Source organism: Ramlibacter sp. (assembly GCF_035655895.1).
Lineage (GTDB): Bacteria > Pseudomonadota > Gammaproteobacteria > Burkholderiales > Burkholderiaceae_C > Ramlibacter.
In genome coordinates this window covers 335,772-392,436 of the sequence record NZ_DASRTN010000011.1, presented here as the reverse complement: position 1 = coordinate 392,436, position 56,665 = coordinate 335,772, and the positions used below count along the sequence as shown (strand labels likewise).

50 protein-coding genes (2 of these 50 only partly in view) are annotated in these 56,665 nt (G+C 70.1%); 19 read left to right on the top strand and 31 right to left on the bottom strand.

What is annotated here, in order from left to right:
• The 6 genes from VFE82_RS14215 to VFE82_RS14190 form a co-directional block, all read right to left on the bottom strand.
• Positions 1 to 698, bottom strand: the 5' portion of a protein-coding gene (locus tag VFE82_RS14215) for a dienelactone hydrolase (protein ID WP_325000970.1). Its footprint begins 328 nt before the window's first position; 698 of the gene's 1,026 nt are visible here — the first part of the coding sequence; the start codon lies at positions 696 to 698; the stop codon falls past the left edge of the window.
• 14 nt (positions 699 to 712) lie between these two features.
• On the bottom strand, positions 713 to 985 hold the full coding sequence (locus VFE82_RS14210; RefSeq protein ID WP_325000969.1) for a 2TM domain-containing protein: 273 nt from the start codon (positions 983 to 985) through the stop codon (positions 713 to 715).
• Positions 986 to 1,028: 43 nt separating this feature from the next.
• Entirely contained in the window at positions 1,029 to 1,574 is a 546-nt protein-coding gene (locus tag VFE82_RS14205) for a DUF6622 family protein (RefSeq protein ID WP_325000968.1), read from the bottom strand.
• A 25-nt stretch (positions 1,575 to 1,599) separates the two neighbouring features.
• The gene (locus VFE82_RS14200; RefSeq protein WP_325000967.1) at positions 1,600 to 1,998 is read right to left on the bottom strand and encodes a DUF2306 domain-containing protein; all 399 of its coding nucleotides are present in this window, start codon (positions 1,996 to 1,998) and stop codon (positions 1,600 to 1,602) included.
• A 383-nt stretch (positions 1,999 to 2,381) separates the two neighbouring features.
• Complete coding sequence (locus VFE82_RS14195) at positions 2,382 to 3,323, bottom strand: N-carbamoyl-D-amino-acid hydrolase (RefSeq protein WP_325000966.1); 942 nt, start codon at positions 3,321 to 3,323, stop codon at positions 2,382 to 2,384.
• 180 nt (positions 3,324 to 3,503) lie between these two features.
• A complete protein-coding gene (locus VFE82_RS14190; protein WP_325000965.1) occupies positions 3,504 to 4,457 on the bottom strand; it encodes a LysR family transcriptional regulator in 954 nt (317 codons plus the stop codon).
• 119 nt (positions 4,458 to 4,576) lie between these two features.
• On the opposite strand from VFE82_RS14190, the gene VFE82_RS14185 reads away from it, so the two are divergent.
• The 4 genes from VFE82_RS14185 to VFE82_RS14170 all read left to right on the top strand — a co-directional run bounded on the left by VFE82_RS14185 (position 4,577) and on the right by VFE82_RS14170 (position 8,737).
• The gene (locus VFE82_RS14185; protein WP_325000964.1) at positions 4,577 to 5,563 is read left to right on the top strand and encodes a tripartite tricarboxylate transporter substrate binding protein; all 987 of its coding nucleotides are present in this window, start codon (positions 4,577 to 4,579) and stop codon (positions 5,561 to 5,563) included.
• Positions 5,564 to 5,566: 3 nt separating this feature from the next.
• Positions 5,567 to 7,024, top strand: a complete 1,458-nt coding sequence (locus VFE82_RS14180; RefSeq protein WP_325000963.1) for a D-aminoacylase — start codon at positions 5,567 to 5,569, stop codon at positions 7,022 to 7,024.
• Complete coding sequence (locus tag VFE82_RS14175; protein ID WP_325000962.1) at positions 7,017 to 7,766, top strand: aspartate/glutamate racemase family protein; 750 nt, start codon at positions 7,017 to 7,019, stop codon at positions 7,764 to 7,766. The genes VFE82_RS14180 and VFE82_RS14175 overlap by 8 nt, the downstream gene beginning before the upstream one ends.
• 146 nt (positions 7,767 to 7,912) lie before the next feature.
• Positions 7,913 to 8,737: an undecaprenyl-diphosphate phosphatase gene (locus tag VFE82_RS14170; protein WP_325000961.1), complete on the top strand. Its 825-nt coding sequence runs from the start codon at positions 7,913 to 7,915 to the stop codon at positions 8,735 to 8,737.
• A 409-nt stretch (positions 8,738 to 9,146) separates the two neighbouring features.
• Here the strand turns inward: VFE82_RS14170 and VFE82_RS14165 are convergent, their stop codons facing one another.
• The 4 genes from VFE82_RS14165 to mutS form a co-directional block, all read right to left on the bottom strand.
• On the bottom strand, positions 9,147 to 9,908 hold the full coding sequence (locus VFE82_RS14165) for an alpha/beta hydrolase (RefSeq protein ID WP_325000960.1): 762 nt from the start codon (positions 9,906 to 9,908) through the stop codon (positions 9,147 to 9,149).
• A gap of 107 nt (positions 9,909 to 10,015) precedes the next feature.
• A complete protein-coding gene (locus VFE82_RS14160) occupies positions 10,016 to 10,828 on the bottom strand; it encodes an alpha/beta hydrolase (protein WP_325000959.1) in 813 nt (270 codons plus the stop codon).
• A 91-nt stretch (positions 10,829 to 10,919) separates the two neighbouring features.
• The gene (locus VFE82_RS14155; RefSeq protein ID WP_325000958.1) at positions 10,920 to 11,747 is read right to left on the bottom strand and encodes a proteasome-type protease; all 828 of its coding nucleotides are present in this window, start codon (positions 11,745 to 11,747) and stop codon (positions 10,920 to 10,922) included.
• Between the two features lie 40 nt (positions 11,748 to 11,787).
• Positions 11,788 to 14,346, bottom strand: a complete 2,559-nt coding sequence (gene mutS, locus VFE82_RS14150) for a DNA mismatch repair protein MutS (protein ID WP_325000957.1) — start codon at positions 14,344 to 14,346, stop codon at positions 11,788 to 11,790.
• A 227-nt stretch (positions 14,347 to 14,573) separates the two neighbouring features.
• Between mutS and VFE82_RS14145 the strand changes: the two genes are divergently transcribed.
• From VFE82_RS14145 to VFE82_RS14125, 5 genes are all read left to right on the top strand, one after another.
• The gene (locus tag VFE82_RS14145) at positions 14,574 to 15,503 is read left to right on the top strand and encodes an integrase family protein (protein WP_325000956.1); all 930 of its coding nucleotides are present in this window, start codon (positions 14,574 to 14,576) and stop codon (positions 15,501 to 15,503) included.
• 2,117 nt (positions 15,504 to 17,620) lie between these two features.
• A complete protein-coding gene (locus VFE82_RS14140; protein WP_325000955.1) occupies positions 17,621 to 23,020 on the top strand; it encodes an AAA family ATPase in 5,400 nt (1,799 codons plus the stop codon).
• Positions 23,021 to 23,737: 717 nt separating this feature from the next.
• Complete coding sequence (locus tag VFE82_RS14135; RefSeq protein ID WP_325000954.1) at positions 23,738 to 23,935, top strand: hypothetical protein; 198 nt, start codon at positions 23,738 to 23,740, stop codon at positions 23,933 to 23,935.
• Between the two features lie 6 nt (positions 23,936 to 23,941).
• Positions 23,942 to 24,484, top strand: a complete 543-nt coding sequence (locus VFE82_RS14130; protein WP_325000953.1) for a GNAT family N-acetyltransferase — start codon at positions 23,942 to 23,944, stop codon at positions 24,482 to 24,484.
• A gap of 537 nt (positions 24,485 to 25,021) precedes the next feature.
• Positions 25,022 to 25,336: a hypothetical protein gene (locus tag VFE82_RS14125; RefSeq protein ID WP_325000952.1), complete on the top strand. Its 315-nt coding sequence runs from the start codon at positions 25,022 to 25,024 to the stop codon at positions 25,334 to 25,336.
• Positions 25,337 to 25,360: 24 nt separating this feature from the next.
• On the opposite strand, the gene VFE82_RS14120 is transcribed toward VFE82_RS14125, so the two are convergent.
• On the bottom strand, positions 25,361 to 26,551 hold the full coding sequence (locus tag VFE82_RS14120) for a mechanosensitive ion channel family protein (RefSeq protein ID WP_325000951.1): 1,191 nt from the start codon (positions 26,549 to 26,551) through the stop codon (positions 25,361 to 25,363).
• Between the two features lies 1 nt (position 26,552).
• Complete coding sequence (locus tag VFE82_RS14115) at positions 26,553 to 27,482, bottom strand: inositol monophosphatase family protein (RefSeq protein ID WP_325000950.1); 930 nt, start codon at positions 27,480 to 27,482, stop codon at positions 26,553 to 26,555.
• Between the two features lie 90 nt (positions 27,483 to 27,572).
• On the opposite strand from VFE82_RS14115, the gene VFE82_RS14110 reads away from it, so the two are divergent.
• On the top strand, positions 27,573 to 28,298 hold the full coding sequence (locus VFE82_RS14110; protein WP_325000949.1) for an RNA methyltransferase: 726 nt from the start codon (positions 27,573 to 27,575) through the stop codon (positions 28,296 to 28,298).
• A 33-nt stretch (positions 28,299 to 28,331) separates the two neighbouring features.
• A complete protein-coding gene (gene cysE, locus VFE82_RS14105) occupies positions 28,332 to 29,051 on the top strand; it encodes a serine O-acetyltransferase (RefSeq protein ID WP_325000948.1) in 720 nt (239 codons plus the stop codon).
• A gap of 68 nt (positions 29,052 to 29,119) precedes the next feature.
• Here cysE and VFE82_RS14100 read toward each other — a convergent pair whose 3' ends face one another.
• The 3 genes from VFE82_RS14100 to yjgA are packed head-to-tail and all read right to left on the bottom strand — an operon-like array spanning position 29,120 to position 31,555.
• Complete coding sequence (locus VFE82_RS14100; protein WP_325000947.1) at positions 29,120 to 30,343, bottom strand: amidase; 1,224 nt, start codon at positions 30,341 to 30,343, stop codon at positions 29,120 to 29,122.
• Complete coding sequence (gene mog / locus VFE82_RS14095; RefSeq protein ID WP_414708767.1) at positions 30,340 to 30,918, bottom strand: molybdopterin adenylyltransferase; 579 nt, start codon at positions 30,916 to 30,918, stop codon at positions 30,340 to 30,342. The genes VFE82_RS14100 and mog overlap by 4 nt, the downstream gene beginning before the upstream one ends.
• A 16-nt stretch (positions 30,919 to 30,934) precedes the next feature.
• The gene (yjgA, locus tag VFE82_RS14090; RefSeq protein WP_325000945.1) at positions 30,935 to 31,555 is read right to left on the bottom strand and encodes a ribosome biogenesis factor YjgA; all 621 of its coding nucleotides are present in this window, start codon (positions 31,553 to 31,555) and stop codon (positions 30,935 to 30,937) included.
• A 61-nt stretch (positions 31,556 to 31,616) separates the two neighbouring features.
• Between yjgA and pmbA the strand changes: the two genes are divergently transcribed.
• Complete coding sequence (pmbA, locus tag VFE82_RS14085) at positions 31,617 to 33,038, top strand: metalloprotease PmbA (RefSeq protein ID WP_325000944.1); 1,422 nt, start codon at positions 31,617 to 31,619, stop codon at positions 33,036 to 33,038.
• A gap of 33 nt (positions 33,039 to 33,071) precedes the next feature.
• Here pmbA and VFE82_RS14080 read toward each other — a convergent pair whose 3' ends face one another.
• From VFE82_RS14080 to VFE82_RS14010, 15 genes are all read right to left on the bottom strand, one after another.
• Complete coding sequence (locus VFE82_RS14080; RefSeq protein WP_325000943.1) at positions 33,072 to 33,518, bottom strand: GatB/YqeY domain-containing protein; 447 nt, start codon at positions 33,516 to 33,518, stop codon at positions 33,072 to 33,074.
• 88 nt (positions 33,519 to 33,606) lie between these two features.
• A complete protein-coding gene (gene rpsU, locus VFE82_RS14075) occupies positions 33,607 to 33,819 on the bottom strand; it encodes a 30S ribosomal protein S21 (RefSeq protein ID WP_012346814.1) in 213 nt (70 codons plus the stop codon).
• 157 nt (positions 33,820 to 33,976) lie between these two features.
• Positions 33,977 to 35,221 carry an NAD(P)/FAD-dependent oxidoreductase gene (locus tag VFE82_RS14070; RefSeq protein ID WP_325000942.1) on the bottom strand — a complete coding sequence of 415 codons (1,245 nt, stop codon included), beginning with the start codon at positions 35,219 to 35,221 and terminating at the stop codon, positions 33,977 to 33,979.
• An 8-nt stretch (positions 35,222 to 35,229) separates the two neighbouring features.
• Complete coding sequence (locus VFE82_RS14065; protein ID WP_325000941.1) at positions 35,230 to 35,925, bottom strand: aspartate/glutamate racemase family protein; 696 nt, start codon at positions 35,923 to 35,925, stop codon at positions 35,230 to 35,232.
• An 81-nt stretch (positions 35,926 to 36,006) separates the two neighbouring features.
• Positions 36,007 to 36,429: a DUF2784 domain-containing protein gene (locus VFE82_RS14060; RefSeq protein ID WP_325000940.1), complete on the bottom strand. Its 423-nt coding sequence runs from the start codon at positions 36,427 to 36,429 to the stop codon at positions 36,007 to 36,009.
• A 1-nt stretch (position 36,430) separates the two neighbouring features.
• Entirely contained in the window at positions 36,431 to 36,955 is a 525-nt protein-coding gene (locus tag VFE82_RS14055) for a GFA family protein (protein WP_325000939.1), read from the bottom strand.
• Between the two features lie 69 nt (positions 36,956 to 37,024).
• Positions 37,025 to 37,795 carry a uroporphyrinogen-III C-methyltransferase gene (gene cobA, locus VFE82_RS14050; protein ID WP_325000937.1) on the bottom strand — a complete coding sequence of 257 codons (771 nt, stop codon included), beginning with the start codon at positions 37,793 to 37,795 and terminating at the stop codon, positions 37,025 to 37,027.
• Complete coding sequence (gene ybiB, locus VFE82_RS14045; RefSeq protein ID WP_325000936.1) at positions 37,792 to 38,715, bottom strand: DNA-binding protein YbiB; 924 nt, start codon at positions 38,713 to 38,715, stop codon at positions 37,792 to 37,794. Before ybiB ends, cobA begins: the two co-directional genes overlap by 4 nt.
• Positions 38,716 to 38,794: 79 nt before the next feature.
• Positions 38,795 to 41,572 carry a molybdopterin-dependent oxidoreductase gene (locus tag VFE82_RS14040; protein ID WP_325000935.1) on the bottom strand — a complete coding sequence of 926 codons (2,778 nt, stop codon included), beginning with the start codon at positions 41,570 to 41,572 and terminating at the stop codon, positions 38,795 to 38,797.
• 102 nt (positions 41,573 to 41,674) lie between these two features.
• Positions 41,675 to 42,097 carry a nitrite reductase small subunit NirD gene (gene nirD, locus VFE82_RS14035; protein WP_325000934.1) on the bottom strand — a complete coding sequence of 141 codons (423 nt, stop codon included), beginning with the start codon at positions 42,095 to 42,097 and terminating at the stop codon, positions 41,675 to 41,677.
• Positions 42,098 to 42,099: 2 nt separating this feature from the next.
• Positions 42,100 to 44,574 (bottom strand): nitrite reductase large subunit NirB, encoded by a 2,475-nt coding sequence (nirB, locus tag VFE82_RS14030; protein ID WP_325000933.1) that lies wholly within the window; start codon positions 44,572 to 44,574, stop codon positions 42,100 to 42,102.
• A 12-nt stretch (positions 44,575 to 44,586) separates the two neighbouring features.
• Positions 44,587 to 45,402 carry an ABC transporter ATP-binding protein gene (locus tag VFE82_RS14025; protein WP_325000932.1) on the bottom strand — a complete coding sequence of 272 codons (816 nt, stop codon included), beginning with the start codon at positions 45,400 to 45,402 and terminating at the stop codon, positions 44,587 to 44,589.
• A gap of 4 nt (positions 45,403 to 45,406) precedes the next feature.
• Positions 45,407 to 46,348 (bottom strand): nitrate ABC transporter permease, encoded by a 942-nt coding sequence (ntrB, locus tag VFE82_RS14020; protein ID WP_325000931.1) that lies wholly within the window; start codon positions 46,346 to 46,348, stop codon positions 45,407 to 45,409.
• A gap of 16 nt (positions 46,349 to 46,364) precedes the next feature.
• On the bottom strand, positions 46,365 to 47,618 hold the full coding sequence (locus tag VFE82_RS14015) for a CmpA/NrtA family ABC transporter substrate-binding protein (RefSeq protein ID WP_325000930.1): 1,254 nt from the start codon (positions 47,616 to 47,618) through the stop codon (positions 46,365 to 46,367).
• A 309-nt stretch (positions 47,619 to 47,927) separates the two neighbouring features.
• Entirely contained in the window at positions 47,928 to 48,554 is a 627-nt protein-coding gene (locus VFE82_RS14010; protein WP_325000929.1) for an ANTAR domain-containing response regulator, read from the bottom strand.
• A 78-nt stretch (positions 48,555 to 48,632) separates the two neighbouring features.
• Between VFE82_RS14010 and tsaD the strand changes: the two genes are divergently transcribed.
• Entirely contained in the window at positions 48,633 to 49,670 is a 1,038-nt protein-coding gene (tsaD, locus tag VFE82_RS14005; protein WP_325000928.1) for a tRNA (adenosine(37)-N6)-threonylcarbamoyltransferase complex transferase subunit TsaD, read from the top strand.
• A 32-nt stretch (positions 49,671 to 49,702) separates the two neighbouring features.
• On the opposite strand, the gene VFE82_RS14000 is transcribed toward tsaD, so the two are convergent.
• On the bottom strand, positions 49,703 to 50,086 hold the full coding sequence (locus tag VFE82_RS14000) for an Hsp20/alpha crystallin family protein (RefSeq protein WP_325000927.1): 384 nt from the start codon (positions 50,084 to 50,086) through the stop codon (positions 49,703 to 49,705).
• A gap of 94 nt (positions 50,087 to 50,180) precedes the next feature.
• On the opposite strand from VFE82_RS14000, the gene VFE82_RS13995 reads away from it, so the two are divergent.
• The 6 genes from VFE82_RS13995 to tpiA all read left to right on the top strand — a co-directional run.
• Positions 50,181 to 51,458, top strand: coding sequence for a branched-chain amino acid ABC transporter substrate-binding protein (locus VFE82_RS13995; protein WP_325000926.1), 1,278 nt, complete (start codon positions 50,181 to 50,183; stop codon positions 51,456 to 51,458).
• Between the two features lie 11 nt (positions 51,459 to 51,469).
• A complete protein-coding gene (locus VFE82_RS13990) occupies positions 51,470 to 52,630 on the top strand; it encodes a pyridoxal phosphate-dependent aminotransferase (protein WP_325000925.1) in 1,161 nt (386 codons plus the stop codon).
• A gap of 142 nt (positions 52,631 to 52,772) precedes the next feature.
• On the top strand, positions 52,773 to 53,036 hold the full coding sequence (gene rpsO / locus VFE82_RS13985; RefSeq protein WP_325000924.1) for a 30S ribosomal protein S15: 264 nt from the start codon (positions 52,773 to 52,775) through the stop codon (positions 53,034 to 53,036).
• A 182-nt stretch (positions 53,037 to 53,218) separates the two neighbouring features.
• Positions 53,219 to 55,486: a polyribonucleotide nucleotidyltransferase gene (gene pnp, locus VFE82_RS13980; RefSeq protein WP_325000923.1), complete on the top strand. Its 2,268-nt coding sequence runs from the start codon at positions 53,219 to 53,221 to the stop codon at positions 55,484 to 55,486.
• Between the two features lie 160 nt (positions 55,487 to 55,646).
• Complete coding sequence (locus tag VFE82_RS13975) at positions 55,647 to 56,636, top strand: NAD(P)H-quinone oxidoreductase (RefSeq protein ID WP_325000922.1); 990 nt, start codon at positions 55,647 to 55,649, stop codon at positions 56,634 to 56,636.
• A 22-nt stretch (positions 56,637 to 56,658) separates the two neighbouring features.
• Positions 56,659 to 56,665, top strand: the start of a protein-coding gene (gene tpiA, locus VFE82_RS13970; RefSeq protein WP_325000921.1) for a triose-phosphate isomerase. It continues 737 nt past the right edge of the window; 7 of the gene's 744 nt are visible here — the first part of the coding sequence; its start codon is at positions 56,659 to 56,661; its stop codon lies off the right edge, out of view.

Here is a 56,665-nt window from a genome sequence, read left to right as displayed (position 1 = left end):
GCCACCACCACCGCGATCCGCGGGTCGTGGTGCGTGTACCAGCGGCTGTCGTCCAGCCGGTGGGCGATCACCCGGCGGGCGACCGCCTTCTTCACGCCGTCCAGGAGGCTCCCATCGAGCGACGTCGCCAGTCCGACGCAGCCGGGGAAGTCCTCGTCCAGGTGCGCCTCGCAGTGGTCGCGCAGCCGCGCCGGCGACCAGCGCCCGCCCGCCAGCGACAGGGCCGTGTGCCCGCCGGCCGACATGCCGTACATGCCGACCTTGTCGAGCGCCAGCAGCGGCGCGAAGCGCGGGTCCTGCGCCACCGCGTCGATCGCGCGCGACACCTCGGACGGGCGCAGCTTCCAGCTCTCGGGCCCGGGCGTGCCGGGGTCGCGCGCGTTGTCGCCTCGGTGCAGCGGCATGGCGACGACGAAGCCGTCGGCCACCAGCACCCGCGCCAGGTCCGAATGGACCCAGGGCGTGCCGCCCGAGCCATGCGAGATGACGACCAGCCGGCCGTTGCCGCGGTGCGGCGGCGCGTCGGTGGCCAGCCGCAGCCGGTAGGGGCCGCGTTCCACCGGGGCGTCGTCGACCGCCGTGGGATAGAAGACCGTCACGGGGCCGTCGCCGGCCAGCGGGGCGAGCTCGGTGACACCGGTGCCGGCGTGGGCGGCTGCGCAGAGTGCGAGCAGGGCGCAGGCAAGGAGGCGTTGCATGGCGGCAGCCCGGCTCACCACGGATCGCGCTGCAGGCTCAGGCGCTGGCGCTCGTGCGCCACCAGCCGCTCCATCGCGCCGCCGGCGAGCAGGAAGACCACGGCGCCGTGCACCGCCAGGCCGATGCCCCAGCCGAGCGCCGGATAGATCGCCCAGCCGCGGCCGCTCGCCGCCGCCAGCGAGGCCAGCAGCAGGTTGACCAGCAGGTAGACGGCAGCATGGATGAAGAAGCCCAGCTTGGCGCCGGCGCGGCGGCGGGCGAGGCGTTCGATGTGGTCCTGGTTCATGGTGGGGACTCCTTGGGAAGGTGGTGGGAGGAACGGGAAGGACTCAGGCCGCCAGCGGGCCACGCGGGCGCATCGCCAGGCGCCACAGCCGGGCGGCGCGTCCGACGAACAGGCCGGTGAACGCGCCGTACAGCGCGGCCACCGTCAGCGCGAAGGTGCCGTTGGTCATGCGGTGAGGATCCATCGCGAGCTCGACGCCGACGGCGTACTTGACCAGGAACAGCCCCAAGATCAGCAGGAGGGGGACGGCGCTGCCGGGCAGGTCGAAGCTGCGGCTGCCCGGGTGGTAGGTGGCATTGGCACGGCCCGGCGCGATGAGCGCGAACAGCGCCACCGCCAGCCCGATCCAGACGTTCAGGGCCGCGCCGAACAGCGGGGAGCTGGCGAATGCCGAGACCGTTCCCCAGGCCGAGAACGCCGTCATGGCCACCGGCAGCAGCGAGACGCGCAGCAGGCTGGCCGTGCGGTCGCGCAGCTGGGACAGGCCCAGGGCGAGCAGGCCGGCGAACAGGCCCCAGACCCAGGGCGGCGTGTGGCGCAGGATCGGGCCGAGCGCTTCGGGGTGGTGGTAGACGAGCTGGATCAGCATGGTGTGGCTCCTGGTGGGTTGGGGATCAGGCGCCGAAGACGACGCCGTGCAGGTAGCGGCCCGGCATCAGCGTGAAGCCGCCGGCGACCAGGCAGCCGCCGACGTAGAGCGCCTGCATCACGATGCGGTGGCCGCGCACGTTGCCGTGGGCGAGCTTGTAGAACGCGGCGAACAGGCTCAGCAGGGTGACCGGCACCAGCAGGTGGATCGGCGTGTAGCCGCCGATGTTGGGCAGCCGGAAGTCCCGGATGAACACCGCCGAGCCGGCGGCGATGAGCATCAGGGTGACCCAGGCGTAACCGAACGCGCGGTGCAGGCGCGGGTGCTGCTGGCGCGACCGGCCGGCCCAGACGGCCACCGGGCCGATGAGCAGTGCGCCGAGCGCAGCGGTCATGTGGACGGCGATGACGGGGGTGAGTTGCATGGCTTGCTCCTGTGTCGTCGATGGACGCACTGTGCAAGCCGGCGCCGGCCGCGGCCACCGGGATGGGACGAAATGCCGTCCCGGCGGGGCGAAATGCAGGCCGGCGGGAGCGAATGGCGTGTCCGGCGACGGACCGGGCGGCTGCTGGTCGCGCCGGATCCGGCGGGGGAGCGAGGCGGGAGGGCGGCGGGAGAGGCGGCGGGAGAGGCGGCGCGATGGGCCGCGGTTGTGCAGCCGGCTGGAACGCGGCAGCAGGTCGCACCCCGTCAGGCGCGACCGGGTCGACGCGTCAGCCGGTGGAGGAGGGCGCGCGCCCTCGAGACGGTATCGCCGAGCGGCCGTGCCAGCCGCGGCTCAGCGGCGGAAGGCGTCGCCCGGCCGTCTCACTGGTTCTCGGGCAGCGGCTCGCCCGGGCCAACCCGCTCGACGATGAGCGCGTAGTGCTCGGGGCGGCGGTGGCGCGCGAAGTCGAACACGTTCCGGCGGAACGCCTTGCCGAGGTCGAGGTCGGCGTTGACGCAGATCACCTCGTCGTCCTCGGTGCTGGCCTGCGCCGCGATCTCGCCCGTCGGGGCGACGATGACGGAGCCGCCGATCATGTGGAAGCCGTCCTCGCGGCCGCACTTGGCCGCGGCGGCTGCCCACACGCAATTCTGATAGGCGCTGGCCTGCAGGGTGACCAGGTGGTGGAACATGCGCAAGTGCACCGGCTCGTCCCAGTGGATGTTCTGGGACGGCGTGTTGTAGCCCAGCACGACGACCTCGGCGCTCTGCAGCGACATCACGCGCCAGGTCTCGGGCCAGCGGCGGTCGTTGCACAGCGCCATGCCGATGCGCGTGCCCATCGTGTCCCAGACGCCCCACGGCTTGTCGCCCAAGTCGAAGAACTTCTTCTCCAGGTGCTGGAACGGCGCCTCGGGCTTGTGGTCGCTGTGGCCCGGCAGGTGGACCTTGCGGTACCTGCCCACGATGTTGGCGTTCTGGTCGACCAGGATGGCGGTGTTGTAGGGACGGCCCTCGGCGCTGAGCTCGGCATAGCCCAGGTAGAAGCCGATGCCCAGCTTCCTGGCCTCGTCGAACAGGGGCTGCACCTGGGGGTTGGGCATCTGCGCCTCGAAGAACCGGGCCTGCGCCTCCTCCTCGGTCATCCAGTAGCGGGGGAAGAAGGTCGTGAGCGCCAGTTCCGGGAAGACCACCAGCTTCGCGCCGCGCGCGCTGGCCTCGCGCATCATCTCCAGCAGGCGGCCCACCACGCGGGCGCGGCTGTCGGCCAGGTGCACCGGCCCCATCTGCGCCACGGCCAGGCCCAACTTGTTGCTGCTCATACGGTTCTCGGGTTGAAGACAGCGGCCATGATGCCGGCGCCGCGGGCCGGCGGGCCGGTGCGCCGCACGCCTGGCAGCGCTGTCGCTCGCGTGCCCGCGCGGGCTGCCGACCCGCATGGACATTGGCCCGGCGGCCGCCGTGCGGGCCGCAGGCAATAGCCTGCGGTTATGCCCCCCTGCCTAAATTCGATGGGTCGGGGTCCGGCGCAGGACGGTGCCCACCGCGCCGAGGAAGCGCCGGGCCATGACCGACATGGGTTCCAGCCGCGAGGTGACGGCCCAGACGCCGACCGAGGCGGCCGGCTCGAGCGGCCGCAGCACCATGCCCGGGGGCAGCACCGCCGGCAGGCTCCACTGCACGACCAGCGCCGCCCCCAGCGCGTGCTGGGCGAAGGCGATGGCCGTCACCGGCGAGTGCACCTCGATCGCCGCCGATGCCGCCAGCGCCTCGCCCATCCAGTCCACCAGCACCCGGCCCAGCGGCGCGGCGGTCGGGTAGCCGGTCCAGGACACCTCGCGCAGGTCCTGCGGCCGCACCACCGTGCGCAGCGCCAGCGGGTGGGTGGCCGGCAGCAGGCAGACCAACGGGTCGCGACCCAGTTCGGTGGCCTTCAGGTTGGGATGGTCCGGTGCCTGCATGGTGATGGCGACGTCAGCCTCGCCGGTGAGGAACCGCGCCGCCAGTTCGTCGTAGGTGACGTTGCGGCAGGACAGGTGCAGACCCGGGTGGCGCTGTACCAGGCCCTGCAGCGCCATGGGCACCAGGCGCTCGCCGTAGCTGGCGCTGGTGGCGATGCGCAGGCTGCCGGCGCCACTGCGCGCCAGGTTGCGCGCCAGGTCGTTGACGCGCTCCACGCCCCGGTAGAGGCCTTCGACTTCGGCGAACAGGCGGCGCGCCTCGGGCGTGGGCAGCAGGCGGGTGCGCTGCCGCTCGAACAGCTTGAATCCGAGCCGGTCTTCGGTGAGGGCCAGCATCCTGCTGATGGCCGGCTGCGAGACGTGCAGCATCCGGCCCGCACCGCTGACCGAGCCGGCCAGCATGATGGCGCGGAACACCTCGATCTGCCGCAGGTTGAGGCTGCGCCGCGGCTCCACGCCGCCATCGCCGCCGGCGGCCAGCCAGTCTTCTTCCAAGTCGAATCCACCTTCGGCCATAACGGCCGCTTATTGCCAGCGCACATTAATGTATGGGAACGGTCGGGCTTGCATGGCTATTCTGAAAGCCGCTTCCACCATCCCGACCAGGATCCCCCATGCGCTTTCCCCCGACACTCGCTTCGTGGCTCGCCGCCGCGGCGGCAGCTTCCCTTTGCGCTGTCGCTCCGGCGGCCCTGGCCGACTGGCCGGAGCGCCCGATCAACTTCGTCGTGCCGTCGGCCGCCGGCGGTTCGCCCGACGTGCTGTCGCGCGTGATCACCAACGAGCTCGCGAACATCCTCAAGACGCCGGTCGTGGTGGACAACAAGCCCGGCGCGGCGGGCAACATCGGCCTGCTGCAGATCATCAACAAGCCGGCCGACGGCTACACCATCGGCTATGGCAACGTGAACACGCTGGCGGTGAACCGGGCCCTGTTCAAGAAGCTGCCGTACGACGTCGACCGCGACTTGGTGCCCGTGGCGCACGCCTTCGACCTGTACAACGTGCTGATCGTGCGGGCCGAGTCGCCGTACCGGAGCGCCGGCGCGCTGATCGAGGCGGCGCGCAAGAACCCGGGCAAGCTGTCGTTCGGCGCTCCCGGCGTCGGCACGACGGGGCACATGAGCGGCGAGGTGTTCCGCTCGATGGCGAAGATCGACGTGCTGTACGTGCCGTACAACGGCGGCCCCGCCGCGCTGCAGGACCTGCTGGGCGGCCGCACCGACTTCCTGTTCGCCAACAGCTCCGAGGTCGTGCCGCTGGTGACCTCCGGCAAGGTGCGCGCACTCGGCGTCACCAGCCTGCAGCGCCTTGCGCTGCTGCCGAACGTGCCGACACTGGACGAGTCCGGCCTCAAGGGCTACCAGACCGTGGCCTGGGGCGGCATCGTCGCGCCGAAGAACACGCCCAAGGCGGTGGTCGACCAGCTCAATGCCGCCGTGCAGACGGCGCTGAAAGCGCCGGCCGTGCGGGAAGGCCTGGCCCGCCTGGGCGCGGTGCCCGCCGGCGGCACGCCCGAGCAGTTCAAGCAGATGATCGACCGCGAGACCACCCGCTGGGCCGGGATCGTCGAGGCGGCCAGGATCGAGAAGCTCGACTGAACGATGGCCGGCATTGCAAGCACCGGTCGCCTGCTGCTGGCCGGCGGCCTCGTGGTCGACGGCACCGGGGCCGCGCCGCGCCGGGCCGACGTGCTGGTCGAGGACGACCGCATCGCCGCCGTGGGCGCGCCGGGCACGCTGTCGGCCGAGCGGACCATGGACATCGGCGGCCGCGTGGTCGCCCCCGGCTTCATCGACTCGCACACGCACGACGACGGCTACCTGCTGGCGCATCCGGACATGACGCCGAAGGTCTCGCAAGGCATCACCACGGTGGTGACCGGCAACTGCGGCATCAGCCTGGCACCGCTGGTGCGCGAGCAGCTGCCCCAGCCGCTGGACCTGCTGGGGCCGCCCTCGCTGTTCCGCTTCCCGACCTTCGGCGCCTGGATGCAGGCGCTGCGCGCGTCGCCCGCCGCCGTCAACGTGATCCCGCTGGTGGGCCACACCACCCTGCGCGTGGCCGCGATGGCCGACACCCAGCGGGCCGCCTCGCAGGAGGAGATCGAGCGGATGCAGGACCTGCTGGACGAGGCACTGGACGCCGGCGCCTTCGGCATGTCGACCGGCACCTTCTATCCGCCGGCTGCCCATGCGCCCACCGAGGAGATCATCCAGGTCGGCCAGCCGATGCGCGAGCGCGGCGGCCTGTACGCCACCCACCTGCGCGACGAGGCCGACCGGATCGTGCCGGCGATGGAGGAAGCGCTGGAGATCGGCCGGGCCCTCGACTGCCTGGTCGTGTTCTCGCACCACAAGCTGGCCGGCGGCCGCAACCATGGACGCTCGGCCGAGACCCTGGCGCTGCTGGACCGTGCCGCGCGGCTGCAGCCGGTGTGCCTGGATTGCCATCCGTATCCGGCGACCTCGACCATGCTGCGGCTGGACCGCGTGCGCATCGCGAGCCGCACGCTGATCACCTGGTCGAGTGGCGACCCGCAGGCCGAAGGCCGCGACTTCGCCGACATCCAGCGCGAGCTCGGCCTGGACGACGAGCAGACCCTGGCGCGGCTGTCGCCGGCCGGCGCCATCTACTTCCTGATGGACCCGAAGGACGTCGAGCGGATCATCACGCATCCGCTCGGGATGGTCGGCTCGGACGGCCTGCCGTTCGACCGCCATCCGCATCCGCGGCAGTGGGGCACCTTCACCAACGTGCTGCGCACGCTGGTGCGCGAGCGCGGCGTGCTGTCGCTCGAAGCAGCGGTGCACAAGATGACGGGGCTGGCGGCCAGGCACTACGGTGTGGGCGACCGCGGACTGGTCGCGCCCGGCCTGAAGGCCGACCTGGTGGTCTTCGATCCGCAGCACGTGACCGACCGGGCGACGTTCGAGCAGCCGATCCAGGCCAGCCACGGCATGGAGCGGGTGTTCGTCAACGGGCAGTGCGTCTGGGATGGCCTGCGGCCCACTGGCGCCACGCCCGGCGAAGTGCTCCAGCGCGGCGCGCACCATGGCTGACGCGGGCGACGGCCTGCTGGGCGTCCTGGGCGGCATGGGCCCGCTGGCGGGGGCGGTCTTCGCCGCCCGGCTGGTGGCGCTGACCGACGCGCAGCGCGACCAGGACCACGTGCCCACCCTGCTGTGCAACGACCCGCGCGTGCCTGATCGCTCCTCGGCCCGCCTGGGCCAGGGCGACGACCCGCTGGAAGCGATGGTCGCCGGCCTGCAGCTGCTGGAACGCGCGGGCGCGACGCTGATCGCGATCCCCTGCAACACGGCGCATTTCTGGTACGAGCAGATGGCCCTGCGCACCCGGGTGCCGCTGCTGCACATCGTCCAGGCGGTCTGCGACGACCTCCAGGCGCTGGGCGCGCAGGGTCCCATCGGCCTGATGGGCACACCGGCGACGCTCCAGCAGGGCCTCTACCAGGGCCCCCTGGAAGCTTGCGGGTACAGCGTCCTGTGCCCTGACGAGGTCGGGTTGGCGCAATGCGTCCAGGCGATCGCGGCGGTCAAGGGCAACCGGCCGCAGGAGGCCTTCGCGCCGGCCGCCGCCTGCATCCGCAGCCTGCAGGCGCGCGGCGCCAGGGCAGTGGTGCTGGGGTGCACGGAGTTGCCGCTGGCCGTGCCGCACGAGCGGCGCGCGGCGTTCGGCTGCGTGCTGACCGATTCGATCGACGCCCTGGCGCGCGCGGCGCTCGCGCACCGCCGCCGGGCTGAAACGGCCAAGTGGCAGCAGCCGTCGGCGTCGCCGGCCTGACCTGGCGCAGGTGCGCCCAGGCCGGCGGTCGCCGACGCCGGTTCCTGCTGGCGCCTGCCTGACGCGCTGGCCCGGATGGGCCACAGTGGCGGCGGGGCGCACCTTGTGGCACGGATAATCCGCGGTTTTGTCTCGAAGGAGCGCGCGTGGATGTCGTCCTGCTGGTCAAGGCCGCGATCATGGGGGTGGTGGAGGGGCTCACCGAGTTCCTGCCGATCTCCAGCACCGGCCACCTCATCCTGGCCGGCACCCTGCTCGGCATGAACGACGAGAAGGGCAAGGTCTTCGAGATCGCGATCCAGACCGGCGCCATCCTCGCCGTCATCATCGTCTACTGGCAGAAGATCCGCGCCACGGTGGTCGCGCTGCCGACTCAGCGCCAGGCCCAGCGCTTTGCGGTCAACGTGCTGATCGCCTTCCTGCCTGCGGTGGTCCTCGGGCTGCTGCTCGGCAAGGCCATCAAGGCCAACCTGTTCAACGCGGCCGTCGTGGCCACCACCTTCATCGTGGGCGGCGTGGTGATCCTGTGGGCCGAGCGCCGGCAGCAGGTGGCGGTGCGCATCGAGGACGTCGATCAGATGACGCCGTGGGACGCGCTCAAGGTCGGCCTGGTCCAGTGCCTGGCGATGGTGCCGGGCACCAGCCGCAGCGGCGCCACCATCATCGGCGGCATGCTGCTGGGGCTGTCGCGCCGGGCCGCGACCGACTTCTCGTTCTACCTCGCGATCCCCACGCTGATCGGCGCCGGGGCCTACAGCCTCTACAAGGAGCGGGCACTGCTCACGGCCCAGGACCTGCCGCTGTTCGCGGTGGGGCTGCTGTTCTCCTTCCTCAGCGCCTGGGCTTGCGTGCGCTGGCTGCTGCGCTACATCTCCAGCCACAGCTTCGTGCCGTTCGCCTGGTACCGCATCGCCTTCGGCGTGGTGGTGCTCCTGACGTCCTCGATGGGCTGGGTCGACTGGCACGGCTGATCGCGGGCGCCGAGCACGGCGCGCCGTCCTACCCGGGGCGGGTGTTGAAGCCCGACAGTTTGCGCAGGGCGCGGCGGCGATGATCCTTCCAGCACGCAGCCCCAGGCTGCGCAGCGACACGACATGGATCAGCAGCACGAGCAAGGCACGTCCGACAGCAGACCAGCGGCCCCCACCGTGCCGGCGTCGCGCGCCGGCCAGGCACCGGCCGGGGACGCCACCAATTGGGGCGAGGGCGCCGCGACGGCTCTGGACAAGCTGCGCAGCGAGGACTTCCGCGGCCGTCGCAGCCGGCGACCTGCGGGGGACGGCCGGCCGTCGTCGGAGTGAGCGCGGCGCCGCGACCACGCGAACGCGCTGCGTTCCAGCACGGGGCTGCGGCGGCAGCCCTTCCTGTCCTGGCCGCGCTTCAGGCGCCCTGGCGGCTCGCACCAGCGTGCAACGGACGCCAGTCGTCTTCCGGCTGCGCCAGCCGGTCGACCACGATGCGCAGCACGTCGGGGTGGCTGGCCATCCCGAGATGGCTGGCCGTGACTTCGATGCTTTCCGAGCGGGCCGAGCGGCGCTCGAGGCAGCTGCGCCAGCAGACCACGCCGTCGCTCTTGCTGTAGACCGAGGTCGTCGGCACCGGCGGGCAGCGCCGCAGCCGCTCCCGGATCCCGCGGGGCAATTGCGCCACGTCGCCGTTGAGCATGCGGTAGAGCGCCTCGGCGTGCGTCGCACCGGGCAGCGCAGCGAACGGGGTGCCCAGCGTGATCACCTGGCGCACGCAGTCCGGCGACCGCCGGGCGAGCTCGCGCGCATAGATGCCGCCCAGGCTCCAGCCGACCAGGCTGACCTTGCGTCCGCTGTCGGCGTGGCGACGGCGCAGGTCGTAGTCCAGTCCGTCCAGCCAGCGGTCGAACTGCCCGTCCGGACCGGTGTTGATGCCACGCCCCCAGCAATGTGCGCTGAAGCCGGCATCGTCCAGGTACCGCCGCAGGTGCGAGGTGGTGAAAGGCGCGCCGCCGAGCCCGGGGAACACGACCACCGGATGGCCGTCGCCCACCGGCTCGGCGGGCGCCCAGAACCGCCCGGCACAGAGATCGAGCAGCGCCCGCAGCGGCTCCACCGCCAGGAGCCCCAGCGGCGGGGCCTGGTGGGCGGGGCGGAGGGAAGCAGTGGTCGCCATGCCGCCACTGTGCGGTCCGGGCCCATCCGCAACTGTGGGGCACGGGCAGGCGCTGCTGTAGGACGGCGGCAAGCCCGTGGCCGGGCGTGCCTCCTGCGCGCGACTACCTAGGGGGCGTCTTGCGCCATCGACCGCAGCGCCGCCTCGATCGCCGCGGCGGTGGCCACCGGCTTTTCCATCGGGAACAGGTGGCTGCCGTCCAGCATCATGAGCCGGCCCTCGGTGACCTTCTTGGTCATCGCCAGCCCGACCTGCCGCAACTCCTCGGACTGGCAGCCGCCGATGAAGGCCGCCGGACAGAACAGCGGATGCGCCCGCAGCACGCGTTCCATGTTGTGCGGCAGCGTGTTGTAGATGGCCGTCTCGACCTCGCGGTCGAAACCGAGCACCCGCTCCCCATCGGCATCGTCCATGCAGAGGTTCACGTAGTCGTGCAGCACCTGCTCGTCCCAGCGCGCAAAGGCCTTCTTGTGCCGGAAGTGCTCGAAGGCCGCCTCGCGCGAGGGCCAGCGGTTCTTGCGCTGCCGGCTGATGCGGCCCGGGGAGACCGAACCCACCAGCTGGGTCCGCTTGGCTGCGCCCAGCGCGGTGGCCTTCCAGCCGCCCAGCAGCGGCGAGTCCAGCAGCAGCACGCCGCGGGCCACCTCGGGGTGCCGCGCCGCGCACAGGATGCTGAGGAACCCGCCCAGCGAATGGCCGACCAGGAAGGCCGGCTCCCCGGCCTTGTCGACCTCGCGCTGGGCGAACTCGTGCAGCTGCTGGATCAGGTGCGGCCAGTTGTTGGTGACCGGGAAGCGCTCGTCATGGCCGAACTTGTCGACCGCCTTGACGGTGAAGCCGCGCGAACGCAGCTGCCGGAACAGCACGCCGTAGGTGGCGGCTGGAAAGCTGTTGGCGTGGGAAAAGACGATGAGGGACATGGGGGAGGAAGGCCGCTCGGGTTCGGGGCAGGACGGGTGGGCGGCCCGCGCGCCGCGGCCCGGCGGTGTCAGCCAGCGGAGCGCCGCGCGCTCAGATCAGCTTCTCGTCGGGCCGCGTGAGCTTCTTCAGCGGCTTGTGGTGCGCGCCGGCGACCTTCAGCGGCGTGTCGGTGTGGGCGTCGTCCCAGACCGGGTCTTCCAGGCTGTCGAACACCTCGCGCAGCTTTTGGCCCCAGCTGGAGTGCAGCATCCGGTAGTACGGATTGGCCATGTCGATGCAGACCAGCCGGTCGGTCTGGAAGCGGTCGGCCTCGTACACGGCCAGGTCCAGCGGCGGGCCGACCGACAGGTTGGACTTCATGGTCGAGTCCATCGACACCAACGCGCACTTGGCGGCCTCGTCCAGCGGCGTGTCCGGGGTGATGACCCGGTCGAGCACGGGCTTGCCGTACTTGGATTCGCCGATCTGGAAGTAGGGCGTCTCGGGCGTGGCCTCGATGAAGTTGCCGGCCGAGTACACCGAGAACAGCCGCATGCCTTCGCCGCGGATCTGGCCGCCGAAGATCAGCGAGATGTTGAACTCGACGCCGGCGTCCTTGAGCGCGTCGGCGTCGCGGTCGAACACCCGCCGCACCGCCTGGCCCAGCACGCGGGCGGCGTCGAACATGCTGCGGGCGTTCCAGATCGTGATGGGCTCGCCGCCGTCGGGGTCCTTGAGCTGCTCGACCTGCAGGATCTCGCGCACCGACTGCGAGATCGACAGGTTGCCAGCGGTCAGCAGCACCATGAAGCGGTCGTTCGGCCGCTCGTACACGATCATCTTGCGGAAGGTGCTGATGTGGTCGACGCCGGCGTTGGTGCGCGAGTCGGACAGGAACACCAGGCCCGCGTTGAGCTTGATGCCGACGCAGTAGGTCATGGCTGGGCTCCACAAGCGCCGGTGGGGGGGCAGGCTCGGTTCATGGAAGTTTCTTCTTCAGCGCGTACAGCGCGTCGAGCGCCTCGCGGGGACTCATGGTATCCGGGTCGAGGGCGGCCAGTGCGGCTTCGACCGGGCTGGCCACCGGCGCGACGGGCTCGGGCGGCGGCGCGAACAGGTCGACCTGCTCGCGCGCCAGTTCCTGCTGCTGCTCGAGCGCCCCCAGCGCATGCTGGGCATGGCGCACCACGGCCGCCGGCATCCCGGCCAGCCGGGCCACCTGGATGCCGTAGCTGCGGCTGGCCGGCCCCGGCTGGATCTCGTGCAGGAAGACGATGTCGCTGCCCGCCTCGGTGGCGCTCACGTGCACGTTCACCGCGGCGTGGTGCCGGGCCGGGAATTCGGTCAGCTCGAAGTAGTGGGTGGCGAACAGGGTGTAGGCCTGGGTGCGGTCGTGCAGGTGGGCGGCGATGCCGGACGCCAGCGCCAGGCCGTCGAACGTGGAGGTGCCGCGGCCGATCTCGTCCATCAGCACCAGGCTGTGGGCCGTGGCGGCGTGCAGGATCTGGGCCGCCTCGGTCATCTCCAGCATGAAGGTGGACTGGGCGTTCGCCAGGTCGTCGGCTGCGCCGATGCGCGTGTGGATCGCGTCCATCGGTCCCAGCCGGCAGGCGGCCGCCGGCACGTACGAGCCCATGGCGGCCAGCAGGCAGATGAGCGCGACCTGCCGCATGTAGGTGCTCTTGCCGCCCATGTTGGGACCGGTGATCACCTGCATGCGCTGCTTCGGGCCGAGCCGGCAGTCGTTGGCGATGAAGGCGCCGCCCGAGGTCTCGGCCAGCCGGGCCTCGACCACCGGGTGGCGGCCCTGCGCGATGTCGATGCCCGGCTCACGGGTGAACTGGGGCCGGCACCAGCCGAGCGTCAGGGAGCGCTCGGCCAGGGCGCACAGCGCGTCGACCGACGCCAGGGCGCGGGCCAGCCGGGTGAGCGTGGGCACGTGCGGTTGCAGCGTGTCCAGCAGCTGCTCGTACAGCCATTTCTCGCGCGCCAGCGCCCGCTCCTGCGCCGACAGCGCCTTGTCCTCGAACGCCTTGAGTTCGGGCGTGATGAAGCGCTCGGCGTTCTTGAGGGTCTGGCGGCGCCGGTAGTCGTCGGGCACCTTGTCCAGCTGGCCCTGCGTCACCTCGATGTAGAAGCCGTGCACCCGGTTGAACTGCACGCGCAGGTTGGCGATGCCGGTGCGGGCGCGTTCGCGCGCCTCCAGCTCCAGCAGGAAGCCATCGGCGTTGTCCTGGATGGCGCGCAGCTCGTCGAGTTCGGCGTCGTGGCCCGCGGCGATCACGCCGCCGTCGCGCACCAGCGCGGCGGGCTCCTCCATCAGCGCGCGTGCCAGCAGGTCGGCGCAACCGGCCGGCGGCACGAGGTCGTCGCGCAGGCGTGCCAGCAGCTCGGTCGACGCTTCCAGCCCGCCGGCCAGGAGGCGGGCCTTCTCGAGCGACTGGCGCAGCCCCACCAGTTCCCGCGGGCGCACCTGCCGCAGGGCGGTGCGCGCCGTGATGCGCTCCACGTCGCTGGTGCCTTTGAGCTCGGCGCGCAGCCGCTGGAAGGCGCCGCCGCGCAGCGCGTCGATGGCGTCCAGCCGCTGCGTCGCCTGGCTGCGATCGCGGCGCGGCTCCAGCAGCCAGCACTTCAGGAGCCGGCTGCCCATGCCGGTCATGCAGGTGTCCAGCAGCGAGAACAGGGTTGGCGCGTCCTCGCCGCGCAGCGTCTGCACCAGCTCGAGGTTGCGGCGGGTGGTGATGGGCAGGTCGATCAGCTCGTCGTCGCGCTGGACCTGCAGGCTCTGCACGTGCGACAGGGCCCGGCCCTGGGTGTGCTCCGCGTAGCTCAGCAGCGCAGCGGCCGCCGCGTGCGCGTGCACCAGCTCGTCGGCGCCCCAGGCGGTGAGCGTCGCGGCGTTCAGCTGCTCCAGCAGCTTGCGCAGGCCCAGGCCGGCGTCGAACTGGAAGGCCGGGCGCTCGGTGAGCGAGACCCGGGTGGAAAAGCGCAGGGCCTGCAGGCGCTGCGTGAACGCGGCGGTGACGTCGGCGCCGTAGAGCAACTCGCTGGGCGCGATGCGCGCCACCCAGGCCTCGAGTTCGTCGCCGGCACATTCGGCCAGCTGCAGCGCCCCCTGGGTCACGCTCAGCCAGGCCAGGCCGCAGCGGTGGCGCGAGCCCTGGTGCACGGACAGCAGCACCGCCTCGCTCTTGTCGGCCAGCAGCTCGCTGTCGGTCAGGGTGCCGGGCGTGACGACGCGCACCACCTTGCGCTCCACCGGACCCTTGCTGGCGCCGACGTCGCCGACCTGCTCGCAGATGGCGACCGATTCGCCCAGGCGGATCAGGCGGGCGAGGTAGCCCTCGACCGAATGGAACGGCACGCCGGCCATGACCACCGGCTGGCCGGCCGACTGGCCGCGCCGGGTGAGGGTGATGTCCAGCAGCCGCGCGGCCTTCTCGGCGTCCGCGAAGAACAGCTCGTAGAAGTCCCCCATCCGGTAGAACACCAGCGTGTGCGGATGCTGCGACTTGATGGCCAGGTACTGCGCCATCATGGGCGTGTGAGCAGAATCCTTTGTCTTTGTGGGCTCTGGGGTTTCCAAGGGTGACGCTTCTAAGTTGGCGGTCTGAAAAGAGATTTCTCGCCGAGGCGTAGGTTTCGAGCTGTGCAGGAAACTTCATTGCACTGCATTGCACTTGCGGCCGTGGCGTAGGATTCCGGAAGTCCTGCGCGGAAGTTACGCGGCGGGCTCTCAAAAACCTACGCCAGTGAACTAGAAAAATGAACTTTGACGCCCGTGCCGCAAAGCTGCTCCAGGTCGGCGCGCATCTTACCTTTGAGGGTTGTCCGGGGCTTCGCCTTGAAGTGTCCGCCAGTAGGCGGACGTGGATCTACCGATACAAGTCGCCAGTCACAGCCCGCATGAAGCAGGTTCGCATCGGGCACTGGCCCGCCATGTCGCCAGCGAAGGCCGAGGTGGATTGGGCGGACTTGCGTCAGCAACGCGATGCTGGCCGCTGTCCCGCAACGGAACGCCGCCAGCAGCGCACTACTGAGCAGGATACGATTGATGAAGCGGATGCGGTCTACCGCGTGCGCGACCTAGTGCGCGAGTACGTCGATGGGCACCTCCGGCATAACCGCAAACCCAAAGGCGCTGCCGAGATGGAGCGGCTGCTCACTACTCTGCTGGGACCGATCGAGGAGCAGCCCGCTGCCACGGTCACCCGCGCGCAAGCGTTTGACTTACTAGACAGCGTGGCCAAGCGCGCCCCTGTCGTTGCAGGGCAGCTGCGTGGCGAACTAGGTGCAGCGTGGGATCGTGCTCTGGATGCAGGCCGACTTGTTAATGCGACGAACTGGTGGCGAGTCGTCTTGCGAGGCAAGATGAAGAGCCAGGGCAAGAAGATCTCAGGCAAACACGTGGGGGTCGACAAGCGCTTCTTGAACGACTCCGAGGTCGGGAAGCTCATAGCTTGGCTGCCGAATTTCAGCAAGCTTGTTCACGATGTGTTGACCATGTACCTGTGGACGTGCACACGTGGTTCCGAGATCGTCTCGATGGAAAGGCAAGAAGTCTGCGATGAGCAGGGAGAGCTGTGGTGGACTATCCCTAAGCACAAGACGAAGAACTCCCGTCGCCCCCTGGCGACGGACCTGCGAGTGCCGCTGATGGGGAGAGCTGCCGAAGCCAAAGCGTGCGCGGGGTGATCAAGGTCATGATCGCGCGCATCTTGGCCCTGAGCTCCCGGTCGCTTTTCGTGTTGATCTCCACCTCGATGCAAGCAGTGGTTTCGATGCCGTCTTGATCAACTTGGCGCACCAGAAGGTCTGGCCTGGCAAGACTGTTCATGCTCCGCAGCTCGCGGTCAGCTCGAATGCGGCGGAGGCCCGCCAGGTCAGTCGGCAACCGTGCGAGCGCCTCGTGCTGTACTGCGATCTCATGGGTTAGCAGTGAGAGCGTTAGGCGCTCGGGATGGGTGAGGTACTTGACGGGCCTAGCCAGCGCCGTTTCCGCCACTCGCACTCCGAGGGCGGTCAGTGCCCAAACTGCTACGCTTGCAAGGGGAACAGACACTTTGCGGACCAGGCCTGCGCGCTGGAGACGAGCGCAGACCCCCTTGGCTTTGATCGCGAGGAGAGTTCGCAAGATCGGCTCAGTACTGTGGCCCATGATGGCGAGCCACGCGCAAACCAGTCGCGCTTTTTCCTCCGCCCTTTCTCTGGGCGTCTGGTGTTGGAGATAGTCGCGGGGGCACGGTGGTCGCATGGCTACAGATGGCGTTGAGATGCACCGTCTAGCGCCTCGATCAGGTGCGTGAGCACCCTGCTCATCACATGCCCCGCTACGTACCAGCTACATGCCAGGGTGTAGGCCTCCACCTAGTTGGACCGATGACGCCAGGGTACCGACGACTCGCCGCCAAGCGGCGACCCCGCTAGGGCGGGGCGGGGTCGTCTCCGGCCTGGACGGCCGGCCCCTTGCTTGCGCGGCCTGCCGCTTCGCGGCCGGGTCCCCGCCCCGATGTGGCTGTCGCGTCCTGCACGGACGTCGACAGCCACCGCGGCGGGGACCCGGCCGCTGCCGCGGCCGTGGCTCCGCCCCCCCACAGCCGCCCCGCGCTGGGGCGCGGGCCACTCCGACCTTCGGTCTGCGTTGCGTGCAGTGCGGCGCCCCCGCGCCTCGGGACCGTGGGCGGTCCCGAGGTGGGCCGCTGTCGCGACCCACCGCTTCGCGGCTTCACGCCGGCCTGGCGGCCGCCGTTTGAGCCCGGGCTGGGGCCCGGGCGAGTCCTTGCTGAGCGACGTGCCAGCTCCCTCCGAGCGAGCAGCACAGAGCTGGCAAGTCGGTTGTCAAGGCTGGCCGTGTCTGCACTAAACACCTTTGTTCAAGAGACCGACGGCTTCGGCAGGCGGCGCGCGTGCGTAGGGCTAGCCTTACGGACGCAGCGGCGAAGCTACGGCGGACTCAGATCAGACCGCCGCATCGGTCCTACGCCCGCAAGGCTGGGGAGGCGGTGCTTGCGTCGGGCGCGACACTGCTTTCGCTGCGCACCTTCTCCCCCTTCGCGCAGCCCTAGGCCCTCCGGCACCGCCGCGGGGGCCCTTTTTCTTAGGTCAGGCGGCGTCGGCCCGCACGGCGGCCCATGACCAGTGCCTGCTGCGGCCGCGACGGTGCTGCCGCAGTTCGAAGGTGATGCGGACCGCGCCTTGGCCGGGCACGTCAATGACGATAGAACGCCGCGGCTCGCCCGCCTCAGCCAGTCCAGGCGTCGGTAGCTTCATGGCGCCGCGCCCAACTATGGCCCCGCCGATCAAGGCCAGAATGCCATTGTCGACCAGGGGTGGGGATGGTGGAGGATCTATCCCGGGCTGGGCTCGTATCACCGGAGCCGGCCTGCACCTCGCCCCTCAGAGGAACATCGGCCATCAGGTGCATCACCTGCCAAGTGCAGACGTCCACATGCTGCAGGGTATCGCGCTGGCGGACTACGGCCAGTACGTCGCCAGGCTGCAGCCTCTCGTGCGGTCGCCAGCCCTGGGTACTCAGCGCACGAGCGTGGCTAGCCTGATCAGCTGGTATTTTGGTGAACACTGTTCAAGCATACAGCTCAAAGTGCGATCGCGTTTGTGCAACAGCGCCCGACAGGGATTTGGCGAGCGCAGCGGTATGCGACTAGCCCGGTCGTTAAGGGGGCCGCTTCCTGCACAGCTCGGCTCGGAACCCTGATCAGTGCTCGACTGCTGCCGTTCGGGTTGATGGACGCGCTTCGCGGATTTGCCGCCGAGCGCGCCCTATGATGGGTTTGAGCTGACGTTACGTTCACATGCCATCGCCCGAACTCACCGGCGGCGCCGGATTCACCTTCGAAGATGCTGTCGCGGGCTGTTACCTTGCGGCCCTCGTCAGCGGCACGACTGCGCCGGGCCTCGACGCTAGGGTGGTGCAGCGCGTGGCGCAGCAGCAAGGGGACGCCGGTGAGCCGCTGGATGACGTGATCGTCGATGCGGTCGCGTCCGCTGACCAAACGACCATGCGCCTGTCGCTGCAGGTCAAGCGATCGCTGACGGCGTCGGACGCCGCGAGCAACACTGACTTCCGGGAAGTGATCCAGCGGAGTTGGCGGACGCTGCAAAAGCAAGACTTTCGGGAACATCTGGACCGGGTTGGCGCGGCCGTTGGCACGATGTCCGACGATAGCCACCGGCAGTTCACCACGGTGTGCGAATGGGCACGGGCATCCGAGTCGCCAGCATCCTTCTTCCAGCGGTTCAGCAATGGTGGTGGTGCATCGCAGGCGCACCAGGCGATCGTCCACGCAGTTCGCCAGTGCGCGGTGGTAGACACCGGGCCGCTGCAGGATGACGCCCTGCATCGGCTGTTGTCGCATCTGGTCATCATCAAGTTCGACCTGATGCACGAGGGCTCGACTACCGCGGCCTCCGCGCTGGCCTCCCTGCAACGGGCGTTGGCGCCCGGGCAGCACGCGCGCGCGCAGGACCTGTGGGACCACTTGCGGCAGATCTCGCGCGATGGCGCGGGCCGCAGGGAAGAGTTCAGCCGTGCCTCGTTGCTGCGGCGCTTGCCGGCCGGCTACCGCTTCGCTGGCGCGCCCGCGCTCACCGCTGATCTGCAGGTGTTGCGCGAGAGCAGTCGCCATTGGCTGGCGCAGCAGGCCCATGACATCGGCGGCACCCACGTGGATCGGACCGACCTGCGCGCCGCACTTGCGACGCAAATGGAGCGGCACCGGCTGACGCTGATCAAGGGCTTGCCGGGTACCGGCAAGACCGTGCTGCTGCGAGACCTGCTGGAGCGCTGCTCCGCCGACGGCACCACTCTGTTCTTGACGGCGAACCGGCTGTCCGGCCGCAGCTGGGGCGAGAACGCCGTCGCCATGGGTCTCTCGACCGTGGCCATCGAGCCGCTGCTGATCGAGGTCGCGGCCACCGGTCACGCGGTGCTGTTCATCGACGGCTTGGACCGCATTGCCCCTCAACAGCGCGCGGTGGTCACGGACCTTTTGGGCCAAATCCTGGGCAGTCCGGCCTTGGCCTCCTGGCGGATCGTCGCGACCGCACGGGACGCTGGCATTGAACCGCTGCGCAACTGGGTGCCCCCGGCGTTGATCGCGGGCAGCGGCGTCGGTTACGTCGACGTCAAGGACTTGTCTAACGATGAAGCCGCGGGTCTGGTCGCGCGCCTGCCCGCGCTGCGGCCGTTGTTGATCGGCGGCGACGACCGGGTGAGGGCCCTCGCGCGCAGGCCTTTCTTCGCATCCGTCCTGGCCCGCGGCCTCGCCGGCTACCCCGCGGGCTTCGCGCCGCGCTCCGAACTGGACCTGGTACGGGCGTGGTGGGCGCGCGGCGGCTACGACGCGCCGGACACCCAGGTTCTGGCGCGGCAACAGGCCTTGATTGAACTCGCGCAGCGCAGCGTGCGCGAACTTGGCCGCGACGTGCGAATCCGAATGCTGTCTCCCGCGACGCAGGCCGCCCTGCCGGCGCTGCAGCAGGATGGGTTGGTGCACCAGGTCCGAAGCGGTCTGACGGTGCAGTTTGCGCACGACATCTTCTTCGAGTGGTCGCTCCTGCATCTGCTGCTCGACGAACGTGAGCACTGGATCCGCGTCTTGACCGACGCCGGCGAGCCGCCCGCGCTGGGTCGCACCGTGGAACTGCTTTCCCAGGACACCTACGTCGATCCTGAAGAATGGGGACAGCACTTGAAGGCGCTGGAAGCGCCCGCCCTGCGGCCGCAATGGTTGCGGGCCTGGCTCATCGCCCCAGTATTCACGACGGATTTCAGCGGTCATACCGATGCATTGACGGCAACGCTCGCGGCCGACAATCACCGGCTGCTGGGGAAGCTGCTGGTGTGGATGCGTGCCGAGAAGACCACACCCAATCCCCATGTGCTGTCCGGCCAGTTGGGCGGGAACTTGGCACCGGCCGAGCGCATCCGGATCGCCGACCTGCTCGGGTGGCCATCAGACTTCGGCGCCTGGGAGCGCCTGCTCACCTGGGCGCTCGACCACATCGACGACATCCCCGACCCCTGCCTGCGCGAGCTGGTGGCGTTGTTCCAGACCTGGCAGGTCCCGCTGATGGACTTGCCGCACCCGCTCTCACGCCGGATCGTGGAGCAGTGCGCTAGTTGGCTGCACGCGATCGAGGACGCCCACCAGTCCCCCCCGTGGCGGCCCGCGGACGACGCTGAGCCAGCCGAACTTGCGCCCCGGGTGCCGGGCGGCGTCGATTCGGAACTGCGGGCTATAGTGCTGCGCGCCGCACGTGCCTTTCCGGACGTGGTCCGCGCCTACTTGGTCAAGATCGAGACGATCAAACGCCTGCAGGAATCCGCCTTCCGCGAGGTGATGGGCCACGCGGCGCTGCTGTCGCAGACACACCCCGAACTGCTGGCCCAAGTTGCCCGCCGGAGTTTCCTGAACGAGCTGCCGGACGATCAGCAGGCCCGGGAGCGGCGCGAGTCGCGGGAGCTAGCGTCCCGTATCGCCGCCCTCCGGGCCAAGCCGGAGGCGGAGCGCACCCGGCACGAACAACGCGCGCTGGACCACCTTCCGTTCTCGATGAGGTCGTCCAGGTCTTTCTCGGATCACGACTGGGACCGGCTGTCGATAGGCGCCGAATTTCAGGGCTACTTTCCGGCGTCGCCGCTGCGTGAGCCCTTCAATGCGCTTCTGGCGCACGCGCCCGCAGTCGGCCGGACACTTGTGCGCGACCTCGCCAACCACGCGGTGTTGGCCTGGCGCCAGCTGCACCGGCACAGCGGCCGCTACGGCACCCCCCTGCCGCTGGTGTTGGAGTTCCCATGGGGGCGTCAGGAGTTCTGGGGCGCGCCTCAGCACTACGCTTGGTCGCGTGGCCACGGAGGCCCCCAAGTGCTGGAGTGCGCGATGATGGCCCTGGAGCACTCGGCTCTCCAGCAGCTGGCGGCGGGCCGCCCCGCAGGTGAGATCTTGCAAGAGCTGGTGGAAGGCCACACTAGTCTCGCAGTGCTGAACATCGCGGTGCTCATCGCCCTTCGGGCGCGGGAGGTGTCGGCGGTGAGCCTACCGCTGGTGAGCAGTCACCGGCTCTGGCGCCTGGATCTAGACCGCAGCCTGCAGGAGCGGCAGCTGCAGTCGGCCAATCTCATCGGATTCACGAGCGACGATGAGCACCGCAAGGCCGTAGTCGAAGCCAATGGGATTCAGGAGCGGAGCCTGGACATCCGATGGCTGGTGCAACTTTTCGCACTGGCACCAGACAAGGGGCTGCGTTCGGCGTGTCGAGCCGCGCTGGACCGTTTTCCCTTCGAGCTGGAGCTCGAATACGTGGAGTCGGCGCCCAGCGAAGCGCAATTGGCGAGGATGCGCCGCGATGCGGAGTTGTGGGCCGAGTTTGGGCACCAGGAGAACTATGTCAAGGTTCCCGTCCACGGCCGCACGGACGTGGTTGGCATCGAGATGCGCAGCGCGCGGCATGCCGCTCCGGAAATTCTGGCGGCGCGACAGCACTCCGAGGAAATCGCCCGCGAAGCGGAGCTGTGGCTTTGGGTGCAGAAGTGTTTCGAGGCAGGCGCATTGGCACCAGGGTTAGCCGCAGCCGAAGCCGTTGAGCGAGCTAAGGCGATGGCTGCCGCGGTCGCTGCGGGAACAGCTGCTTCGCTGATGCCGGACCATGCTGTGGCCCATGCTTGCATCGCCGGCACCGCTGCGGTCGTGTTGTGCTTCGACGGATCAGCTGGATATGCTGGGTGGGCCCGCAATACCGTCGAGGTCTACCGCGACCAAGTCGACTCCCCCGCGGACGACCTTTCTACCAAGTCGCGCAATCCCTGGCACCCGAAGCTCTTCGTCGCACGAGCGCTGGCGGCCAGCATTCGGAGTGGCCGTGAGCAAGCGGACGATCGGGCGGCGCTGTACCGGTTGGTGGTCCACCCGCAGGAGGCCGTCGCGCTGAAAGCGCTGGAGGGCATCGCAGCCTGCTGGGAGCAGGATGCGCGGTTCGCCTGGTGCGGCTTCAATCTCGGGCTGCGCCTAGCGCAGCACCGGCGAACGACAGCGGACCACCGGCTGAGCGCTTCAGACCGTGCCCGCATGGAAGACGATCGCAGGATGCTCGCCCTGGGCGAGACGATGCGCGAGTTGTCCGCGCCAGAGGAATTTCCCCCTTGGGTGCAGCCCCTGCCGTCCTGGACCCGGGTGGCGACGGAGGCAGACGATGAGCCTAAGCAGCCCGACGAAAGCGGGTGGCGCCGGTCTGAGGACGTCTGGCTCAGTGACTTCGCGGCTTCAGTTCTGCAGCGCGTTCCCGCCACGGCCGTTATGCAAAGCCCAGCGCGGGGCCGGTACCTCGAAGTCCTGGAAGGATTTGTCGCATGGACACTGGACAGCGTCAACCCGGTGTGGCGCGCCGATGGGCGCCACGGCAGGCCGTGGAACGGCGGCGAGCTATTCCATTGGTTGCGCCAATTGGGCCGGTCCCTTGCGCGTGTGGCGGAGCGGCTTCCGGCATCGGAATTCCGCGAGCGGCTGCTTGGCCCCATCCTGGGCCAGCCCGACGAGGTGGCGATGCGGCTGCTCGGTCCACTCACCGGTGATCTCGCGGCCTCGGGCGTGCTGGATGCCCCGTGCCTGGACCCCAATGTGCTGGGCGTGCTGGAGATGGTTCTGGATCGAGTGCTTGACCACCGCGACTTCCGCCGCTCCGCCTACAGCGATGGCAGCATAAGTGGCTACGACATGCCCGAACTGATCAAGGCCTTCCTATGGGTAGCGATCGACGGTGCGAACGCGGCCACTAGGTTCGCGAACGGCCGCTGGGACGACCTGCCGCAAGTGCTGCCGCTTGTGGACAAGCTGGTTCGTCAGGGTGGCTGGATTCCCTTCGTCGCGACCCAGTACGTGACCCTGTGCGAGCGCGCTGGCAGCGCGTACCCCGTGGAGACGTTCGCCGACCAAGTCCTCGCGCAACTGCGGCATGGTCGTCTGCCCGAAGGGTGGCGAGGCACCGCCATACCAGCCGCGCTCGCGGGGCTGGTGCAGGCCCATGCTGCCCGCCACCTTCCGCTGCCGACGGAACTCGCTAGAAAGCTGCTGCATGTCTTGGATGCCCTGGTAGATCTCGGCGACCGTCGCAGCGCAGCGCTACAGCAGATGGAAGCTTTTCGCGGCGTACGACTTCCGCCGCGCGAAGACGGTGTGGGCTCCCATGCGCTGTAAACGTGGCTACTGGGCAAGATCAAGGACGCTTGCAGTGACTTGCGGTCACGAGCCCTCGCCACGTCGCGGCGAGTTACGTGGTGCCAATGTGACTATGGTTCGATCACACCACCTCAGTGGACCGGCAAAGCGCTGCACCGTCCCCAGCAACATCTTCACCGGCTGGACGAACGCGTCGCACGCGTCGAGCAGATGAAGCGCCAGGTTTCGGCGCGCGACGCGAAAGTCGGGGAGCGCGAACCGTTGGTGCCCAGCTTCGACGCGCTTGTCCAGCGCTGGATGGGGGGCGCGTGATGCTCGTGACTCCCGCCACGTCACAGGCCGCCCAGTGGTCTGTGACGATGGACCTGGCGCTGTTCGAGCGCGGAGGGCACGGCGCATCATCGTTCGGCTGGAGAGGTGCTGGAAGAGCGGCCAATGATGCCGGCCCAGGGCCGGGCCGCCTTCGACGAGATCGCCGTGCGGCGCGAGCGGGCTGCCGAGGCGGAGCGGCGCCGAAACATTGCAGCCACACGTCTGAACCAACGTCGGACTGAACTTCCCACCAAAAAACGGAGTCAGAAAACTGGCGCGAAAAGCAGTGCCGTATAACGGCGCAACGAAAAAACCACAAAAAACACGCGAAAAACACACGAAAAAAACGCAAGCGCGCACTTGAATCAGTAAACTCGCCGCACCACGTGTGTATGTGTAGGTACGCACGCAGCATCACTAATCATGGCAGTCAACAGCACATATCTCGGCGCAGCGAAGGTCACTGGGCAGGAAGCAGAAGCTTTTGCCCGGAAGATCACGCACGGTCGGGGTAACAAGGCTGCCTCTGCTGCCGCCAAGAACGGTCGGCATATGACGACGGTCTTCGCCCGCAAGGGCGTGGCGACCTTCACTCTCAAGAAGTCGACGAGCGCTAAGTAACTCGTTGTGGCAACCGCTGCAGCGCCGCGTTACGCCATCCGGCTCATCCACCCTGACGACGGCTGCAACGCGCTGAGGCTGGGCGATGCAGCCTTTGCGCCGCTGAAGGCGTTCCTGAAGGGTCAGGCCAAGCGCTATCACAAGGCAAACCTCGCCAGGACGTTCGTCGTGGTGGAGGAGGGCCAGACGCGCGTGGTGGCGTATGCGACCATCCTCTGTACCCAGGTGAAGGTGACTGACGTCCAAGCGCCTGAGGGGGAGGCGGAATTTCCGTACGGAGATTTCCCCGCCCTTCGCCTTGCACGGCTTGCGGTTGACTCCCGGCTCCAGGGCGGGGGGATGGGCAGCATGCTGGTGGACTTCATCATGTCGATCGCGCGAGACCAGATCATGCCGAACGCCGGGTGCCGCTTCTTGATCCTGGACGCGAAGCCGCAGTCCGTTGCCTTCTACCGAAAGAAGGGCTTCTCGGCCATTGGTCAGGTCCCCGACGGTGAGGGTGCCACGACGCTTATGTTTGTTGACCTGCATCGCCTGACCGACGAGTAGGCACGGTGAGCGAGCCCTGGCTGCCAGCTCAGCGGGGTGTCAGAATCACGAATTGAGCGCGGCACGCGCTGCAGTGGTACCGGCGCGACCAGGGTACGTTCCGCCATGAGGTGGATCGGACTCTGAGCCGGCACAGTCGCTGGCAGGGCCCGGCTCAGCCGTTGCGGCTCAGTCCTACCGCTAGCAGACCTATCCCCCTCTCTCCTCTAGTTACCAGTCCCAACGCGATCCCAGCGCCCTCATGCGTATGCAGCGAGCGGCGTGGGATTTGGCGTAACTTTCGAGGCGGGGCCGACAATGTCCAAGGGGAACACGCCCCGCCATCATCGGCGTGTGGGCGCTGAAGTCGGACGGCTCGGCGGACGCGGGACTGCTCATGAAGGCGCCGATTATCGGGGGTGGCGCCGGTGCCGCCCCCGCGGGTGCCCACCGTCCGCCTGGCGGTCGCCCACACGCCCCGTGGCGGGTGTCCTACAGGTGGGTGGCCCGACCATTGCGACCATGATCCCCACGCACCGAATGCGCAGGGAGAGCAGCATGTCCGGCCAGAACCACAAGGGCGACTTCGTCATGGTGCCTGCGCACCAGATCGGCTACCTGCGGGTGATCTGCGGCGCCGCGAGCCGTGCCGCCGCCCGGGCCCAGGAGTCGGCGGCCGCCGCCCGGCTCGAGATGGTCGACGCCATCGGCACCGGCATCCATCCGTCGCAGCTGCAGCATGCGTGGCGGCTGCAGCGCGAAGCCATCCAGAAGATGAACGTGGTGTTGTTCTTCGGACAGCTCTACGTCTCGACCTTCCGCCGCCATCCCCCGCGCGGGCCCTCGCTGGCCTGGGACGACGGCGCGAGCTGAGCCCGCAGCCGCCGCGGCCGGCGCTCAGCTGCGGACGTCGGCGCGCGGATCGCGTCCCTGCGAGGCACGCGGTCCGTCGCCGCCAGGCCCCTGGGCCAGCTGGGTCGCTGCGCCCGGCGAGCCGTCGCTCCTGGCCGCCGCCCGCTGGTCGGCGCCCCGCGGATCGTCGATGTTGATCTGGCGCAGGTTCGGCAGGCAGTGCGGATGGTCGCGGGCCAGCAGCGTGAACAGCGCCTCGCGCACCTTGCAGCCCAGGTCGAACGCCGGCCCCGCGGCCCGCGCGGACACCAGCACCCGCAGCTTCATCGACTGCTCGGTCGCATCCACGACCACCAGCTGCGCCGTGCGCTTGTCCCATTCCGGCGCGGCTTCCACCACGCGCCGCACCTCGGCCCGCAGCACGTCGAGCGGCGTGGTGAAGTCCACGTACAGGATCACCGACTGGTGGATCTGCGCGCTCGACCGCGTCCAGTTCTGGAACGGGTTCTCGATGAACCACTGCAGCGGCACGATCAGGCGCCGCTCGTCCCACAGGCGCATCACCACGTAGCTGCCGGTGATCTCCTCGACCCGGCCCCATTCGCCGTTGATGATCAGCACGTCGTCCAGCCGCAGCGGCTGCGCCAGCGCGAGCTGGAGGCCGGCGATCAGGTTGCTGAACACCGGCCGCGCGGCCAGGCCGCCCACGATGCCCAGCACCCCCGCCGAGGCCAGCAGGCTGGCGCCCACCTGGCGCGCGCCCGGGAAGGTCATGAGCGCCATCGCCGCGCCGGCGATCAGCACCACGATCATGGCGCTGCGCGCCAGCACGCGGGCCTGGGTCTGGATGCGGCGCGCCTGGATGTTGTCCTCGACGTCCACCGGATGCCGGGCGATCACGCCCATCGCCACGCCACGGATGGCCGACATCGCCAGCCAGGTCATGGCGGCGATCAGCAGCAGGCCGTTGACGTGCCGCACGTTGTCGATCAGGTGGAGCGTGTTGGGCGCCACCTGCCAGACGAGCTGCAGCGCCAGCAGCGGCATCGCGGCGCCGGCCGGACGCTCGATGTTGGCCAGCACGGTGTTCAGGATCGGCGCGCCGCGCGTCGCGCGCCGCAGCAGCGAACCCAGGATGCGGTGCGCCAGCAGCGCTGCGACCACCGCGACCAGGGCCAGCGTGGCCGTGGCCATCCACGGATCCTGCTGCAGCAGGTCGGCCAGCACCGCGGTCATGTCAGCGCGGGCTGCCGTCGGTGGCGTCGTCGGTCGCGTCGCTGTCCTGCGTGTCCGCGCTGGGTGTGGTCTCGGGCGGCACCAGGTCCTGCGCCTGGCGCACCGAGGCCTTCTCGCCGGCGGTCGCGAACTTGCTGTACTTGCCCAGCATGCCGACCAGCTGGCCGTAGACGCGCGGGTTGCCCGCGACGCATTCCTTCTGCTCGAGGAAGTCGGATTCGCCGGTGAAGTTGCCGATCAGGCCGCCCGCTTCGGTGACCAGCAGCGAGCCCGCGGCCACGTCCCAGGGAGACAGGCCGGTCTCGAAGAAGCCGTCGGTGAAGCCGGCCGCGACATAGGCCAGGTCCAGCGCGGCGGCGCCCGGGCGGCGCAGGCCGGCGGTGCGCTGCATCACCTCGGCCATCATGCGCAGGTAGAGGTTGAAGTTGTCGCCTGGGCGGAAGGGAAAGCCGGTGGCCACCAGGCACTGCCGCAGGTCGGTGCGCTTGGACACCCGGATGCGCCGCTCGTTCATGTAGGCGCCACGGCCGCGGGTGGCGGTGAACAGGTCGTTGCGGGTAGGGTCGTAGATCACGGCCTGCTCGATGCGGCCCTTGACCGACAGCGCGATGCTGACGCAATAGACCGGGAAGCCGTGGATGAAGTTGGTGGTGCCGTCCAGGGGATCGATGATCCAGACGAAGTCGGAGCCCTGCTTGCCGTGCTGCTGGCCCGACTCCTCGGCCCAGATGGCATGGTCGGGATAGGCGGTGAGCAGCGTCTCGATGATGGCGGCTTCGCTGGCGTGGTCGATCTCGGTGACGAAGTCGTTGACCTGCTTTTGCGAGATGCGCACCGACTCGACGTCGAGCGCGGCCCGGTTGATGATCGCGCCGGCGGCGCGGGCGGCCTTCACGGCCACGTTGAGCATGGGGTGCAGATTGGACGGCATGGATTGTTCAAGAGCGGGCACCGGCGAGGTGCGGGTGGGGCCGGCCGGCGATGCGGACAGCGACAATAGCCCGATTCTACTTTTCCCGCTGTGAAGACCCGTTTCATCCTGATCGGCACCAGCCATGCCGGCAACGTGGGCGCCACCGCCCGAGCCATGAAGGTGATGGGCTTCGACGACCTCGTGCTGGTCGCACCGCGCTGGGCCGACGTGCTCACCCGGCAGGAGGCGGTCGACCGGGCCAGCGGCGCCACCGACGTGCTGGAGAAGGCACGCCTCGTCGCCACGCTCGACGAGGCGCTGGACGGCGTCGACACGCTGTGCGCCACCGCGATGACGCCGCGCGACTTCGGCCCGCCCACGGCGGCGCCGCGCGAGCACCTGCCCCTGCTGGCGGGACGGTCGCGGGGTGTCGCCTTCCTGTTCGGGTCCGAGCGCTTCGGCATGCGCAACGAGGACGTGTACCGCTGCCATGTGGCGCTGACCATCCCGACGGCGCCGGGCTACGGCTCGCTCAACCTGGCCGCGGCGGTGCAACTGGTGGCCTACGAGTGGCGGCAGGCACTGGGGGCCTATCCGGTCAGCGCCGCCGCGCGGCAGGCCGACCCCGCCGACGCGCAGGCGCTCGCCGGCATGCTGGAACACTGGGAACGCGCGCTGGTGGAGATCGGATTCCTGGACCCCGCGGCGCCCAAGAAGCTGATGCCCCGGCTGAACCAGTTGTTCAACCGCGCGCAACCGACCCCCGAGGAAATCCACATCCTGCGTGGTGTCGCCAAGGCCATGGTGCAGGCAGCCTCGAAGGCGAAGTCTTAGACTGGCTGGCCCAGAAGCTTCCAACCGCCAGTCATGTTCCAGCGGCTGCGTTCCGACATCCAGTGCATCCTCGCGCGCGATCCTGCCGCCCGCAGCAGGTGGGAGGTGGTGACCTGCTACCCCGGCCTGCATGCGCTGGTGATGCACCGGGCGGCGCACTGGTGCTGGGTGCGCGGGCTGCGCTGGCCGGGACGCTTCCTGTCGCAGGTCTCGCGCTGGCTCACCGGGATCGAGATCCATCCCGGGGCGCGCATCGGCGACGGCGTGTTCATCGACCACGGCATGGGCGTCGTGATCGGGGAGACGGCCGAAATCGGGGACGGCTGCACCATCTACCAGGGCGTGACGCTGGGCGGCACCTCGCTCACGCGCGGGGCCAAGCGGCACCCGACCCTGGGGCGCAACGTGGTGGTGGGCGCCGGCGCCAAGGTGCTGGGCGGCTTCACGGTGGGTGATGGCGCGGCGATCGGCTCGAATGCGGTCGTCACCAAGCCCGTGCCGGCCGGCGCGACCGCGGTGGGCATCCCCGCGCGCATCATCCGCGCCGACGACCAGCGGGACGGCGCGGCGTTCCCGGCCTACGGCGTCACGCGGGCCGACGATCCGGTGTCGCAGGCGCTCAAGGGGCTGGTCGACAGCGCCGCCTCCCAGGAACACCAGATCGCGCAGCTGTGGCAGGCACTGGAACGTCTGGGTGCCCGCCGTGGCGACGCAGCGGCGACCAGCGAGGAAGTGACCGCGCTGCGCGACTGAGGCGCGCGCGGAGCGGGCATCGCCCGTCTTGCGCCTGCGGCACCGACGGCCGCGATCTCCCCGGCGCCTCAGGCGGCCAGCGCGCCTTCCAGCACCGCTCCGGCCCGCAGGCACAGGGCCTCGGCGCGGATCGGCGCGATCACCTGCACACCCATCGGCAGGCCGTTCACGCCGGTGGCGCCGGGCACCGTGAGGCACGGCACGTGCAGCAGCGTCCAGGCGCGGTTGAAGCTGGACGCGCCGGTGGAGCCGAAGCCCGCGGGGGGCTCGTCGGGTGCCGCCGGCGTCAGCAGCACGTCGATGCCCTCGAACAGCTGCGCCAGCTGCGAGCGCGCCATCGCCGCCTGCGCCAGGCCGGCCTCGTAGGCAGCGTCGGTCACCTGCCGGGCGTCGGCCAGGTAGGCGCGCAGGACGGGCGAGAGCTGGTCGGCGTGGAACGCGTGTTCGTCGGCCAGCGCCCGTGCCGCCTCCCAGCCCTGCACGGCGTCGTGCGCGCGGAACACCGGGTCGATCCAGGCCGGCAGGTCGACGTCGCGGACGGTCGCGCCCGCCGCCTGCAGCTGCCGGCGCGCCGTCTCCAGCACGCGCCGGGCGCTGGGCGACAGCGCCTCCCAGGGGTAGGTCCAGGCGATGCCGAAGACCGGCATGCGGGCGCCGGCCGCGGCTGCGTGCCAGCCCTGGCCGCTGATGGCCGCGCCATAGGCGGCCATGTGCGTGACGTTCGCGGTGAACAGGCCGACGGTGTCGAGCGACCACGAAAACGGCTTGAGCCCGGGCGTCGGCAGGGCGCCGTAGGTGGGCTTGAAGCCGACCACGCCGCAGTACGAGGCCGGCCGGATCACCGAGCCGCCGGTCTGGGTGCCCACCGCCAGTGGCAGCAGGCCGGCCGCCACCGCCGCCGCGGAGCCGGCCGAGGAGCCGCCGGGCGTGCGGCCCGGCGCCCGCGGGTTGCGTGTCGGCGTGGGGTTCAGGTAGGCGAACTCGGTGGTGCTGGTCTTGCCCACCACCACGCCGCCGGCGCGCCGGATCGCCTGCACGATGGCCGCGTCGGCGCGCGGCCGGTGGCCGGCGTACAGCGGCGAGCCGTACGAGGTCGGCAGGGCCGCGGTGTCGAAGATGTCCTTCACCCCGATCGGCAGTCCGCGCAGGGCACCGCCGTGCGCCAGCGCCCGCTCGAGTTCGCGCCCCGCGTGCTCGTGCCCGTGCAGCGCCACGAACGCCTTCAGCTCGGCGTCGCCCGCGGCGATGGCATCGAGCGCGCCGACCAGCGCGTCGCGCGCTGCGGCGCTCATGCGGGCCTGGGCGGCCGCACGGCCGACTTGGGACGGAAAGCCTTGCAGACCTCGTCGCGGGTCTCTAGGTACGGCCCGCCGATCAGGTCGAGGCAGTAGGGGACCGCCGCGAAGATGCCGGGCACGAGGGACTTGCCGTCGGCGTCCTTGAGGCCCTCGAGCGTCTCCTGGATCGACTTGGGCTGGCCGGGCAGGTTGATGATCAGGCTGTCGCCCCGGATCACCGCCACCTGGCGCGAGAGGATGGCCGTCGGCACGAACTTCAGGCTGATCTGGCGCATCTGCTCGCCGAAGCCGGGCATCTCGCGGTCGGCGACCGCCAGCGTCGCCTCGGGGGTCACGTCGCGGCGCGCGGGACCGGTGCCACCCGTGGTGAGCACCAGGCTGCAGCCCGCATCGACCAGTTCGATCAGGGCGCCGGAGATGCGCTCCTGCTCGTCCGGGATCAGGCGCGGCTCGAACGTGACCGGGTTCTTCAGCGCGCGCGCGAGCCAGTCCCGCAGGGCCGGCAGGCCCTTGTCCTCGTACACGCCGGCCGATGCACGGTCGCTGACCGAGACGATGCCGATGCGCACCGGCTCCAACGCTTGCTCATTCGGGCTCATGCTGGAGTTGCTCCTTGACCATCTGGAAGATCTCGCGGTAGGCACGGCCGTGGCGCGGCACTTCGCCGCGGGAGATTTCGTCCGCGCTCGGCTGGCGGTCCCGCCGCGCCTGGCGGATCAGCGCGCGCAATTGCTGGCTGTCGGTGTCGGGGTGCGCGTCGAGCCACTGCTGGAGCGCTTCGTCGCGCTCGATCAGGTCGTCGCGCCATTGCTCGGCCTGGTGCAGGGCGAGGCTTTCCTTGGCCGAGCCCTTGCGCTGCTGCTCGAGTGCCTCGCGCGCGGCGGCCAGCTGCTCCTCGTCGAGGCCCCGCATCAGCTTGCCCACGTACTGCATCTGCCGCCGCCGACCCTCGAAGTTGGTGATGCGGCGGGCCTCGTCCATCGCCTCGACCAGCTTGTCGGGCAGCTGCAGGCGCTCGAACAGCTCGCCGCGCAGCGCCATCAGCGACTCGCCCAGCTTCTGCAGCTCCGTGCTCTCGCGCTTGAGCTCGGTCTTGCTGTTTTCCTGGAAATGCTTCAGTTCGGCCTTCAGCTGCAGGTCGAGTTCGCTGCCTTCGGCGACGAACTGGCCGCGCACGAAGTAGCCCTTTTTCGGTTTGCGTGACATGGTGGAGTGAGGGTGGCGCGACCCCGGCTGTGCAGGTGGCCGCAAGTATCATAGCCCCGCCATGAACCACCCCTCCACACTCGCAGACCGTGCCGTGACCTCCCCGAACCGCCAGGGGCAGGGCCACTCGGGCCAGGGCTTCAGCTACAGCCGGGCCACCTTCGAACAGCTCGTGGACAAGGCGCTGGCGCATGCGAAGAAGCTCGGGGCCACCGATGCCGGCGCCGAGGCCTCCGAAGGCTGCGGCCTGTCGGTCTCGGTGCGCAAGGGCGAACTGGAGAACGTCGAGCGCAACCGCGACAAGTCGCTGGGCGTGACCGTCTACATCGGCCAGCGCCGGGGCAACGCCAGCACGTCCGACTTCTCGGAAGCGGCCATCGAACAGACCGTGCAGGCGGCCTACGACATCGCGCGCTTCACCGCCGAAGACCCGGTGGCCGGCCTGCCCGACGCTGGCGACATCGCCCGCGCGGACGAGCAGCCCGACCTCGACCTGTTCCATCCGTGGACGATCGACAGCGAAGAGGCGGCGCGCATCGCGCTGGAGTGCGAGGCCGCCGCCTTCGCCACCGACCGCCGCATCACCAACAGCGAGGGCGCCGGCGTCTCGGCCCAGCAAAGCCATTTCTTCAGCGCCCACACGCGCGGTTTCCGCGGCGGCTATGCCAGCTCGCGCCACTCGATCTCGGTGGCGCCGATCGCCGGCAAGGGCGACGACATGCAGCGCGACGCCTGGTACAGCTCGATGCGGGCGCCGGGCGAACTGGCCAGTGCGCAGGCCGTGGGCCGCTATGCCGCCGAGCGCGCGCTCTCGCGCCTGAAGGCCCGCAAGATCTCGACGCGCGAATGCCCGGTGCTGTTCGAGTCGCCGCTCGCGGCGGGCCTGCTCGGCGCCTATGTGCAGGCCACCAGCGGCGGCTCGCTGTACCGGCGCAGCAGCTTCCTGGTCGACTCGCTGGGCAAGCGGATCTTCCCCGCGCACGTCGACGTGCTGGAGGACCCGCACGTGCGCCGCGGCAAGGGCAGCGCGCCGTTCGACGAGGAAGGCGTGCGCACCGCCGCCCGCAAGGTCGTCGACGCCGGCCAGGTCGGCGGCTACTTCCTGTCCAGCTATTCGGCCCGCAAGCTGGGCATGAAGACCACCGGCAATGCCGGCGGTTCGCACAACCTCACGCTCACCTCGCGCCAGACGCAGCCCGGCGACGACATCGACGAGATGCTGCGCAAGCTGGGCACGGGCCTGTTCGTCATCGAGCTGATGGGGCAGGGCGTGAACTACGTGACCGGCGACTACTCGCGTGGCGCCAGCGGCTTCTGGGTGGAGAACGGGCGCATCGCCTTCCCGGTGCAGGAGATCACCATCGCCGGCAACCTGAAGGACATGTTCGCCGGCCTGCAGGCCGTGGGCGCCGACACCTACAACTACGGTGCCAAGACGGTCGGCTCGTTGCTGATCGGCAAGATGAAGGTGGCGGGCTCGTAAGGGGCCACCGCCCGCGCAGACACCCCGCGGCGTTCAGCCCGCCAGGGCCGCCTTCACCGCGGCCGACACCTGGCCCATCTCGGCCTTGCCCGCCAGGCGCTGCTTGGCCGCGCCCATGACCTTGCCCATGTCGCCGGCACCCTTGGCGCCCAGCTCGGCCACGATGGCGCGCACCTCGGCCGCGATCTCGTCGGCCGACAGGCGGGCAGGCAGGTAGGCCTGCAGCACCTGCACCTCGGCCGCTTCCTTGTCGGCCAGGTCCTGGCGACCGGCTTTCTGGAAGGCCTCGATGCTGTCCTTGCGCTGCTTGATCAGCTTGTCGACGATGCCCACCACGGCGGCATCGTCCAGGGTGATGCGCTCGTCGACTTCCTTCTGCTTCATCGCCGCCGTCAGCAGCCGGATGGTGCCCAGCCGGTCGGCCTCCTTGGCACGCATGGCGGCCTTCATGTCGTCGGTGATGCGGTCCTTCAGGGACATGGTGTTCTCCAGGTGGAAATGAAAAAAGCCTGCCAGAGCGTCCCCGGGCAGGCTTTTCGGGCCGCCGCTGCGGCAGCGGCGCCGGTGGTCAGTACAGCTTCTTGGGCAGCTGCATGCTGCGCACGCGCTTGTAGTGACGCTTGACGGCCGCGGCCTTCTTGCGCTTGCGCTCGGCCGTGGGCTTCTCGTAGAACTCGCGGGCGCGCAGCTCGGTGAGCAGGCCCAGCTTCTCGATGGTGCGCTTGAAGCGGCGCAGTGCCACGTCGAAGGGCTCGTTTTCTTTGACTCGAATCGTCGTCATGAATCCATGGATCTTTGAAGTGCCGCAAGAAGATCGGGCTTGCAGCTGGGGGTCCCCGACTTGAAGTGATCAGGCCGTCGGGGTTTGCCGGCAAAGCCAGGGATTATAGCGACCTCGGCGGCAACGACAACCGGGGCCGCCCGGCTCGACCTTGGAGTCAGCCACCGGCTGCGGTCGGCCCGTCCGCGGGCGCACGGCCGGCCGCCATCGCCTGGGCGCACGCCCAGCCGCTGGCCCAGGCCCACTGGAAGTTGTAGCCGCCCAGCCAGCCGGTCACGTCGACCACCTCGCCGATGAAGTAGAGCCCCGGCTGGCGCGACTCCATGGTCTGCTGCGACAGCTCGCGCGTGTCGACGCCGCCGGCCGTGACCTCTGCCTTGCGGTAGCCCTCGCTGCCGGTGGGCACCAGCTCCCAGCGGCCCAGTGCCTGCGCGAGTGCGCCCAGCGACTTGTCGGCGGCCTCGTTGACCGGACGCTGCCAGCCGGGGTTCTGCTGCACCCATGCATCGGCCAGGCGGGAAGGCACGAGCCCGGCGATCTCGTTGGCGATCAGCTTGCGCGAGCGCAGCTTGGCCTGCAGGAGCACCTCCTGCAGGTCGTGACCGGGCGCCAGGTCGATGCGCACCGGCGTGCCGGGGCGCCAGTAGCTGGAGATCTGCAGCACGGCAGGGCCGGACAGGCCGCGGTGGGTGAACAGCAGGTCCTCGTCGAAGGCCATGGCCGCCTTGCGCTCCCCGGTGGCAATGCGCACCGGCAGGGCCAGCCCCGCGAGTTGCGCGTATGGCGCCCAGCCCTCGCCCTCGAAGGTGAGCGGCACCAGCGCCGGCCGCGGCGCCACCACCTTCAGCCCGAACTGCTGCGCGAGCCGGTGGCCGAAATCCGTGGCGCCGATCTTCGGGATCGACAGGCCACCAGTGGCCACCACCACCCTGGGCGCGCGCACCAGGCCGCGGTCGGTGTCCAGTTCGTAGCCTGCCGACGCGGTGCGCACCGCCTGCACCCGGCACGGCTGCCAGCGTTGCACGCCGCCCGCGCCGCACTCGGCGAGCAGCATGCCGATGAAGTCCTCCGCGCTGCGGTCGCCGAACAGCTGGCCCTTGTGCTTCTCATGGAAGGGAATGCCGTGCCGCTGGACCAGCGCCAGGAAGTCGGCCGCCGTGTACCGCGAGAGCGCCGAGCGGCAGAAGTTCGGGTTCTCGCCGAGGAAATGCTTGTGCGGCGCACGTGGATCGAGCTCGCGGTTGGTGAAGTTGCAGCGGCCGCCGCCCGAGATGCGGATCTTCTCGGCGACCTTCTCGGCGTGGTCGATCACCAGCACCCGCAGGCCGAGCTGGCCGGCCACGCCGGCGCAGAACAGGCCGGCTGCGCCCGCGCCGATGACGACGGCGTCGAAGTCGTGCATGCCGGCCCTCACGAAGCGGCCACGGCGCGGCGCAGGGCGGCGCGGGCGAGCAGGCGGGTGGAGTCGAGCGTCGGCAGGGCCGAGTTGTGGTCGCCGATCACCAGCGGGATCTCGGTACAGCCCAGCACCACGGCCTCGCAGCCGCGCTGCGCCAGGCGCTCGATGGCCTGCTGGAAGGCCGCCACGGTGGCCCACCGGAAGACCCCGGCCACCAGCTCGTCCATGATGAGCCGGCCGAGCAGGTCCCGGTCGGCGTCCGCCGGACGCACGCACTCGACGCCATGGGCCGCCAGCCGCTGCGGATAGACCTCGCTTCGCACCAGCCAATGCGTGCCCAGCAGGCCGACCCGGCCCCAGCCGCGCGCCGCGGCCGACTGCGCGACCACCTCCGCGATGTGCAACCAGGGCCGGGGGCTGCGGGGCGCCACCAGGTCGAACGCCTGGTGGATGGTGTTGTCCGGGCAGACCAGGAAGTCGGCGCCGGCGGCTGCGAGCCGCTGGGCCGAGTCCAGCATCAGCGCTGCCACGCCGGGCAGGTCGCCGCGGTCCAGGCAATCGACATAGGCGGCCAGGGAGGGCGTGTGCATCGAGACCTGCGGATGCGCGTGCGGGCCCAGCAGGGCCGCGCCTTCGGTGCAGATGGTGGTGTAGCAGAGCGCCGCGCCTTCGGCGGAGCAGCCGACGATTCCGATGTGCTGGGGCATCCGCCGATTGTCGCGCCCGGCTGCACGCGGCTGCACCCGAGGTGCCGGACCGCCGCCGCCCCCACCCGCCAGGCCGGCGGCTCAGCGGCTCAGCGGATCACCCGGTGCCGCGGTTCGGCCCCGCCGGCGCGGCGGAAAGACCAGCCAGCTGGCCAGCACCGCCAGACCGAACACGGTGTACGCCGTGGTGAAGAGCCACTCCGGCGCCTGCCAGAACAGCACCGCGCGCACCCAGTGCGCGATGAATCCTTCGCCGCTCACGGGCTGGCCAGCCCGCAGGCGCAGCGATGCTTCCAGCGTGGTGAGCGGGCACGTGGCGCCCAGCCAGGACTGCAGCACCACGAAGGCGATCGCCGCCAGGTGCAGGGCGCGGAACCACCACCGGTTGACCCAGGCCCAGCCGCGCCGATTGCCCCACAGCACCAGCACCAGCCCGCCGACCACGAACAGCACCACGCCGGCGTGCAGCACCAGCACCGCGTCGGCCAGCAGGTCCAAGCGCATCTCAGGCCGTTCCGCGTCCGCGCGACGCCTGCCAGGCCTCGATCTGCGGGAGCAGGGCCGCGCGCCGCGCCAGGCTCTCGCGCGGCCAGTGCGCCTCGCGGTCGTAGTACCGGGCCACGGCCGGGACCCCCGCCGGCAGCACCACCCAGGGTTGCCGCGACTCCGTGTAGATGTGGATGTCCGGCGGCAGGCGGTCCGGCTGGTCCAGGGTGCCGACCCGCACGAAGCGGATCGACGGGCCCGAGCCCGCGTAATGGCTCCAGAGCGCGATGCGGCACCGCGGACAGCGCGCGATCTGCTGGCCCAGGCCGCTCGCGGAGGGGGTGGGCACCGGGTCGACCGCGCCCGCGAGCAGCGCGACACGGTCGCTCTCGATCATCGCGTTGAGCGCGAACGACGCGCCGGTCTCGCGCTGGCACCAGCGGCAGTGGCAGCAATGGACGAACAGCGGCGCGGTGCGCATCCGGTAGCGGACGTGGCCGCAGCCGCAGCCGCCGTCGAGGGGAAGGGAAGGGTCGGTCACCATGGCATCTAGCCGGGATGCGATGGCGGAGTATGGCCGCCCGGCCGCGGCGCCGCTGGCGCCCGCGCGATCTCAGGCCGCCCGGGCGTTATCGCGCTCGCCGTGCACGGCCGCCACGCCGCGGACCACGTCGCCGACCACGATCACGGAGGGGCTGGCCAGCTGCTCGCGGGCGATGGTGTCGGCCAGGTCGCCCAGCGTGGTCACCGCATGGCGCTGCCCCGGCAGGCTGGCACGCTGCACGATGGCCACCGGCGTGGCCGCCGGCAGCGCCGACAGCAGCTGGTCCTGGATGTGGCGTGCGCCGCTGACGCCCATGTAGATCACCAGCGTGAGGCGCGCCTGGTGCGCCGCCTGGGCCAGCGCATGCCAGTCGGGTGCCTCGCCGCCCTTCTGGGCGTGGCCGGTGACGAACACCACGCCCTGGGCATGCTCGCGGTGCGTGAGCGGCACGCCCAGCGAGGTGACCGCCGCCAGGCCCGAGGTGATGCCGTTGATCACCTCGACATGGATGCCGGCGGCGCGCAGGTGCTCGACCTCCTCGCCGCCGCGGCCGAAGATGAACGGGTCGCCGCCCTTGAGCCGCACGACGCGCTCGCCTTCGCGCGCGGCCAGCACCATCATGCGTTCGATGAAGGCCTGCGGCGTGCTCTTGCAGCCACCGCGCTTGCCCACGTGGACGATGCGGGCGGCCGGATCGGCCAGGCCCACCACCTCGGGGCTCACCAGGTCGTCGACCAGCACGACGGTGGCGGCGCGGATCGCCTTGGCGGCCTTGAGCGTGAGCAGTTCGGGATCGCCGGGGCCCGCCCCGACGAGGATGACCTGGCCTTGCGTGTTCATGCGTTGCTCCCTGCAGCGGTTTGAGCGGCGAGACGCAAGATGTGTTCCACCTGCAGGGCGAGCGAGGCGGGCAGCGGCTGGCGCTCGGCCAGCACGTCGCGGATGTAGGCGGCGGTCTCCACCGGGTCGGTGCCTTGCGGCCAGCCCGGCAGGTCGGTGAGGGTGCCACGCTGGCCCTCCTCGAGCACCACCCGCCGGCCGCCGACGAAGCCTTCCATCTGCGGCAGGCGCCGCGCGTCGGCGACCACCTCGCCTTCCGTCCCGCGCAGCAGCAGGGCGGTGGCGCCCATCCGCTCGAAGACCGCGCCCATCGAGATGGCGTACTCGGGATGCGTGTAGCTGCCCACCAGCACGGCTGGGCCGGCGCATGGATTCATCAGCTTGACCAGGCTGTGGGCCGAATTGCGCAGCCCGACCACCCGTCGCACGTCCAGCAGGCGCTTCAAGCCCGGGTGCAGCCGCTCGGTCGGCAGGTAGACCGCCTGGCCGGGCGCGATGGCGTCCACCTCGTCCTGCGCCGCGATGCCCAGTGCGCCCAGCACCTCGCTGACGAACACGCGGTTGTTCTCGGTCGCGGTGCCGTGGATCAGGACGGGCAGGCCGCGCCGCGCCAGCAACAGCGCCAGCAGGGGGGTGAGCACGGGCAGCCGGCGCGCGCCGTTGTAGCTGGGCAGCACGACGACCGGCCTGGTGGCGGCGGGGACCCGGCGCAGGCGCGCGTGGGTCGCGTCCAGGAAGCCGGCCATCTCGTCGGGCGTCTCGCCCTTGATCCGCATGGCCAGGCAGAAGGCGCCGACCTCCAGGTCGGTGACGGTGCCGTCCAGCAGTTGTCCGAACAGGTCCGCCGCCTGGGCGCGGTCGAGCGAGCGCGCGCCCTGCTTGCCGCGGCCGATGTCCTTCAGGTACTGGCTGATCCCCACGGCGCGATTGTCCCAGAGCCCTGATAACCGCCGGCAATAAGCAGATGCAGGTGCGGGCGCCGGACTGGCACGTCGCCGATCAGGCCGGCGCCGGCTGGTTCGAGGGCACCTGGCGCACCAGCCGGCGCAGTGCCGGGAGGCAGGAGCCGCAGTTGGTCCCGCACTTCAGCGCCGCCTGCAGCCCGGCCAGGCGCTGGTCGTCGCTGCCGGCACAGCCGGCCAGGGCGTCGCGGATCGCGTCCTCGCGCACGTCGAAGCAGGTGCACACCTGGGCCGCCGCGGCCTGCACCGCCACCGGCGGCCGGGCGCTGGGCGCGAGCAGGAGCCGACCGTAGGCCTGGGCCGGTAGCTCGTCCTGCAGCAGCGTGCGGATCCAGGCCTCGGCGCGGGTGTCGCCTGCGAGCAGGATGCCTTCCAGCCGGGTGTCGGGGCCGACGCGCGTCAGCCGGGCCACCCGCCGCTGCCCATGCCGGGCATCGACATAGCGCAACACCTGCGGGCCGTCCAGCTGCAGCGCGACCTCGACCTGGGCCAGCACCGTGTCGGGCGGCACCTCGTGCGCCGCGGCGCGGAACAGCACGCCCGTGCGCTCCCGGCCGAACGGCACGCAGGAGGCGAACGGAAACAGGGCCATCAGCTGCCGCAGCGTGTCGCGGGCGCGCAGCGCGCCTTCCTCCGGCAGCCAGGCCATCGCGACCAGCGACCAGGGCAGCTGCGCCTTCAGGATCTTCACCGCCGCGTGCTTCAGCTCGGGCTGCTTGGACTGCGGACAGAACGCGCTGGTGGTCAGCGCGTTCACCCCGGCCAGCCGCTCGCCGGTGCTGGAGCAGCCCGAGAGGAACTCCTCGCCCCAGTGCATGGCGATGAACGCCTGGCCGAGGCCGAGCTCGCCGCTCGCCTGCACGGGCACCACGATGGAGCCGCGCTTGCTGGTCACGTGCACCAGGTCGCCCTGCGCCAGCTGCCGGCGCGCCATGTCCTGCGGATGCATCTGCACCACGGGCTCCGGCACGTGGCCGAACAGCCGGCCCAGGCTGCCGGTGCGGCTCATGCCATGCCACTGGTCGCGCAGGCGGCCGGTGGTCAGCGCGAACGGGTAGCGGGACTCGCGCGCCTCGGCGGTGGGCCGGTAGGTGACCGCCGCGAAGCGGGCCCTGCCGTCCGGCGTGGGGAAGACGCCATCCTCGTACAGGCGCACGCGCCCGTCCGCGGCCCCCCCGGGAAAGGGCCACTGCCGCGGCGCCTGTTCGAGCAGCCCGTAGCTCAGCCCGGTGATGTCCAGGTCGCGCCCGCGGGTGGAGGCCCGGTGTTCGTTCCAGATCGCCTCGGCGGTCTCGTACGGGAACAGCGTGCCGGTGCGGCGCTCCGGCAGCAGGCGCTCCAGCCGGCGCGCGACATCGACCACGATGCGCCAGTCGTGCCGCGCCGAGCCCGGCGCCGGGACGGCGGCCCGCACGCGGCTGATGCGCCGTTCGCTGTTGGTGACCGTGCCGTCCTTCTCGCCCCAGGTGGTGGCCGGCAGGAGCAGGTCGGCACGGTCGCAGGTCGCGGTGTCCGCGAAGGCTTCCTGCACCACGACGAACTCGGCGCGTTCGAAGGCACGGCGCACCGTCGCCTGGTCGGGCATGGACTGCAGCGGGTTGGTGCAGGCGACCCACAGCGCACGGATCTCGCCGTCGGCGGCGGCCTGGAACAGCTCGACGGCGGTCTTGCCCGGCCGCTCCGGCACCGAGGGCACGCCCCAGAGCGCCGCGACCTCGGCGCGGTGATGCGGGTTGTCCAGGTCGCGGTGGGCGGAGAGCAGGTTGGCCAGCCCGCCGACCTCGCGGCCGCCCATGGCATTGGGCTGGCCGGTGAGCGAGAACGGCCCCGCGCCCGGCTTGCCGATCTGGCCGGTGGCCAGGTGCAGGTTGATCAGGGCCGCGTTCTTGGCGGTCCCGCTGCTCGACTGGTTCAGGCCCTGGCAGTACAGGCTCAGCGTCGACGGCGCCGTGGCGAACCAGCGCGCGGCGGTGAACAGGTCCTCCTTGCGCAGCCCGCAGGTCTGGGCCACCAGCTCGGGCGTGCAATCGCGCACCAGCGCCTTGAGGTCGTCGAAGCCGCTGGTGTGGCGCGCGATGTAGGCGCCATCGGTCCAGCCTTCCCACAGCATGATGTGCAGCAGGCCATGGAACAGCAGCACGTCGGTGCCCGGCTGCAGCGGCAGCACCAGGTCGGCGATCTCGGCGGTGTCGGTGCGGCGCGGATCGCACAGGATCACCTTCATGCCGGGCCGCCGCTCCTTGGCGTCGGCCAGGCGGCGGAACAGGATGGGGTGCGCCCAGGCGGCGTTGCTGCCGGCGATGAACACGCAGCCGGCCTGCTCCACGTCCTCGTAGCTGGCCGGCGGCGCGTCGGCCCCGAGCGTGAGCTTGTAGCCGGCCACCGCGCTGCTCATGCACAGGCGCGAGTTGGTGTCGATGTTGTTGGTGCCGAGCAGGCCCTTGGCGAGCTTGTTGAAGACATAGTAGTCCTCGGTGAGCAGCTGGCCGGAGACGTAGAAGCCCACCGCGTCCGGGCCGTGCGCGCGCACCGTGCGGGCGAATTCGCCGGCCGCGAGGTCGAGCGCCGCGTCCCACGACAGCGGTCGTGGCGGCGCGCCGCGCTCCGCGCGCCGCATCGGCTGGAGCAGCCGGGTCTGCCGCGCGATGGCAGGGGTGGCCGTCAGGTGCAGCGTCGAGCCCTTGGTGCACAGCCGGCCGAAGTTGGCCGGATGGTCCGGGTCGCCGCGCACGCCGGTGATGCGCCCGTCTTCGGAGGCGATCACCACGCCACAGCCCACGCCGCAATAGGGGCAGGTGGATTTCGTCTCGGTCATGGCTCGGACGGGGCAGGCGGCGTCGCGCCTGCAGCGGGAAGCGGACCGCCGCGGGCGAGTCCGGCGCAGGTCGGGCTGGTCGGGGTCATGCCGCGGGATGCCTCACGCGCCGTGCGGCGCCTGCACGTCGAACGTGGCGTCGCCGACCGCCCCGCGCGAGGCGCAGGGGCCGGCCGTGGGCGGCGCCAGATCGACCGCGTGCGTGGCCAGCTCCACCGGGCTGAGCATCACCTGGCCGCCTTCGACCTTGCAGGCGAACCGCGGCGTGCAGCCTTCGTCGGGGGCGCGCGCGCAACCGTCGTCCAGGCCGATGGTCCAGTTGTGCAGCGGGCAGGCCACGCTGGTGCCGAACACGATGCCCTGCGACAGCGGCCCGCCCTTGTGCGGGCAGCGGTCGAGGAGGGCGAACACCTGGTCCTCGGCATTGCGGAACACCGCCACGTCGACGCCCCGCGGCCGCGCGACCCGGCGCGAGCCCAGCACCGGGATGTCCTCCACCCGGCAGATCACGGTCCATTCGTTCATGTTCATGCCTGTTGCCCGGTGGGTTCGAGTTTCGCGAACTGGCGCGTGTCGACCGACGCCTTGTCGTGCTCGAACCAGGGATCGGGCTCCCCGTCGAGGCTGAACTGCAGCCGCTCCCACAGGGCGCGGCGGCCGTCGTGGTCGTCCAGGATCCGCTTCTTCACGTGGTCGAGGCCGACGCGGTGGATGTAGTGCACCGTGCGCTCGAGGTACCAGCCTTCCTCGCGGTACAGCTGCAGGAAGGCGCCGCTGTACTCCAGCACCTCGGCGCTGGTCCTGACCTTGCAGAAGAACTGGCCGGCCTCGGTCTTGATGCCGCCGTTGCCGCCCACGTACAGCTCCCAGCCGGAGTCGACGCCGATCACGCCCACGTCCTTGATGCCGGACTCGGCGCAGTTGCGCGGGCAGCCCGACACCGCCAGCTTGACCTTGTGTGGCGCGTACATGCGCCAGAGGGCGCGTTCCAGGTCCTTGCCCATCTGCGTCGAGTCCTGGGTGCCGAAGCGGCACCACTCGCTGCCCACGCAGGTCTTGACCGTGCGCAGCGCCTTGGCATAGGCGTGGCCCGAGGGCATGCCGATGTCCTTCCAGACGTTGGGCAGGTCCTCCTTCTTCACCCCCAGCAGGTCGATGCGCTGGCCGCCGGTGACCTTGACGGTCGGGATCTTGTACTTGTCGACCACATCGGCGATGCGGCGCAGTTCGGCCGCCGTGGTCTCGCCGCCCCACATGCGCGGGATCACCGAGTAGGTGCCGTCCTTCTGGATGTTGGCGTGGCTGCGCTCGTTGATGTAGCGCGACTGCGGATCGTCCCGCGCCTCCTTCGGCCAGGTGGAGATCAGGTAGTAGTTCAGCGCGGGGCGGCAGGTGGCGCAGCCGTTGGGGGTGCGCCACTCCAGGAACGCCATGGTGGCGGCGATCGTGACCAGGTGGTTGGCCCGGATGGCGTCGCGCACGTCCTGGTGGCTGTGGTCGGTGCAGCCGCAGAGCGCCTTCTTCTTGGGGGCCGCCGAGTAGTCGCCGCCGGCGGTGAACATGATGATCTGCTCGACCAGGCCGGTGCAGGAACCGCAGGAGGCACTGGCCTTGGTGTGCTTGCGCACCTCGTCCAGCGTGAACAGGCCCTTCTCCTTGATCGCCTTGCAGATCGCGCCCTTGCTCACGCCGTTGCAGCCGCAGACCTCGTCCGCGTCGGCCATGGCCGCCGCCTTGCTCTGGCCCTGGTGGCCGGCATCGCCCAGGTTGGACTCGCCGAACATCAGCTTGTCGCGCAGCTCGCCGATCCGGCGGCCCTCGCGCAGCAGCTTGAAGTACCAGCTGCCGTCGACGGTGTCGCCGTACAGGCAGGCGCCCACCAGCTTGTCGTCCTTGATCACCAGCTTCTTGTAGACGCCGCCGAACGGATCGCTCATCACGATCTCCTCGGTGCCCTCGCCGCCCATGAACTCGCCGGCGGAGAACAGGTCGATGCCGGTGACCTTCAGCTTGGTCGAGGTGAGCGAGCCGGTGTAGCGGCCGATGCCGAACTGGGCCAGGTGGTTGGCCGCCACCTTGGCCTGCTCGAACAGGGGCGCGACCAGGCCGTAGGCGATGCCGCGGTGCGCGGCGCATTCGCCCACCGAGTAGATCCGCGCGTCGGTGACCGTCTGCATGGTGTCGTGCACGACGATGCCGCGGTTGCAATGCAGTCCGGCCTTCTCGGCCAGGCCGGTGTTGGGGCGGATGCCCACGGCCATCACGACCAGGTCGGCGTCGACCGCGGTGCCGTCCTTGAAGCGCACCTGCCGCACCCGGCCGCCGCGGCCGTCGGCCGCATCGCCGACGAGCTCCTGGGTCTGGGCACCCATGCGGAAGCGGAGGCCCCGCTCCTCGAGCGACTTCTGCAGCAGCCGGCCCGCCACGTCGTCCAGCTGGCGCTCCATCAGCCAGGGCATCACGTGCACCACGGTCACGTCCATGCCGCGCTTCATCAGGCCGTTGGCCGCTTCCAGGCCGAGCAGGCCGCCACCGATCACCACGGCGTTGCGGTACTTCCGGGCGGCCTCGATCATGGCGTTGGTGTCGGCGATGTCCCGGTACGCGATCACGCCCTCCAGGTCCTTGCCCGGCACCGGCAGGATGAACGGGTTGGAGCCCGTGCACAGCAGCAGCCGGTCGTACGGCTCCTCGGTGCCGTCCTCGCCCCGCACGATGCGGCGGACCCGGTCGATCTCGACCACGCGCTTGCCGGCATGCAGGCGGATGCCGTTCTGCTCGTACCAGTCCCAGGAGTTCAGGACGATCTCGTCCAGGGTCTGCTCGCCCGCCAGCACCGGCGACAGCAGGATGCGGTTGTAGTTCGGGTGGGGCTCGGCGCCGAACACGGTGATGTCGTAGAGGTCGGGGGCGATCTTCAGCAGCTCCTCGACCGTGCGGACTCCGGCCATGCCGTTGCCCACCATGACCAGCTTCTGCCGGGCCTTCACTCGCATGTCCATCGCGGGCCTCCCTCAGGCGACGAGTTTTTCCACATGCGCCTGGCGCGTGTAGAGGAAATCGATGACGGCCTTGCGGTACTGCAGGTAGCGCACGTCTTCGGCCAGGGCCACGCGGCTGCGCGGTCGCTCCAGCTCCACGTGCAGGATCTCGCCGATGGTCGCGGCCGGGCCGTTGGTCATCATCACGATGCGGTCGGACAGCAGCACGGCCTCGTCGACGTCGTGGGTGACCATGACCACCGTGCTCTGAGTCTTGGCGACGATCTGCAGCAGCTCGTCCTGCAGCTTGGCGCGGGTGAGGGCGTCGAGCGCGCCGAACGGCTCGTCCATCAGCAGCACCTTGGGCTCCATCGACAGGGCGCGCGCGATGCCCACGCGCTGCTTCATGCCGCCGGAGATCTCGCCCGGCCGCTTGGCCGCCGCCGCCGAGAGGCCGACCAGCGCCAGTGCGGCGTCGGTGCGGGCCTTCAGCTGCGCCCGGGACTCGGTGGCGCCGAACACGCGCTCGACCGCGAGATGCACGTTCTCGAAGCAGGTCAGCCAGGGCAGCAGCGAGTGGTTCTGGAACACCACGGCGCGGTCGGGGCCGGGACCGGCGATCTCGCGGTTGGCGCAGATCAGGTTGCCCGTGGTGGGCCGGGTCAGGCCGGCGATCAGGTTCAGCAGGGTCGACTTGCCGCAGCCCGAGTGGCCGATCAGCGCGACGAACTCGCCCTTGGCCACCGCCAGGTTGATGTCGCGCAGCGCGACGAAGGGCCCCTTGGCGGTCCGGAAGGTCTGGCCCACGCCCTGGACCTGGATGAAGCGGGTGGTGAGGTTGGCGTTCATGGGATCAGGTCCTGACTTCGTCGTAGGTGAACGCGGTGGCCAGCCGGATCAGCGCCCATTCGAGCAGCAGCCCGACCATGCCGATCACGAAGATCGCGATGAGGATGTTCTTGACGTTGAGGTTGTTCCACTCGTCCCAGACCCAGAAGCCGATGCCGACGCCGCCGGTGAGCATCTCGGCGGCCACGATCACCAGCCAGGCCGTGCCGACGGCCAGCCGCACGCCGGTCAGCATGTAGGGGAGCACGGCGGGAAAGAGGATCTTGGTGAGGATCTTCCACTCGGACAGGTTCAGCACCCGGGCGACGTTCATGTAGTCGCCGGGCACCCGCTGCACGCCGACGGCCGTGTTGATGATCATCGGCCAGATCGAGCAGATGAAGATGGTCCAGATGGCAGCCGGGTTGGCGCCCTTGAAGACCATCAGGCCGATCGGCAGCCAGGCCAGCGGGGACACCGGTCGCAGCAGGCTGATCAGCGGGTTGAACATCCGGGACAGGAAGGTGAACCGCCCGATGGCGAAGCCCAGCGGGATGCCCACCACGGCCGCCAGGCCGAAGCCCACGGCCACGCGCTGCAGCGAGCTGAGCACGTTCCAGCCGATGCCCTGGTCGTTGGGGCCCTTGCGGTAGAACGGATCGCTGAAGACGGTGACCGCCTGCTGGAAGGTCTCCCTCGGGCCGGGGAAGCTGCCGCCGGCCGTCATCGCCACGATGGCCCAGAGGCCGACCAGCAGGCCGATGCCCAACAGGGGCGGCAGCACCCGCAGGGCGAGGGCGCGCCAGTCGTGGCGGGCCGCAGCAGCCGGGGCGGGCGCGGCGTCCGCCGGTACCGCGGCGTTGGCCGCCACGGTGCGGGCCGCCGGCGCGGCGTGCTCGCGGGAGGGGAGGGTGGGCGCCGGGGCCGGCGCCTCGGGATCGGGGGTGTGGAACACGGCGGCAACCATGGTCGTTCTCCGCGCGTCAGGCCTGGCCAACGTGGATCTTGAAGGAGTCGGCGTACTTCCTGGGGTCCTTCGGATCCCAGGTGGTGCCGTCGATCAGCCTGGCGCTGCGCATCACGTCCTTGGGCACCGGCGTCTTGGTCATCGCCGCCGCCTGCTTGTAGATCTCCACCTGGTTGATCTGGCGCGCGATGCCCAGGTAGTCCGGATGCTCCTTGATCAGGCCCCAGCGCTTGTGCTGGGTGAGGAACCACATGCCGTCGGACAGGTACGGGAAGGTCGCGAGCCCGTCGTTGTAGAACTTCATGTGGTTCGGGTCGTCCCAGCTCCTGCCCAGGCCGTTCTGGTAGCGCCCGAGGATGCGCTGGTTGATCGCGTCCACGCCGGTGTTCACGTAGCTCTTGTCGGCGATGGTCTCGGCCATCTTGTTCTTGTTCTGCAGGCCGGCATCGATCCACTTGCCGGCCTCCAGGATGGCGGCGGTCACCGCGCGCGCGGTGTTGGGGTACTTCTTGGCGAACTCCCCGGTGGTGCCGAGCACCTTCTCCGGGTGGTCCTTCCAGATGTCCTGGGTGGTGACCGCCGTGATGCCGATGCCGTCCATGATGGCGCGGTGGCCCCAGGGCTCGCCCACGCAGAAGCCGTCCATGTTGCCCACCCGCATGTTGGCCACCATCTGGGGGGGCGGCACGGTGATCGCCTTGGTGTCCTTGAACGGGTTGATGCCGTAGCTGGCCAGCCAGTAGTACAGCCACATGGCGTGGGTGCCGGTCGGGAAGGTCTGGGCGAACGTGTACTCGCGCTTGTCGCTGGCCATCACCTTGGCGAGCGAGGCGCCGTCGACGGCGCCCTTGTCGGCCAGCTTCTTGGACAGCGTGATCGCCTGGCCGTTGTTGTTCAGGCTCATGAGGATCGCCATGTCCTTCTTCGGACCCGAGGTGCCCATGTGCACGCCGTAGACCAGGCCGTACAGCACGTGGGCCATGTCCAGCTCGCCGTTGACCAGCTTGTCGCGCACGCCGGCCCACGACGCTTCCTTGGACGGGACGATCTTCACGCCGTACTTCTGGTCGATGCCCAGCACCGAGGCCATCACCACGCTGGCGCAGTCGGTCAGCGGGATGAAGCCGATCTTCACTTCCTTCTTCTCGGGCGCGTCGGAGCCCTGCGCGTACACGGCGGTGCGCAGGGCGGGCGAGACGCCGGCCGCGCCGACGGCGGCGGCCTGCAGCACGCTGCGGCGGGAAAGGCGGGTCTTGAGCAGGTCGGTCATCACGGGCGGATCTCCGGGCAGGGGCAAAAAAGAAAGGCGTCCTCACGCGCACGGATCACCGTGGGTGGGGACGCCTTCGTCCTGTGCTGGCCGGATCGCCGTTGACCCGGCCAGCTCGCAGGACGGCTTGCAAGCCCTGTGCCAGCCCGGCGCGCCGGTCGGATCACGGGCGGACGCGGTCGGCGCCGTCCTCTGGCGAGGGGGTGTGCGCGCGGCGACGAGGCAGGCGGGGCGTGGCGCCAGCTGGCAGCCGGGGCAGCTGGCCGGCTGCACCGGTTTTGTGCGGCGCACCAAAAGGAGGGTGCGCGATCAGCCGAGCAGGTCGGAGACGTCGACGATGCGCTGGGCCACCTCGCCGAGCTTCAGGCCCTTGTCCATTGCGGCCTTGCGCAGCCTGGCGTAGGCCTCGGGTTCGGTCAGGCCCTGCCGCTGCATGAGGATGCCCTTGGCCCGGTCGATCACCTTGCGGTCGCGCAGTTCGGATTTCGCCTCCGCCAGCTCCGCCCGCAGCGCCTGCTCGTGCTGGAAGCGCGCCATCGCCACATCGAGAATGGGCCGGATGCGCTCGGCTGCCAGGCCGGCCACGATGTAGGCCGTCACGCCCGCCGCCACCGCGTCCTTCACGTGGCGCGTGTCGTCGTCGTTGGTGAACATCACGATGGGCCTCCGCTCGTCCCGCGTGGCCATGACCACGTGCTCCAGCGCGTCGCGTGCATCGCTCTCCGCGTCCACGATGATCAGGTCGGGCTGCAGCTGGGCGATGCGTTCGGCCAGGAAGACGTCGGCCGGCAGCGTGGCCACCAGGTTGAAGCCGTTCTCCAGCAGACCGATGCGCAGGCTGCGCGAGCGCTCCGCCTGTTCCAGCGCGTGGTCGTCCGTCGGGTCGCTGACCACCAGGTCGGGGGCCACCACCACGATCCGCAAGGCCTCGTTCATGCCGTCGATCGCGCAAGAAGCGCGCCAGCATGCCAGCGCTGCCGGTGCGGCGCCGCACCGTCGCCTACACTCGGCCGGATGTTGGTCCTGGGCATCGAATCCTCCTGTGACGAGACCGGCGTCGCGCTCGTCGATGCGGCCGGCGCGGGCACGCCGCGGCTGCTGGCGCATGCGCTGCACAGCCAGGTCAAGATGCACGAAGCCTACGGTGGCGTGGTGCCCGAACTCGCCAGCCGCGACCACATCCGGCGCGTGCTGCCGCTGACGCGGCAGGTGCTGGCCGAGGCCGGGCGCGCGCTGGCCGACATCGACACGGTCGCCTTCACGCGCGGGCCGGGACTCGCGGGCGCGTTGCTGGTGGGCGCCGGCGTGGCCTGCGCGCTCGGCGCCTCACTGGGCAAGCCGGTGCTGGGCGTGCACCACCTCGAGGGCCACCTGCTGTCGCCGTTCCTGAGCGCCGATCCGCCCGGCTTTCCCTTCGTGGCACTGCTGGTCTCGGGCGGCCACACGCAGCTGATGCGCGTGGACGGCGTGGGGCGCTACGAGCTGCTCGGCGAGACCATCGACGATGCGGCCGGGGAAGCCTTCGACAAGAGTGCCAAGCTGCTGGGCCTGGGCTACCCGGGCGGGCCAGCGCTGTCGAGGCTGGCGCAGCAGGGCGATCCGAAGGCGTTCGCCCTGCCGCGCCCGCTGCTGCACAGCGGCGACCTGGATTTCTCCTTCGCCGGCCTCAAGACCGCGGTGCTCACGCAGGCGCGCAAGCTGGGCGACGACCTGGCGCCGCGCAAGGCCGACCTGGCGGCCTCGACCGAGGCGGCCATCGTCGAGGTGCTGCTGAAGAAATCGCTGGCGGCGCTCAAGGGGACCGGCCTCAAGCGGCTGGTGGTGGCCGGCGGCGTGGGCGCCAACCGGCTGCTGCGCGAGCAGCTCGATGCGGGCTGCGCGAAGCGGGGCGTGCGCGTGCACTACCCGGAGCTGGCCCTGTGCACCGACAACGGCGCCATGATCGCGATGGCCGCCGCGATGCGGTTGCACGCCGGCGTGGAAGGCGCGAGCCGCTCGTACGCCTTCGACGTGAAACCGCGCTGGCCCCTGGCGGAGCTCAGCGCGGTCTGACGGATTGCGGCCCCGGGCGGAGCCGGCGCGCCTTACTTGACTTCGATGACGCGGGCGTTGCTCACCGGCTGCTTCTTGGCCAGCGTGAGCGTCAGGACGCCGTTCTCGAGCTTGGCGGTCGTCGCCTCGACGTCGATCTCCTGCGGCAGCTCGTAGGCGGCCTTGTACTGGCGGCGGGCTTCCGCCTTGGTCTCGATGCGGACGATGGCACCTTCGATCTGGATCGACAGGTCCTCGCGGGCGACGCCCGGCAGGTCGAGGGTCACGGTCCAGGCCTTGTCGTCCTGCTGCAGCTGCAGGCCGCGGCCGAGGCCGTCGCCGAAGAAGGCGTCGTTGACGAAGCGTTCGAAATTGCGGTCGAACGAACGGAAGGCGGGTGCGGTGGCCCGGGTGCGGACAACGGGTGCGAAGAACATGGTTGACTCCTTGGAAACCTTACACTGCGCGGCTTTCATCCGATCGCCGCTTGCATCCAACGTGTGCACCGGCGCTGTGTTTTTCAAGGGAACGATGGGCACGAAAATGCGGCGCAGGCTGGTCTTGAAATCGACGGCCGCAGCGCTATTTGCTCCCGCCCTGGCGCATGCCCAGGGCAGCGGCGCGCCGGTGAAGCTCGCGATGGTCGAAGCCCTCTCCGGCGCGTTCGCGAACACCGGCGAGGCGGTGTTCCGCAACCTGCTGTGGGCGGTGGAGCGGGTCAACCAGCGCGGGGGGCTGCGGCTGCCCGGCGGCAGCCGGCCGCTGGTGCTGGCGCGCTACGACAGCAAGGGCTCGACTGAGGAGGCGCTTTCCGGCCTGCGGGCGGCGATCGACGACGGCGCACACGCCGTGCTGCAGGGCAACTCGTCCTCGGTCGCGGCGGCGCTGGTCGAGGCGGTGAACAAGCACAACGAGCGCGAGCCCTCGCGCCAGCTGGTCTACCTCAACTATTCCGCGGTCGATCCGATCCTCACCAACGAGCGCTGCAGCTTCTGGCACTTCCGTTTCGACGCGCATGCCGACATGCGCATGGCGGCCCTCATGCAGGTGCTGCGCGAGGACCGCACCGTCCGCAGCTGCTATCTCATCGGGCAGGACTACAGCTTCGGCCAGGCGGTGCTGCGCGAGGCGCGCCGCCAGCTGGGCGTGCTGCGGCCCGACGTGCAGGTGGTCGGCGACGAGCTTCACCCGCTGGGCCGGATCAAGGATTTCATGCCCTACGCCGCCAAGATCAAGGCCAGCGGCGCCACCGCCGTGGTCACCGGCAACTGGGGCAACGACCTGACGCTGCTGGTCAAGGCGGCGCGCGAGGTCGGCTTCGAAGGAAAGTTCTACACCTTCTACGGCAACGCGCTAGGGGCGCCCGCGGCGATCGGGGAGGCGGGCGTCGGGCGCGTCATCGCGGTCGCCGACTGGCTGCCGAACGTGCAGACCGCGCAGAGCGAGGCGTTCTACCGTGCCTTCCGCCAGCGCTTTCCCAGGCCGGGCGACGACTACGTCCACATGCGGATGCAGCTCATGGTCGAGGCCTTTGCCCAGGCTGCTGAAACGGCGGGCGGCGTCGCAGCGGCCCCGGTCGCGCAGGCGCTCGAGCGCGTCAGCGTCAGCCTGGCGGGCCAGAGCGGCGCGATGCGCGCGTCCGACCACCAGTTCCAGCAGACCCTGGTGGTCGGCGTGATGGACCGCCAGGGCGAACCCGGCGTCCGGTTCGATGTCGAGGGCTCCGGCTATGGGTTCCGGGTGGTGCGCGTCATCGCCCCGTCCCAGGCCGAGCAACCCACCACCTGCAAGATGCCGCGTCCGGCTTGAAGGGAGTCACCATGCGCCAGACCATCCTCGACCTCGAGGAATCCAAGATCCGCGAAGTCGCCAATGCCGGCATGGGACGCAGCGACGTGCTGGCGTTCTGGTTCGGCGAGAGCGACGAGGTCACGCCGGACATCGTCCGGCAGGCCGCGATCGACTCGCTGCAGCGCGGCGAGACGTTCTATGCCCACAACCTGGGCCTGCCGGAGCTGCGCGAGGCGGTGGCCGGCTACACCTCGCGCCTGCACCGGCCGGTGGGTGCGCAGCGGATCGCCATCACCTCCGGCGGCGTCAACGCGCTCATGCTCGCGGTCCAGGCGCTGGTGGACGCCGGCGACGACGTGGTGGCGGTCACGCCGGTCTGGCCCAACCTCACGGCCCAGCCGCTGATCCTCGGCGCCAGGCTGCGCCGGGTGTCGCTCACGCCGCGCGACGGCGCCTGGACGCTCGACCTGCCGCGGCTGCTGGAGGCCGTCACACCGGCGACCAAGCTGCTGATCGTGAACGCGCCGAACAATCCCACCGGCTGGACGCTCAGCCGGGCCGAGCAGCAGGCCATCCTGGCGCATTGCCGGCGCACCGGCACCTGGATCCTCGCCGACGAGGTGTACGAGCGGCTGTACTACGCCGACGACGGCGCCTGCGCGCCGAGCTTCCTCGACGTTGCGCAGCCCGAGGACCGCCTGGTCGTGGCGCACAGCTTTTCCAAGAGCTTCCTGATGACGGGCTGGCGGCTGGGCTGGCTGGTCATGCCGGAGTCGATGACGCACGCCATGGGCAAGCTGATCGAATTCAACACCTCCTGCGCCAGCGTCTTCACCCAGCGGGCGGCGCTGGCGGCGCTGCAGCACACCGACGCGATCACGCCGCGGGTGGTCGCCCACCTCAAGGCCTGCCGCGACCGGCTGGTGCCGCAGTTGCAGGCGCTGCCCGGCGTCGAGCTGGCAATGCCGCAGGGCGGCATGTACGCGTTCTTCCGGCTGCTGGCCGGCGAGGACGATTCGCTGAGGCTGGCCAAGCGCCTGGTGGCCGAGGCCGGCCTGGGCATCGCGCCGGGCAATGCCTTCGCGCCCGAGGCGCAGGGCTGGCTGCGCTGGTGCTTCGCCTCCAAGGACCTGGCCCGGCTGGACCGTGGCGTGGAGCGCCTGGCGGGGTGGCTGCAAGCACGGCGGTAGGGCTTGGACGCCCGGCAGGTCGTCGCGCCCGGCGCCTGCTCGTGTACAATCCCGCGGTTCTGCGGCCACCGGCTCGCAGAGCCAGCACGTTGGAGCCCTTCCAGCCCCAACGCAAGTCAAACCCCCGATCCAAGGAAACCAGATGTCCGCCATCAACAAGGCCGAGATCGTCCAGTCGCATGCCCGCGGCACCGGCGACACCGGCAGCCCCGAAGTGCAGGTCGCGCTGCTGACCGCCCGCATCAACGAGCTGACCCCGCACTTCAAGACCCATGCCAAGGACCACCACGGCCGCCGCGGCCTGCTGCGCATGGTGAACCGCCGCAAGAGCCTGCTGGCGTACCTGAAGGACAAGGATGCCGAGCGCTACACCGCGCTGATCGGCAAGCTGGGCCTGCGCAAGTAAGCGCGCCACGCGAATCGCAAGAGCGCCTGGGTTGGCTGTCGCTGGCTCAGGCGCTTTGCACATCGGAGACCACGGAATCGGATACGCGCTGTGTCATTCCACCAACGGCCGCCGGCCGCTGATGGAATGGCATCGTGTTCGACTCCCGTCTCCTTCCTCCACCGAGAGAAAGTGAGCAAGCCATGAGCATCTTCAACAAAGTCACCAAGACCTTCCAGTGGGGCCAGCACACGGTCACCATGGAAACCGGCGAGATCGCTCGCCAGGCCACCGGCGCGGTGGTGGTGAACATCGACGACACCGTGGTGCTGGCCACCGTGGTGGCGTCCAAGACCGCCAAGCCGGGCCAGGACTTCTTCCCGCTGACGGTCGACTACATCGAGAAGACCTACGCCGCCGGCAAGATCCCCGGCAGCTTCTTCAAGCGTGAAGCCAAGCCCAGCGAGCTGGAGACCCTGACCTCGCGCCTGATCGACCGCCCGATCCGCCCGCTGTTCCCGGAAGGCTTCTTCAACGAAGTGCACGTGGTCATCCACACGCTGTCGCTGAACCCCGAGGTCGACGCCGACATCGCAGCCATGATCGCCGTCAGCGCCGCGCTGGCCGTCTCCGGCATCCCCTTTGCCGGCCCGATCGGCGCCGCGCGCGTGGGCTACATCAACAACGAGTACGTGCTCAACCCCGGCCAGACCCAGCGCAAGGATTCGCTGCTGGACCTGGTGGTCGCCGGTACCGAGGCGGCCGTGCTGATGGTCGAGTCCGAGGCGCAGCAGCTGCCCGAGGAAGCGATGCTGGGCGCCGTGGTGTTCGGCCACGAGCAGGGCAAGATCGCGATCAACGCCATCCACGAGCTGGTGCGCGAAGCCGGCAAGCCGGTGTGGGACTGGCAGCCGCCGGCCAAGGACGAGCCCTTCATCGCCCGCGTCACCGAGCTGGCAGAGGCAAAGCTGCGCGCCGCCTACCAGATCCGCAGCAAGCAGGCCCGCACCCAGGCCCTGCGCGAAGCCACCGCCTCGGTGATGGCCTCGCTCAAGGAGTCGGGTGCCGACTTCGATCCGATCAAGGTGGAAGGCCTGCTGTTCGACATCGAGGCGCGCATCGTGCGCGGCCAGATCCTGGCCGGCGAGCCGCGCATCGACGGCCGCGACACCCGCACGGTCCGCCCGATCGAGATCCGCAACGGCGTGCTGCCGCGCACCCACGGCTCGGCGCTGTTCACGCGCGGCGAGACCCAGGCACTGGTGGTCACGACCTTGGGCACCGAACGCGACGCGCAGCGCATCGACGCGCTGGCCGGCGAGTTCGAGGACCGCTTCATGTTCCACTACAACATGCCTCCCTTCGCCACCGGTGAAGTGGGCCGCATGGGCTCGACCAAGCGCCGCGAGATCGGCCACGGCCGCCTGGCCAAGCGGGCGCTGGTCGCCTGCCTGCCGTCCAAGGACGAATTCCCGTACACCATCCGCGTGGTCTCCGAGATCACCGAGTCGAACGGCTCCTCGTCGATGGCGTCCGTCTGCGGCGGCTGCCTGTCGATGATGGACGCCGGCGTCCCGATGAAGGCGCACGTCGCCGGCATCGCCATGGGCCTGATCAAGGAAGGCAACCGCTTCGCGGTGCTGACCGACATCCTGGGCGACGAGGACCACCTCGGCGACATGGACTTCAAGGTGGCCGGCACGACCAACGGCATCACCGCCCTGCAGATGGACATCAAGATCCAGGGCATCACCAAGGAGATCATGCAGGTCGCCCTGGCGCAGGCCAAGGAAGCGCGCATGCACATCCTGGGCAAGATGCAGGAAGCGATGGGCGAGGCCAAGTCGGACGTCTCCACGTTCGCCCCGCGCCTGTACACGATGAAGATCAATCCGGAGAAGATCCGCGACGTGATCGGCAAGGGCGGCGCCACCATCCGCGCGCTGACCGACGAGACCGGCACCACGATCGACATCGGCGAGGACGGCACCATCACGATCGCGTCGACCGATTCGGCCAAGGCCGAGGAGGCCAAGAAGCGCATCGAGCAGATCACCGCGGAAGTGGAGATCGGCAAGGTCTACGAAGGCCCGATCACCAAGCTGCTGGACTTCGGCGCGCTGGTCAACCTGCTGCCGGGCAAGGACGGCCTGCTGCACATCAGCCAGATCGCCCACGAGCGGGTGGAGAAGGTCACCGACTACCTGAGCGAAGGCCAGATCGTGCGCGTGAAGGTGCTCGAGACCGACGAGAAGGGCCGCGTGAAGCTGTCCATGAAGGCGCTGCTCGACCGGCCCGCCGGCATGGAAGACCAGCCGCCGCGCGAGCGGCGCGAGCGCAGCGACCGCGGCGAGTTCCGTGGCGACCGCGCCGATCGCGGCGATCGTCCGCCGCGCGAGCCCCGGGAGCCCCGGGAGCCCCGGGAACCGCAGGTCCAGCCGCAGTCGACGCTGACGGATCCGCAGGAGTAACGCTCCTGCCCAACGGTGCCGGCGCGGCTGGCCGCCCTTCACCGCGCATGCCGCGGCCGCTCGACCGGCCGGCCGCGGCGGGCCGGGGGAGGGCCGGGCTCCTCCCGGATGCCCTGCGCCGGCCCGATCCGCGACCCCCTGACCGCCTGGAGCCAATGCCATGAAAGCCGTTGAGATCACGCAGTACGGTGCGCCCGAGGTGCTGCGCCTGGGCGAGCGAGCCGATCCCGTCGCCGGGCCCGGCGACGTCCTGATCCGCGTCGCGGCGAGCGGCGTCAACCGCCCCGACGTGCTGCAGCGCATGGGCAACTATCCGGTGCCGCCCGGCGCCTCCGACATCCCCGGCCTCGAAGTGGCCGGCGAGATCGTGGGCGGGGATGCGCAGGCGATGGCTGCCGCCGGGTTCAAGCCCGGCGACCGCGTCTGCGCCCTCGTGGCAGGCGGCGGCTATGCCCAGCTGTGCGTCGCGCCGGTGGGCCAGTGCTTGCCCGTGCCAAGCGGACTGTCCGACGTCGAGGCCGCCTCGCTGCCCGAGACCTTCTTCACCGTCTGGAGCAACGTGTTCGACCGCGGCCGGCTGCAGCCCGGCGAGAGCTTCCTGGTGCAGGGCGGCACGAGCGGCATCGGCGTGACCGCGATCCAGATGGCCCGCGCCATGGGCGCAGGCCTGGTGCTCGCGACGGCCGGCAGCGACGAGAAGTGCAGGGCCTGCGTGGACCTCGGGGCCGACCACGGCATCAACTACAAGACCCAGGATTTCGCCGAGGAAGCCAAGCGGCTGACCGGCGGCAAGGGCGTGGACGTGATCCTCGACATGGTCGCCGGCAGCTATGTGGACCGCGAGGTCAAGTGCGCCAACGAGGACGGCCGCATCGTGATCATCGCGGTGCAGGGCGGCACCAAGAGCGAGTTCAATGCCGGCCTGGTGCTGCGCCGCCGCATCACCGTGACCGGCTCGACGCTGCGTCCGCGGCCGGTGGCCTTCAAGGCCGCGATCGCCCAGGCGCTTCGCAAGAACGTCTGGCCGCTCGTCGAGAGCGGCCGGATCAAGTCCGTGATCCACAGCACCTTCGCGGCCGCCGAGGCGGCGAAGGCGCATGCGCTCATGGAGACCAACCAGCACGTCGGCAAGATCGTGCTGACCTGGTGAGCGCTTTCGACAACGACCCGAGATGAAGA

Coding starts and splice junctions, on each gene's coding strand:
- VFE82_RS14210 (WP_325000969.1), bottom strand. CDS start 985: ATGAACCAGGACCACATCGAACGCCTCGCCCGCCGCCGCGCCGGCGCC.
- VFE82_RS14205 (WP_325000968.1), bottom strand. CDS start 1,574: ATGCTGATCCAGCTCGTCTACCACCACCCCGAAGCGCTCGGCCCGATC.
- VFE82_RS14200 (WP_325000967.1), bottom strand. CDS start 1,998: ATGCAACTCACCCCCGTCATCGCCGTCCACATGACCGCTGCGCTCGGC.
- VFE82_RS14195 (WP_325000966.1), bottom strand. CDS start 3,323: ATGAGCAGCAACAAGTTGGGCCTGGCCGTGGCGCAGATGGGGCCGGTG.
- VFE82_RS14185 (WP_325000964.1), top strand. CDS start 4,577: ATGCGCTTTCCCCCGACACTCGCTTCGTGGCTCGCCGCCGCGGCGGCA.
- VFE82_RS14180 (WP_325000963.1), top strand. CDS start 5,567: ATGGCCGGCATTGCAAGCACCGGTCGCCTGCTGCTGGCCGGCGGCCTC.
- VFE82_RS14175 (WP_325000962.1), top strand. CDS start 7,017: ATGGCTGACGCGGGCGACGGCCTGCTGGGCGTCCTGGGCGGCATGGGC.
- VFE82_RS14165 (WP_325000960.1), bottom strand. CDS start 9,908: ATGGCGACCACTGCTTCCCTCCGCCCCGCCCACCAGGCCCCGCCGCTG.
- VFE82_RS14160 (WP_325000959.1), bottom strand. CDS start 10,828: ATGTCCCTCATCGTCTTTTCCCACGCCAACAGCTTTCCAGCCGCCACC.
- VFE82_RS14155 (WP_325000958.1), bottom strand. CDS start 11,747: ATGACCTACTGCGTCGGCATCAAGCTCAACGCGGGCCTGGTGTTCCTG.
- mutS (WP_325000957.1), bottom strand. CDS start 14,346: ATGATGGCGCAGTACCTGGCCATCAAGTCGCAGCATCCGCACACGCTG.
- VFE82_RS14145 (WP_325000956.1), top strand. CDS start 14,574: ATGAACTTTGACGCCCGTGCCGCAAAGCTGCTCCAGGTCGGCGCGCAT.
- VFE82_RS14140 (WP_325000955.1), top strand. CDS start 17,621: ATGCCATCGCCCGAACTCACCGGCGGCGCCGGATTCACCTTCGAAGAT.
- VFE82_RS14135 (WP_325000954.1), top strand. CDS start 23,738: ATGGCAGTCAACAGCACATATCTCGGCGCAGCGAAGGTCACTGGGCAG.
- VFE82_RS14125 (WP_325000952.1), top strand. CDS start 25,022: ATGTCCGGCCAGAACCACAAGGGCGACTTCGTCATGGTGCCTGCGCAC.
- VFE82_RS14120 (WP_325000951.1), bottom strand. CDS start 26,551: ATGACCGCGGTGCTGGCCGACCTGCTGCAGCAGGATCCGTGGATGGCC.
- VFE82_RS14115 (WP_325000950.1), bottom strand. CDS start 27,482: ATGCCGTCCAATCTGCACCCCATGCTCAACGTGGCCGTGAAGGCCGCC.
- cysE (WP_325000948.1), top strand. CDS start 28,332: ATGTTCCAGCGGCTGCGTTCCGACATCCAGTGCATCCTCGCGCGCGAT.
- VFE82_RS14100 (WP_325000947.1), bottom strand. CDS start 30,343: ATGAGCGCCGCAGCGCGCGACGCGCTGGTCGGCGCGCTCGATGCCATC.
- yjgA (WP_325000945.1), bottom strand. CDS start 31,555: ATGTCACGCAAACCGAAAAAGGGCTACTTCGTGCGCGGCCAGTTCGTC.
- pmbA (WP_325000944.1), top strand. CDS start 31,617: ATGAACCACCCCTCCACACTCGCAGACCGTGCCGTGACCTCCCCGAAC.
- VFE82_RS14080 (WP_325000943.1), bottom strand. CDS start 33,518: ATGTCCCTGAAGGACCGCATCACCGACGACATGAAGGCCGCCATGCGT.
- rpsU (WP_012346814.1), bottom strand. CDS start 33,819: ATGACGACGATTCGAGTCAAAGAAAACGAGCCCTTCGACGTGGCACTG.
- VFE82_RS14070 (WP_325000942.1), bottom strand. CDS start 35,221: ATGCACGACTTCGACGCCGTCGTCATCGGCGCGGGCGCAGCCGGCCTG.
- VFE82_RS14065 (WP_325000941.1), bottom strand. CDS start 35,925: ATGCCCCAGCACATCGGAATCGTCGGCTGCTCCGCCGAAGGCGCGGCG.
- VFE82_RS14060 (WP_325000940.1), bottom strand. CDS start 36,429: ATGCGCTTGGACCTGCTGGCCGACGCGGTGCTGGTGCTGCACGCCGGC.
- VFE82_RS14055 (WP_325000939.1), bottom strand. CDS start 36,955: ATGGTGACCGACCCTTCCCTTCCCCTCGACGGCGGCTGCGGCTGCGGC.
- cobA (WP_325000937.1), bottom strand. CDS start 37,795: ATGAACACGCAAGGCCAGGTCATCCTCGTCGGGGCGGGCCCCGGCGAT.
- VFE82_RS14040 (WP_325000935.1), bottom strand. CDS start 41,572: ATGACCGAGACGAAATCCACCTGCCCCTATTGCGGCGTGGGCTGTGGC.
- nirD (WP_325000934.1), bottom strand. CDS start 42,097: ATGAACGAATGGACCGTGATCTGCCGGGTGGAGGACATCCCGGTGCTG.
- nirB (WP_325000933.1), bottom strand. CDS start 44,574: ATGGACATGCGAGTGAAGGCCCGGCAGAAGCTGGTCATGGTGGGCAAC.
- VFE82_RS14025 (WP_325000932.1), bottom strand. CDS start 45,402: ATGAACGCCAACCTCACCACCCGCTTCATCCAGGTCCAGGGCGTGGGC.
- ntrB (WP_325000931.1), bottom strand. CDS start 46,348: ATGGTTGCCGCCGTGTTCCACACCCCCGATCCCGAGGCGCCGGCCCCG.
- VFE82_RS14015 (WP_325000930.1), bottom strand. CDS start 47,618: ATGACCGACCTGCTCAAGACCCGCCTTTCCCGCCGCAGCGTGCTGCAG.
- VFE82_RS14010 (WP_325000929.1), bottom strand. CDS start 48,554: ATGAACGAGGCCTTGCGGATCGTGGTGGTGGCCCCCGACCTGGTGGTC.
- tsaD (WP_325000928.1), top strand. CDS start 48,633: ATGTTGGTCCTGGGCATCGAATCCTCCTGTGACGAGACCGGCGTCGCG.
- VFE82_RS14000 (WP_325000927.1), bottom strand. CDS start 50,086: ATGTTCTTCGCACCCGTTGTCCGCACCCGGGCCACCGCACCCGCCTTC.
- VFE82_RS13995 (WP_325000926.1), top strand. CDS start 50,181: ATGGGCACGAAAATGCGGCGCAGGCTGGTCTTGAAATCGACGGCCGCA.
- VFE82_RS13990 (WP_325000925.1), top strand. CDS start 51,470: ATGCGCCAGACCATCCTCGACCTCGAGGAATCCAAGATCCGCGAAGTC.
- rpsO (WP_325000924.1), top strand. CDS start 52,773: ATGTCCGCCATCAACAAGGCCGAGATCGTCCAGTCGCATGCCCGCGGC.
- pnp (WP_325000923.1), top strand. CDS start 53,219: ATGAGCATCTTCAACAAAGTCACCAAGACCTTCCAGTGGGGCCAGCAC.
- VFE82_RS13975 (WP_325000922.1), top strand. CDS start 55,647: ATGAAAGCCGTTGAGATCACGCAGTACGGTGCGCCCGAGGTGCTGCGC.